Genomic DNA, 56,846 nt, shown 5'->3' with positions numbered 1-56,846 from the left:
TCTCAAGGCGTCGACAATTGTTAAAGTCGTACAGGCTGTCCGCACAGATTAGTAGTGGCAGCGCATTTTGCATCGATGCTGAATCGATACAAAAACCGGAACACGTTCTCAAAAATGAGGAAATCTGCTTTTTATCACCTAAGCAGAAGCGACAAAAAAACGGCAAAAAAACGGTAAAGAAACGACAAGTGAACGAAAAAAACATATTGCATTTTTTTACATCGAAACTAGCGCAGCTTCGATCTTTATTGACGCCCACCGCGTTTAATTCCGGAGGCTACGAATGAGCGTAGCTTCGACTGGCGCTAAAGAAAATGCAGCAGATACAAATAAATTTTCATTATTAGAACAACTGCGTGCTAATCCCAAGTTACCAATAATTATTGGCGGCGCGGCGGTGATTGCCGCGATTGTCGCCCTTTGGCTGTGGACGCGTGCGCCCGATTATCGCGTACTGTTTAGCAATCTGTCAGACCGTGACGGCGGCGCCATCATCGCTTCATTGCAGCAAATGAATATCCCTTACAAATTTGCAGACGGCGGTGGCGCTGTCTTGGTCGCATCCGATCAAGTCTACGACGCGCGTCTCAAACTGGCCTCGCAAGGGCTGCCAAAAGGCGGTTCGGTTGGGTTCGAATTGATGGATAATCAAAAATTCGGCGTCAGTCAGTTTGCTGAGCAGGTTAACTATCAACGCGCATTAGAAGGTGAAATTGCCCATTCGATAGAGTCCATCTCTTCCGTCGCTACCGCGCGAATTCATCTCGCCATTCCTAAACCATCGTTATTTGTCCGTGATCAGCAAAAGCCAAGCGCCGCAGTGATCCTGACACTACATCGCGGGCGCGCAATTGATGAGGGCCAGGTGAGCGCCATTGCTCACTTGATTTCCAGCAGTGTGCCGGACTTGAACGCGAATAACGTCACGGTAGTCGATCAAGCAGGAAATCTACTTTCGGTGCCAAGCGCAGGCAATCGCGGGCTGGACGCGAGCCAACTCAAGTTTTCTCAGGAAATAGAGCAAAGCTATATTCGTCGCATAGAAGCAATTTTGCAACCAATTGTCGGCTCTGGAAATGTGAAGGCCCAAGTTGTGGCCGACATTGACTTTGCAACAGTCGAAAATACCGACGAAAAATATCGCCCAAATCAAGATCCGGAAAAAGCAGCAATCCGCAGTCAGCAATCGAGTGACTCTAATCAACAGGGCGCCACTCCGGCAGGCGGCGTTCCCGGCGCTTTATCGAATCAACCGCCACTCAACCCAACAGCACCGATTGTCACCGCAGCCGCCAACCGACCATTGCCGGGCGCAACGGCCGCCGCCGGTGGTCAATCAACCACGCAGGCAAGCGCAAATCCAATCGGCGCAGCCAATCGGCCTGCAAGTACTGGCGGTTCCAGCAACGTACGCCGCGATGTCACTACCAACTATGAGGTTGACCGCTCAATTCGTCATGTTCAGCAGAGCGCTGGCGGGATCAAACGATTGTCGGTTGCTGTTGTCGTCAATTACCGTGGCATTCGCAATGCTCAGGGAAAAATAGCTGCACAAGCGATTCCGCCAGCTGAACTAGAACAAGTGCGCAATCTCGTCAGGGAAGCAATGGGTTTCAACACTGAGCGTGGCGATTCGCTCAATGTTGTCAATAGCCAGTTTGTTTCCTCCGAGATTGTAGAACCGGTATTGCCATGGTGGCAGCAACCTGAAAATATCGCTCTGGGGAAGACATTGGGCCAATACCTGCTCATTGCTGTACTTGGCCTCTGGTTGTGGTTTGGCGTGCTACGGCCATTATTGCGCAAATATCTGGCACCACCATTAGAAGTACCGCAGGCATTGCCAATCAATGCTGAACCGGCCGAAGACATCCCGGCAGAAACTGTCTCCTTGAGTGCGGAAGCCCAAGTGCGTGCCAACATGCGTCATCAGGAAAATCTGACGCATGCCAAAGCTCTTTCAGAAAAAGATCCAAAGTTGGTGGCGATGGTGATTAAAAATTGGATGGACTCAGGGAAGAACGCCAATGGATAACGAGGGAATCAAAAAAAGCGCAATCCTCCTGTTATCACTCGGCGAGGATGGCGCCGCCAATGTATTTAAACATATGACACCGCAGGCTGTGCAGGCGCTGTGTGTAGTTATGTCCCAATTGCGTAACGTAAAGCGCGATCACATTTCAACGGTACTCGACGAATTTCGGGTAGAGACCGAGCAATTCTCGGCCATCAGTCTGGATTCAAGTAGCTATATCCGTGCCGTTCTGAATAAAGCGGTCGGCGGCGATCGTGCCTCCGACCTGATGGAAGACATTCTCAATTCGGCCGACCATACGCGTGGTATCGAAAGCCTGAACTGGCTCGAAGCGACTGAAGTCGCCGAACTGATTCGCGACGAACACCCGCAAATTATCGCCACCATGATGGTGCATCTGGAGCGCAGCAAGGCATCCAAAGTATTGGAATTACTCGACGAACGTCTGCGTCATGATGTGGTTCTCCGGATTGCTACTTTTGGTGGTGTACAACCTGCTGCATTGAATGAACTAACCGAAGTATTGTCTGGTCTGCTTTCCGGACATGGCACAAAACGCAGTCGACTTGGCGGTGTCCGCGCAGCCGCAGAAATGCTTAATTTAATGAGTAGTGCGCAGGAAGAGTCGGTCATTCAACACGTACGGAATTACGATGACGATTTGGCACAACGCATTGTTGACGAGATGTTCCTGTTCGAAAACCTGCTGGAAATCGACGACCGCGGCATTCAAATGCTGTTGAAAGAAATCGAATCGGAAACACTCATCATCGCTCTCAAAGGTGCACCGCAGGAATTACGCGACAAATTCCTCAACAATATGTCACAACGCGCTGCAGAAATGTTACGTGACGATTTAGAACTACGTGGGCCGGTACGTGTGTCTCAAGTAGAAACCCATCAGAAAGTGATTCTACAAATTGTCCGGCGCTTAGCTGATTCTGGTGAAATTATCATGGGCGGGCAAGGCGATGACGCGTTTGTCTGATCTCGATCATAAGTCAGCACCACCGAAGTCGCTTGCCAAGCGACCCACCGCCTTAAAGTCCAAAGAGTCTTTAAGCGCGTGGGAACGTTGGGAAATGGGATCATTCCAGACAACCGGACCTGCCGCACCTCCACCCGGCAGCGCCAGTCAAGACCTTTCGGCTAATGAAGAACCTACTCTAAAACAACTCCAACCCGTGCTTCTGATTGATGAGGCCGAACTGACACGACTGCGGACCGAAGCAGTTCAGGCGGGCCAGGAAGAAGGCCTTAAGTTAGGTTACCTCGAAGGTCAAAAGCAAGGCTATGCCGACGCTATTGCCCTGGGCGAAAGTGAAGCAAGCCAATTGCGTGTGCTCACGGCTTCGCTATCAAGCGCCTTACGCAATGTAGATAAAGAAATCGCCGATGATCTGATAACCCTGGCGCTGGACATTGCGCGACAATTGGTTTTAAGGGAACTCGCGACTGATCCAGAATTGATTCTGATAGCAGTCCGGTCGCTATTGCAAACTGAGCCTGCCCTGAGTGGCAACCCCCGACTTTTACTGCATCCGGAAGATTTGACGCTGGTCAAACAATATCTGTCTGATGACCTGCAAACCGCGGGCTGGTTGCTGCGCGCTGATCCCAGTCTGAACCGCGGCGGATGTAGAGTGCATGCGACCAGCGGTGAAATCGACGCCACACTAGAAACACGCTGGCACCGGATAACGACTGCACTTGGTCGCAGCGAAAAAAATCTTAATCATTCGCCATGATTAAAATGAACCTCCACGAAACCGATAACTACGCCGATACCGATCTTGCCGCCTCGGCGGCGACCAACGCCCATCTTCAAACCTGGCGGCGGAGTCTTGGTAGTGCCAGTATCGATATTGCTCGCAGCACACCAATCCGCACTTACGGTCGGCTGACGCGCGCCGTCGGTTTGGTGTTGGAAGCGGTCGGATTACGTTTGCCGGTCGGCAGTGATTGCCTGATCGAATTGCCTCAAGGTTATTCCCAACGTACCACCGAAGCCGAAGTCGTCGGCTTTGCCGGTGACCGTACCTTTTTGATGCCACGGAGTGAAGTCGCTGGCTTGATACCCGGTGCACGCGTCTATCCAATGACGGCAGCACCCTCCTCGTTGATAGCAAACGATGCTGAATCAGGCCATATTGATGAGCCAATAATACAGAACGGTGCCAAGCGTTTGCCAGTCGGTTCGGGCATGCTGGGACGTGTGGTCGATGCTATGGGACGTCCACTGGATGACTTAGGGCCGCTCAATTTTTCCCGTGAAGTGCCACTTTCTGCTGCGCCAATCAATCCATTGACCCGCGCGCCGATTGACTCAGTGCTGGATGTCGGTGTACGCGCCATCAATGCTTTACTGACAGTCGGGCGCGGTCAGCGCATGGGCTTATTTGCCGGCTCCGGCGTCGGTAAAAGCGTATTGCTCGGCATGATGGCGCGCTATACGAGCGCTGACGTAATAGTGGTTGGCTTGATCGGCGAACGCGGCCGCGAAGTAAAAGATTTTATAGAAAACACGCTCGGCGCAGAAGGAATGGCGCGTGCAGTAGTCGTTGCCGCACCAGCAGACACATCGCCATTACTCCGTCTGCAAGGGGCCGCTTATGCAACTTGTCTGGCTGAATTTTTCCGCGATCAAGGCAAAGATGTATTACTGATCATGGACTCACTGACACGCTATGCTATGGCACAGCGTGAAATTGCGTTAGCGGTCGGCGAACCACCCGCGACTAAGGGTTATCCACCATCGGTATTTGCCAAGTTGCCAGCATTGGTTGAAAGAGCCGGTAACGGTGCACGCGACGCCAGTGGACAAGGTGGATCGATTACCGCTTTTTATACAGTGCTGACAGAAGGCGATGACCAGCAAGATCCCATCGCTGACGCCGCCCGTGCCATTCTGGATGGTCACATCGTCCTATCGCGCAGCCTGGCTGAAGCGGGCCACTATCCTGCAATTGATATCGAGGCATCCATTAGCCGCGCCATGACCGCATTGATCACGCCACTACAATTTGCATCGGTTCGGCACTTCAAGCAAATGCTATCGCGCTACCAACGTAATCGTGATTTGATCAGTGTCGGTGCATATGCCGCCGGTAATGACCTGCAATTGGATAAGGCCATCGCACACTATCCTGAAATCGAAGCATTTTTACAGCAGGAGATGGATGAACGTACCGGTGTCGAAGAGTCACTGGCCCGATTAAATGCCATCTTTTCCCGGTCCTGACCCGATCTGAAAGAAGCCCATGTCCAATACTTTACCGCTCGCCATGTTAATTGAACTGGCTCAAAATAAAACCGACGAATCTACTCGTCGACTCGGCCAACTACAAAATGCCCACACCAGCGCAGCGCAAAAATTGGCGTTGCTACTGGAATATCGACAAGAGTATTACGATAAGCTGCAAGCCCAAATGCGCGATGGCGTGCCGTCGGCGCGGTGGCGTAACTTTCAGCATTTCATCGGAACATTAGACGGTGCTATCGACCAGCAAAGTGCGATTGCCGCGCAAGCGGATACGCGCTTGTCGAATGGCCGTATCGACTGGCAACAGAACAAACGTCGTCTGTCATCATTCGGCACCTTAGCCGAACGCAATCGACAACGACAACTTGGCATACTCAACAAGCGTGAACAACGCGATAGCGACGAACATGCCGCCCGACAATTCCAGTTGCGTACCGCGACGGACTAATTTTTAAGGAACTCTCATGTCTCTCGCTCTTGCGGCCATCGCCGTTACTCAAAGTAATTTCGTTAGTGACAGTTCTTCGATTAAAAATATCGACCAAAATGCAGCGCATAGTTTTGGGAAAGAATTCGATCAGTCTCTTGAAAAGAGTCGGTCCGCCAGCAAGGACACAGACCCGAGCGCAGAAAAGACATCGGATCAACCGCTGAAAAAACACCTTGAACTTACGAGCCTCGATCAAACAACATCACCAGATCAAACGCCATCATTAGGGCTCGCCCTGATGGAGATCAGTGAAAAGCCCGCTGTAACGGCAAAAGGTGTTACAACCGATGTCCCGTCCAACCCTCTTAACACTCTTCCATCGGCGGCAGATACACAATTGCGAGATGCGATGGCGACGACCAACAATAGCAACCGCCATCATTCTCACGCTACTACCAAAGAGTTCAGTACAGATAACGATCAGGTTAGTGATCAAACTCACTACGGCACTGCTGCTGAGTCAGCCCTCAGCAAGAACAATGTGAGTATTGATCAAAGGTTGTTTGGCCAATCGACGGAACACAGGCAAGCCGCGTTAAATGATAGCAAGACAGCAAACACGGAAGACAAGATAGCCTCGCCCGCTGAAAAAACGCATGCACAGAATATCCTTGCAAATGGGACTGGATTCCAACAGCAATTTGATAAAGGTAACGACCAAAGCCGTAAAGATGAGCAATCCAGTGCAAAGCATGCGCTGGCAACGGCAACATCCAAGACAATCGCAGGAGATCTTGCAGCCAACACAAGCCCTATTTTGGATCAGTTTAATATTGCAGGATCAGCTGCAATGATACCGGTTGTGCATTCTTCGCCGTTATCGCCAAATATGAATAACCTCGACACGAACCTGACCAATCCTGTGCAACTGCACCTCGGTCCTTCGGTCGCCAGCGGTGATTGGGGTACGGCGTTAGGAAAACAAGTGGTATGGATGGGCAACAATAACCAACCCGTCGCCGAACTACATTTGAACCCGCCAGACTTAGGTCCATTAAAAGTGACGCTGACTTTCAATGACAATCAGGCACAAGCGCAGTTCATATCAGCCCATCAATCAGTACGGGCAGCCATCGAAGCAGCGTTGCCGCAGTTGCGTAGTTCACTTGCGGAAAATGGTATTAATCTAAGCAATACGTCAGTCAGCGCCGATGCACAACAACAGCAACAACAGCAACAAAGCGCCTTTACACAACATGACGGAAAGCAATCCGGCCAGCGCAACCACGGAAGCACAGAATCAGGATTGTTGGCGCAGTCGAAGACAAACCAGAACGTGACCGTTCAACCATTGCGCCCTCAAAGCAGCCGTGGCGTTGATACATTTGTATGAGGCGGTAGCACCAAGCAGTGATATCAAGTGTTTTTTTAACAATGAAGACTCCAGAAACTGTACGTCGATATTTTCCTGCTTGCGGTAACAATTTCTTCAGCATGTTTATCACAATCAATTGGGCCGAAGTGGGACAAGGTTTATTTCGAGCAAACAGCTAATAGTCGAAGCGCTGAGTTGAAGTAATTTATCCCTTTTGATTAGCAGATAGTTTCTGGCGCTTATCGCCAACAATGAACGTCAGAATTTTATGCAGGCATATGATGGCGACCATTATTACCAAACCAACGGCAATATCGAAAAAAGCCAAGGTTGTTTTCTCCGTAACGCTATTGCTCGTCGCGGCCATTACTGGCGCTATTGCCTATTATATAGGCAGCATTAATAACGTCGCTCGCACCAATCTGAGTACGCCGCAAGAAGTCAAAATTGAAGCACCCATTTTTGTTGCGTTAGAGCCATTCACAGTCAATTTGCGCTCGGATGAGCGTGAGCGCTTTCTTCATATCGGCATCACGCTAAAAGTCGCAGATGCGGGATCACAGAGCACAATTGCACAGTATTTACCTGAGGCCCGCAGTCGGGTTTTGTTGATGCTAGCGGATCGAACACCAGATTCTCTGATCACGGCAGACGACAAAAAACAACTATCCGTCGAAATTCTTAAGACGCTCAGCAAGCCTCTTTCAGCTGACAAGCTGACACAGCGGATAACCGACGTTCTGTTTACTTCGTTCGTGGTGCAATGACATTCTGATATAGAGATATTAAATCAAGGCGATTAAAAAATATGAAGCCAAAGCGCCCCAATGGACGATCAAATAGATGTGGCCATTGAAGATGAATAATTAGCGAAAACAGCAGACTTTTAATAAAGTGCAATAGTAATGATGAGATTATTCAATGGCTTATGAACAGCTACTGTCTCAAGATGAGGTAGACGCTTTACTACAAGGCGTCGCTGGTGATTCTGAGAACACACCGCTGCCACCCATTGCACCGGGCAGCGTCCAGTCTTACAACCTGGGGACCCAGGAGCGTATCGTACGCGGCCGCCTCCATACACTTGAAATTATCAATGAACGCTTCGCACGCCAATTGCGCAGAGGATTGTTCAACTTCATGCGTCGCACTGCTGATATTTCTGTGGGAGCGGTAAATATTCAGAAGTACAGTGAGTTTGTCCGGCATTTACCCGTTCCAGCGAATATCAATCTGGTGCACATGAAGCCGTTACGCGGCACGGCACTTTTCGTCTTCGACCCTAATCTGGTATTTTTGGTAGTCGATAATCTGTTCGGTGGCGAAGGTCGCTTTCATATGCGGGTTGAAGGGCGCGATTTCACACAAACCGAGCACCGGATCATCCGACGTTTGCTGGATCTGGCGCTGGAAAGCTACCGCGCTGCTTTTAAACCCGTCTATCCCATCGAATTTGAATATATTCGTGCAGAGATGCATACCAAGTTTGCCAATATTGCGACTCCGAATGAAGTCGTAGTCAATACAACGTTCCACATCGAATTCGGCCCGATTGGCGGTGCGCTTCACGTCTGTATTCCGTATTCGATGATTGAGCCAATTCGTGATCTGCTCTCCAATCCGTTACAGGACGAAGTGGAAATAGACAAGCGATGGGTGAAGCAACTATCGCAACAAGTGCAAAGTGCAGACGTCAAGCTAAAAGCCGATTTCATCACCCTGCCCTCAACTATCGGCCAGCTATTGCAACTAAAAGTAGGCGACGTTTTACCGATCGATATGCCAGAAACGATTCTGGCAAAGGTTGACAATGTTCCTGTGATGGAATGTGGCTACGGTACATCAAATGGCCGCTACGCATTGCGTGTAAAGAAAATGATTAATCACCGCGAAAGCGATGCAAGTAAGGGGAACGACAATGAGTGATGACAAGCAATCGGACAAAACCAACAATGCGGCCGATGACTGGGCCAGTGCGCTGGCGGAACAAACCATGGGATCATCACCAACGGCACCCGTTCCGATGACCACAGCAGAAAAGACTGAAAGCACAGCCAACGTATTCCAGCCTTTACGCGGCGAAGGCGTGGGCGTCGATGTTCCCAAAGCAGATATCGATATGATTCTCGATATTCCGGTACAACTGACTGCCGAGCTGGGTCGCACCCGCATTACCATCAAGAATTTGCTACAACTAGCGCAAGGCTCAATAGTCGAGTTGGATGGGCTCGCCGGTGAACCTATGGATGTGTTAATTAACGGCTATTTAATTGCGCAAGGTGAAGTCGTTGTTGTGAACGAAAAATTTGGTATTCGTCTGACCGATATCATTACACCGTCTGAACGCATTCATAAACTGAATCGATAATGTTGTCGTCTACCTCTGCGAAGCGATTGATCGCGATTTTATGCATGCTGCTGACCGTACCGGCGCTAGCCAACGCATCGTCAGCATCTAATACAATCGGAACGCCTTTAGCATCAACAGTTAGTGCAGCATCTGCGCCGGCATTCGCTGCGGCCTCGGGAGCTGGCGTGGCCGGCTCTCCGTCTTGGGGCGCTGCGGGATTACTGCAAGCTGCTTTCGGTTTGATTGTAGTCCTCGCCCTGATTTTTTTATGCGCATGGGTGGCGCGTCGTCTGGGTATGCAACGTCAAGGCAACGGCAGCCTGCTCAAAGTAGTCAGTAGCACAATGGTCGGCCAGCGCGAACGGGTTGTGATTGTCGAAGTCGCTGGCACGTGGGTCATACTTGGCGTCACGCCGGGACGAATCAATGCGCTACATACCATGTCCGCTGAAGCGACGACTGAATCAGTTGTATCGGCTGGGTCGGCTTTATCAAATAAGCCATTTGGTAGCGGGCTTGCCGCCAGCTTTGCGCAAAAACTACAAAAATCGATGCTAGGCCAACAAACAATGAGCCAGTTCAACACCAAGCCAGCAGAAAATTCAAAGTCCGACTAATGTCAGCACCAAACCTATTTCGTCAAGACACCGGTGTCCGCCTTACGGTTGCCGCCCTGATTCTATTTTTTGCCTTAATGCCTGCGCTTGCCAGTGCACAAGGAATTCCGGGCATCACCACCACACCAGGTCCTGGAGGCGGCCAAACCTGGTCGCTGAGTGTCCAGACGATGCTGCTGCTGACATCGCTGTCGTTCCTGCCCGCAATTTTACTGACCATGACGGGCTTCACTCGCATCATCATCGTGCTCGGATTATTACGGACGGCCATCGGTGCACAGTCCTCGCCACCAAATCAAATATTGGTTGGATTAGCACTCTTTCTGACCTTCTTTGTCATGTCTCCGGTATTCGATAAAGCTTATACCGACGGTTACAAACCTTTCTCTGAAAATAAAATCACCGCAGAGCAAGCACTCGAAAGAGGTGTTCAACCCTTTAAACAATTCATGCTAAAACAAACCCGCGAAGCCGATCTGGCCTTGTTTGCCAGATTAGCCAATACCGGTCCAATGCAAGGTCCAGAGGAAGTGTCGCTCAGGATTTTGGTACCGGCATTTGTCATCAGTGAGTTAAAAACGGCATTCCAGATCGGCTTCACCATCTTCATCCCTTTTTTGATCGTCGATCTGGTCGTCGCCAGTGTCCTGATGTCAATGGGGATGATGATGGTGCCGCCCGCCACCATCGCGTTACCATTCAAACTCATGCTATTCGTATTGGTTGATGGCTGGCATTTGTTGATCGGCGCTCTGGCCCAAAGTTTTTATACCTAGAGCACATCTTTTTTATTCCCGTTTATTGCCTATCCAAAATGACTCCTGAAACAGTAATGGCCCTTGGCTATCAAGCCATGAAAATCACCTTGTTACTAGGTGCTCCGCTACTATTGGTCGCGCTCATCACCGGCCTTATTATCAGCCTGTTCCAGGCGGCGACCCAGATCAACGAGATGACGCTCTCGTTCATTCCAAAGCTACTTGCGGTATTCGCCACTCTGGTTATTGCTGGTCCATGGATGCTCAATATCATTCTCGACTACATGCGTCAGTTGTTCTCCGGCATTCCACAACTGGTTGGCTAATGCAGCCAGCTCTATCCGTCACATCTGCACAGCTAACCTTTTGGATAGCGGCATTTTTATGGCCGTTTGTAAGGATGTTAGCGCTAATTAGCACGGCCCCAATATTTGGTGAAGCGATCGTCCAACGCCCACTGAAGGTCGGACTGGCAGCGCTGCTGGCAATGGCGATAGGCCCTACTCTCGGTCCGATGCCGAACGTTCCATTAGTATCTGCTGGCGGTGTCTGGATTTTGATGCAGCAGGTAATAATCGGTGGCGCGATGGGATTTTGCATGAAAATGGTATTTGCAGCGGTGCAGTCAGCGGGCGATTACGCAGGCCTGCAAATGGGCTTATCGTTCGCTTCCTTTTTCGATCCGACCAGCGGCGGCAATACCATGGTCTTGTCGCGGCTTCTGAACATGTTAGCTATGTTGATTTTTTTGGCACTGGACGGTCATCTGATGGTGATCGCTACATTGGCGGAAAGTTTTCATATCTTGCCAATTTCTGATGCGCCACTCAGTGCAAATGGTTGGTATGTTTTAGTTCTCGCAGGGGCGAATGTGTTCTCTGCCGGACTGATGTTGGCGTTACCGTTAATTGCTGCATTGCTGACGTTAAATCTGGCAATGGGGATTCTCAATCGGGCATCGCCTCAGTTGAGTATTTTTGCGGTAGGGTTTCCTTTGACGTTGCTTGGTGGGATAGTGGTTTTGCAGATGTTGATTCCGCACTTGGGGGTGTTTCTTGAGCGGGAATTTGCTTGGGGGATGGGGACTATGTTGGGGGTTGTGCGTGGGTTGAGGGGATAGGTTGGTCGGTTGTGATTGTTTGTTTTGCTGACTTGGTTTTTATTTCGTGATGAATTGGATCTTGGTTAAAAGCGACTTCAAAGGCAGCACAAGGTGCCAAATTTCGGTATTATTTAATTAAAATGGTTAGTGCTCCGTGGAAGCTTGTCGGGCTACCCCGGACCAGCTTCCACGGAGCACCAAACCACGTTAATTAACGAAAACCAAAAAAACGTAAAAACGCACCAAGAAAGCATTCAATGGAAAACTTCATCTCAAGATCCTATCTATTTGTCCCGGCAAACCGCCCAGAACGCTTCGACAAAGCCTGCGCAACAAACGCCGACGTAGTAATCATAGATTTAGAAGACGCAGTCCCAGCAAGCGAAAAAGAATCCGCCCGCAAAGCACTAAAAGCCTGGCTATCTCCAGAAAAATCAGTATTAGTAAGAATCAACAGCGCCGACAGCGAATGGTTCAGCGAAGACCTGAGTTTATGCAAAATGCCAGGCATAGCAGGCATAGTGCTCCCCAAAGCCGAACGCATAGACGACCTAGCCGTAATCGCCCACGCCGGCGCAGAAATCATCCTACCACTCATAGAAAGTGCCCACGGTATATCCAATGTCAACGCACTAGCCCGATCACCCCGCGTGCAGCGCCTACTATTCGGCTCAATCGACTTCAGCCTCGACCTCGGCATCACCGAAGGTCATCAGGAATTACTCTACTTCCGCTCCACACTCGTACTCGCCTCCCGCGTGGCAGGCATCCAGGCCCCGGTAGACGGCGTCACAACCAGCATCGACGACATCGACGCAATCCGCAACGACACCCAACAAGCGCGGCGATTAGGATTCGGCGGCAAACTCTGCATTCATCCAAAACAGGTAAATTATGTCAACGAAGGATTCGACCCTAGCGCAACCGAACTAAGCTGGGCCAAACGCGTGCTTGAAGCAGCGTCCACAGCCAATGGCGCAGCCGTAGCCATCGACGGGAAAATGGTAGACCGACCGGTCATGTTACTCGCGCAACGGATACTGAGCGACGCCGAACGTCGAAGCCGTCAACAAAAAAATACCTGATAAAAAAGGGTTCCATCGTCAAAACATTGGAACCCTTCAATCCCTTGAACCAACAACCCAAATAATTGGCTTATTCGACAGCATTCGGCCACTGAAACAACGGCAATTGCTTCTGAATAAAACGACTAACCGCATCACGATGGTATCCAGTCGAACGCGCCAACCCCTGACCATTCGCCTCCATCTCCAACATCGTCGCAAGATTGCTATCCAGCGAAGTATTAAGAGCGCGCTTGGTCAAGCTAAGCGCCGTCTGCGATGCCTGGGTAAAACTCAACGCCAGTTGCCGCGCCCGTGCATCAATACGCTCGGCTGAATGTATTTCAAACACGATGCCCAAGTGCCGGGCTTCTTCAGCATCAACTTCCCGCGTCGAAAACGCCAGTTCCTTAGCGCGTTGCAGACCGACCACGCGTGGCAACGTATACAACATCCCGCAATCAGGTATCAACCCCAACCGTAAAAAGGGCATGCAAAAACGCGCACGCGGTGTGGCAATAATAAAATCGGCCGCCAGCGCCAGACCGAAACCAGCACCATAAGCCACGCCATCAACTGCGGCAATCACCGGTCGGTCAAGGTTAAGCAAATCAGCCAGCCACCTATGCAAATCAGCCATACGGTTGCGTGCCTCTTCTGCATTGGCTCCGGCATCCATCGTACGCACATCACCGCCCGCACAAAAAGCACCACCCGAACCAGCGAGGATGAGTGCACGAATTCCGCGGTCGCTCTTAATCGAGGACACCACTTCACTCACTTCCCGCCGCATCACCATATCAAGCGCGTTCTTTTGCTTTGGCCGGTTCAGAGTCAGCGTTGCAACCCCTTCCGATACGGTATAAATAATTGTTTCCATTTCTGTCTGATCCATTTGAGTCTCCGTCAGGACTTAATTTAATTGCAGCGCAAGCGTCAGGATCAGATCGGGTCCCAACTGAATACATCGGCAGACCGATCAAGCGCAAAAAATGAGGCCTTCAACGCTGGCATCGCGTGTTCTGCGATGCTCTCGGGCGTCCACCCCTCCGAGCGGTGCACTGACCGTACCGGGCGCGGCTGGCTCATCAGAATAATTTCATTGTTACGCACGGCGAACACTTGTGCGTTGACATCTTTTGCGGCATCGCTAGCCAGATAAACCGCGAGCGGAGCAATCTTGTCTGGTGTCATCAGTTTGAGTTTATCGACTCTCGCTTGCTCTGCTGGCGTGTCGGTTGGGATCGAACTGGTCATGCGACTCCATGCAAACGGACAGATACAATTGGACCGCACGTTGAAGCGTTGCATGTCCAACGCAATCGATTTCGACAACGCGGTCACACCCAATTTGGCGGCCGAATAATTAGCCTGCCCCAAATTGCCCACCAAGCCAGAAGCCGAGGTCATGTGAACCAGACTGCCCGAACCCTGCTCTTTGAAATGCAATGCGGCGGCTTTGCTGGTGTAAAAAGCGCCATAGAGATGGACCTTTAATACGGTATCCCAGTCTTCCGCGCTAAGCTTGTGAAAAATCCGGTCACGTAATATGCCAGCATTGTTAACCACGCAATCGATACGACCGAAATGATCAAGCGCAGATTCGATGATGCGCGCTGCGCTACTTGCCTCGGATACGCTATCGCTGTTGGCAATTGCCTGCCCGCCAAATGCTTTGATCTCGTCAACGACCTGCTGGCCCGGGTTGACCGCCAGCGGATCGCCGCTGAGTGAAGCGCCAATATCATTGACGATCACTTTAGCGCCAGAACGTGCCATCGCCAGCGCAATATCGCGGCCAATGCCACCACCCGCGCCGGTCACAACGACTACTTTGCCTTCAATCATGTGGGAATTTGTCATATCGTAGATCCTTGAATATTATTTAAAGTGCCGCTTCTGTGCCAAGAATGGCCGTCGCCTGCGCTGACAGCGTGCCACCGTTGGCATGCACGATGGCGGTTTGCGCACCTTCAATCTGCCGATCGCCGCCCTCACCGCGCAACTGGCGCACCGCCTCGACCGTGATGAACATGCCGTACATGCCGGGATGCACGCAAGACAGGCCGCCACCGTTGGTATTGACCGCTAACCGGCCGCCGGGCGCAATGCCGCCGTTGGCGACAAACGCACCACCCTCGCCTTTTTTGCAAAAGCCCAGATCTTCCAAAAACAGAATGGTATTAATGGTGAAGGCGTCATACAGTTCCACCACGTCGATATCGGACGGCGTCATGCCTGCCATCGCAAACGCTCGCTCGCCAGATTCTTTGGCAGCCGTGACTGTCACGTCCGGCATGCTGGATATCTGGCGATGCCAGGTCGCGCTGGCATTGCCTAACATGTAGACAGGTTTTTTCGCTAAATGTTTGGCGCGATCGGCACGCACCATGACATACGCAGCAGCACCATCGGTGACCAGACAGCAATCGCGTACAGACAGCGGATCAGCGACCATCCGGGATTTCAATACATCCTCAATCGACAATGGATCGCGCATAAATGCTTCTGGATTAAGTTGCGCCCATTTACGTGCAGATACCGCCACTTCGGCCAACTGTTCTCGCGTGGTGCCGTATTGATGCATATGACGTGCCGCGGCAAGCGCATAGGCCGATATCGGCATCGCTGGCTGGTACACGCTTTCGTAAGGCATTGGATCAAGGATACGGCGCGCCTGACCGCTTTCCGCACGACCAATAGTGCCGGTGCGCTGGGTGCTGCCGTAACACACCAACACTGCGTCACAGATGCCCGCATTGAGCGCCATCGCGGCTGGCATCATGTGCGATACAAAGCTGGAGCCGCCTACCATCGTGCTATCGATTAGCTTAGGCTGAATGCCCAGATATTCAGCAACCGGCAAACCCCACATGACAGCATTGACGCTGGCGGTGCAAATACCATCAATATCGCGCATATGCAGGCCAGCATCGCGTACGGCGTTATGCGCCGCTTCGGCCAGAATTTCCAATTCCGTGCGCCCGTGCGCCTCACCCAGGCCAGCTTGACCGATGCCAACAATGGCGACTGAACCTCTCAAATCTCGCACATCACGCGGGCTCATTGTGCGTCTCCAGCTGGCGTAAAAATAATCATGGTTTGCGCGTTTTCTGTAACGATGCTGGCTTTCACTGCCATTCCAATGCTGATCTGATCGAACGGAATACCATCCACCCGACTCATCATGCGCACGCCCTCCTCCAAATCAATCAGCGCAATGTTCAGGTCGCCACCGGCATCCGCTTTGCGCCGCACTATCGTCGTTGAATATACCGTTCCGTTGCCGTTGGGCGTGACCCAGGCTAGATTTGGAGAACCGCAATGGCTACAGATGACGCGTGGATAAAACACGTGTTTTGTGCAAGCGCCGCAGCGTTGAATCTGGAAAGTGCCAGCCTTCAGGGCGTCGTAATACACCTTTTCTGGTCCCGCGCCTGTGAACATGGTGGACTCTGACATATTCTTATTCCTTTTTAGAGGTATTGCTGATGTTATAAAAGTTGCAAAGCCAGCCTCCAAAGCCTAAGAACTCAGGCAGGCATAGTTGCGTAATTTTTTTATAGCGCGTCCAGAATCTGCTGTCTGGCCGTCCGGTATTCAGCGCTTAGTCGGGCGATGAGTTGTGCTGTCGGCGGTCTGTCATTGATGTTGCCGATACCCTGTCCCGCACTCCAGACGTCCTTCCAGGCCTTCGGTTTGTTGAAATCCATCTTGGACGGATCAGAGACCGGCAAGTTGTCCGGATCCAGACCGTTACGCGTGATGCTCACCTTCAGATAGTTCGCCGGTACGCCAGAAAAGTACGGCGTATAAACGATATCGGCTGCGCTTGCATCCATGATCATCTGCTTGTGTTCGTCGTCTGCGCTCGCTTCCTGCGTGGCGATAAAGCGCGTCCCGATATAAGCCAGATCGCAACCCATCGCTTGTGCCGCAAGAATCGCGCTACCGTTTGTAATCGCGCCGGATAAAACGACCAAACCATCGTAAAAACTGCGGACCTCATTCACCAGCGCAAACGGGCTGAGTGTTCCTGCATGACCGCCAGCTCCAGCGCATACCAGAATCAATCCGTCGACACCGGTAGCCAGTGCTTTTTTTGCATGACGCACATTGACGACATCACTCAGCACAATGCCGCCATAGCCGTGGACCTGTTCGACCAGCCCTTCAGGCGATCGCAATGAAGTAATAATAATCGGCACCTGTTGGCGTATGCACACTTCCAAATCTTCTTGCAAACGTTTGTTCGATGGATGGACGATTTGATTCACAGCAAACGGGGCAACCTTCGCATCCGGGTGTACGGCTTGATATTCAGCCAACGCTCGTTTGATGCGCACGATCCATTTTTCCAGCTCTTCCTGTGGCCGTGCATTCAGCGCCGGAAACGAACCGACGATACCGGCGCAGCACTGCGCTATGACCAGTTCCGGGCCAGAAACAATGAACATTGGCGATGCAATAACTGGCAGCGCCAACTTGCCTTTTAATTGTGCGGGTAAAGGCATTACTGCTTCTCCTGAGAGTTTTGATGAGATTCAAACGCATGGCGCACGATGACTGAAGAATAATAGTTGTCGAATAACATCTCGTCTCGTCAACTTTCCGCATTTGACTTTTAGTAAGACTGCAATTCCGGTTTCATCGTAGAATGTCAGACTCGTTAATTCCGTACAATTCACATTTTTCAAAGAGGGAATTAGGCTTAGCTTAACTACACCGCCGCGACTTCAACGTGACGGCTGGCTTGCCTTGTTAAAACACATGGCTATTCATTTCGACTTGGTTGATCTCAGGTTATTTGTCTATATCGCAGAAGAAAACAGCCTGACGCGCGCCGCGGTTCGAGCTCACCTGTCACTGCCAGCTGCAAGTATCAGGATCAAGAATCTCGAACAATCGATTGGCACCAAGCTGCTCAATCGCGAAAATCACGGCGTCACACTCAGACCGCCGGGTCAGGCTTTGTTGCATCATGCAAGACAAGTTCTCAATCAGCTGGAAAACTTGCGCGGCGATCTGCAGGAATACGCTCACGGCATTAAAGGCCACGTTCGGATACTGGCCAACACAACGGCAATGACAGAGTTTCTCCCCAATGTATTGAGTCATTTCCTCTCAACCCGTCCAGATATCAATATCGACCTGCGCGAACGTCTCAGCAGCGATATCGTGCGTGCCGTCAGCGAAGGCACCACCGATATCGGCATCGTCGCAGGCACCGTGCGCACCGAAGGTCTGCACGTCACACCGTACCGCAGTGACCGTCTGGTGCTGGTTACCGGCCCTGACCATATATTGGCGCAAAACGGGCCAGTCAGTTTTGCCGATACACTGGAATACGACTTCATCGGGTTGCACGAAGGAAGCGCCATCCATTCATTCCTCGCCAACGTCGCCAGCGAACTACGCGTCACACTGAGACTTCGGATTCAGGTCAGCGGCTTCGAAACAGTGTGTCGTATGGCTGAAGCAAATATTGGCATCGCGATCTTGCCCGAATCGGCTGCGCGACGTTACTCCAGACACATGGCAATCAAGATCACACGATTAAGTGATTTATGGGCCATCCGCAATCTGGTCACCTGTGTTCAGGACCCGGAAATGCTGCCTACTTTCGCACGCGAGCTGATGACATGCCTGGAACTGGACCGCGATGAACATCTCGCGTTTGACCGAGCCTGAAAATTACAGGTAGCGTGCCGACACGCTACCTTATTCAATTAAATCGGGCCTTCATCGTACGGTTCGGTACGGCTGTGTAGACCCCAACCTACTGCATCAAAATCCCTGAACATCAGGCCTTCTCGCGCCCGAAATACAGATCATGCAACGCGCTCAGATCGACCTCCGCCGCCGGTTTGGATAAAAGCACCTTTCCGCCCTGCATCAAATACACATAGTCAGCCACACCCACCGCCCGATGCGTATTTTGCTCAACCAGAACAATCGTGCGACCCAGACTTTTCAGACGTTTCAGGATTTCAAACAGTTCTTGCACCACCACCGGCGCTAATCCCAGCGAAGGTTCGTCGATCAGGATCACGCCGGGTTCCGACATCAGACCGCGTCCCATCGCCAGCATCTGCGCCTCGCCACCGGAAAGCGAACCGGCCAGTTGCGAGCGACGTTCCTTCAGACGCGGAAACATATCGTAGGCCATTTCCAGATTAATCTTGACCTTGGCACGACTGCCTTTGTGAAAAGCGCCCATGATCAGGTTCTCTTCAACCGACATCTCACGAAAAACCATCCGTCCTTCCGGGATCATGGTCATCCCGTGATTGGCCATATCCCAGGTATTGGTGCCCTTAAGCGACTGTCCGTCTAGCCGAATATCGCCCTGACTCACCGGTAAAAGGCCCATAATCGTGCGCAGCAGCGTTGTTTTTCCTGCACCGTTGGGACCGATGATGGTTGTCAACTTTCCCCGTTCTATCTCAAGCGAAACGTCCCACAAAATATTGATGGCGGCATAACCGGCGCGTACCTTTACGATTTCAAGCATTGCTGTCCCCCGTATAACTCTTGATAACCGCTGGATCACGAAACACCTGTTCAGGCGGTCCATTGGCGATCAACTGACCAAAGTTAAGCACACAGACGCGGCTGCACATCGCGCTGATGGTTTCAATATCGTGCTCAACGATCAGAATACCCAGCTTATATTTTTGGTGCAGATCCTTGAGCATGCTCATGAAGCGACGCTTGCCGGTCACTTCCAGTCCGGCCAGCACCTCGTCTAATAGCAACAATCTGGGTTCTGTCGCCAGCGCCTTGGCAACTTCTAGCGCTTTCAGCTCAGTCAATGCAAGTTCCGTGGCGGCGTTGCGGTCTGCCTTGTCCGAAAGATTCAGAAATTCCATAATTTCATCGATCTTGTACGGGTCCACTTTCCCCGTCCCAAAGCGCTGCGCTACCAGTAAATTTTCACGTACTGTCAACTGGTGCATCGGCTGTGGGATTTGAAACGAACGGCCGATACCGCGCCGTGCTCGCTGGTGCAACGGCAGTTTCAAAATGTCTTCATTCCCGAATATAATCCGTCCACTGGAAGGACGTACCAAACCGGAAATGGCATTGAATAGCGTGGTCTTTCCCGCGCCATTCGGGCCAACCAATCCGACTACCTCATGCGAGCCGATTTCCATATTCACGGCGTTGACCGCTATCAGACCGCCGAACCGAATGGTGATATCTTCAAGCTTCAGCATGACTAACCTCCTGAGTTTTGCCCGAGGTAGCAGGCTGTTTGCGCCTTTTGAACTTATCTGCCACAAGAGGAACCAATCCGGTTGGGCTCCATAAGATCATCGCCACCAGCAGGATGCCGAGCACTATTTGATGACCACTGGGCAGCAAACTTTTGAAGATCAACTGATCAATCAGGTACACCGCCGCTGCGCCGACCAAGGGTCCAAAAATAGTACGGTAGCCGCCGAAAATAGCAGCAATGATCGGCACGACGGTCCAACCGGCATCGAAAGCATAATCAGGTGCCAGAAAGTTAATGTAATGGGCATTAAAAGCACCAATCATCCCAGTCATAAAGGCTGACAGCAACAATATCATCGCTTTCAGCAGCGTACTGTTGACGCCCACTACGCGGGTAGCATCTTCCGACTCCTGCATGGCACGCAAGGCCAGACCGTAATAGCTGGCACGCGTGCGGTCATAAATCCAGACGAATACAACCACCAATGTCAGGATCACCAGATAACCGCCGACCTTGCTACCAAAATCAAAACCCAACACATGTGGCAATGGCGGGATGCTGGACAACCCGCCGCTGCCCCCGGTAAGGCTGTCAAACTCAGTGACCAAAATACGAAATATCTGAGCGTAAGCCAGGATGACCAGCGCAAAGTAAGGCCCCTTCAATCGCAACGCTGGCAACATCATCAACGAGGAGAGCGAAGCGCCAACGCCGCCTAGCAGCATGGCCGGGAACACAGGCAGACCGAGCTTGAGGGTCAGCAACGCCGACACATAAGCGCCCACACCGAAAAAAGCCGCCTGACCAAAGCTGACCATGCCACCCAAATTGCCCAGCAAGGCCCACGCCAGCGCGATACCGCCGATGGTGACCGAGGCCACAATCAGGCTCATCAAATAACGATTGGAACCGAACAATAAAGGCACCGCGATATACATGGCCGCTGCCACGACGATTAACATGACTGTGCGCAATTTCATCCGCGTCTTCCTTTCGCGCCGAACAGGCCGTTCGGCATCACAAACAACACCAGCAGAAACAACAACATACTCGTCATTTCCTGCAAAGCTGAGCTGTATAACGTCACCGTCAAAGCCTCGGCAATGCCAATCAGCATACCGCCCAATAACACGCCTGGAATTGAACCAGCGCCTGCCAATACAGTGATGATGAAGGCCTTCATCGTCAGGTGGCTTCCCATTGACGGTTGAATAACCGAAGAACTATAGATCGCGATACCGGCGAAAGACGCCAGCAGCCCCGATACGAGGAAAGAGATCAGTTCTGTCCAGCGCGGATTGACGCCCATCAGTTTGGCGGCATCGCGATTACTCGACACGGCACGCACCGCGCGACCATACCAACTACGCGCCAGCCACCACCAGACCCCGATGATGAGTACCAGACTGATCACGAAGAAGGTGATTTCACTCGTCATGCTGTAAAACGGCCCGAGCGTGACTGGCTGTTGAAACCATGCATCGTTGGTCGAGTGGATATCGGCCTTCCAGATCAGCAATACGGCGTTGGTCAGGATGATCCCGATGCCGTAGGTGAGGATCAGCGAATTTAGCTCACGATCTTTTTCAATCTTGCTGACCAGAAAATACACCATCACCGAGGTCGCGCACACCACCACTATCGCCAGCGGTATCGCGAGTATTGGATTAAGGTGCCAGTTATTCTCTGCCATATAGGCGATGTAAGCTGCCAAAAGGACCAGTTCGCCATGCGCCAGATTAATGATCTTCATGGTACCGAACACCAGCGCCAAACCCAGCGCAATCAGCGCATACGCGCCACCAGCCAGCACCCCGGAATAGAGAGACTGTACAATCAATTCAAACATTTTTACCTCCTTGGTATGGCCTCACACCTTGTGTGAGGTTGGCAAAAAATGCGTCGTGCATGAGGATCACGTCAAATTTCGGTTTGCTTACGCTCACCATGAAACCTTCGGAAAGACCATTTTCCCAGTGGCATACTGGCTCGGCCATACGATGGCGATATCACCATTTTGCTGAAATTGCCCCATATGGGCGCTGTAGCTTGGATTGTCGCCTTTGGCATCGAAGGCGACCGGACCAAGGAGGCTGTCGGCGGTCTTGGTTTTGCGCAGTTCATCAGCGAGGCCGCCCTTTGCCAGCATACCGGTATTGTGCGAACGCAAGATTGCCTCGAATAACAATTGTGCATACACAAATGAGGTTTGCGAATGATAGGTTGATGGCGTGTGGAACAACCGCTGGAACGTCTCAGCAAATTCTTTACTGCTAGGCGTGTCGAATTTGGGTGGCGAGGACAGCACTGTCGCGCCGTACACGTAAGGCATCAGATCAGGAAAGGACGCCGCCATTTTTGGCGTTGCCAGACTCCACGGACCGACGATCGCCTTGAGGTTCGGGCGGATGATGCGCGCTGCACGCAGGATGCCGACGTAATCGGTTTCATAGCCGACCATCGCAATCGCTTCTGATTTGTCCTGCAACTTGACTTTATTCAGGATTGGTTTGAAATCGGTGATTGCTGCGTCGAACGGATGCATGGTCAGCTTTACACCTTTTAACTCAAGCGCTTTTTTTAACTTGTTTGCGAGGTCGGTTGTCGCATCGCGGGTTGAATAAAGTACCGATACGGATTTAATTCCCATGTCGGTGTATAGCCCGACCATTCCAGATGCGTAGCCGCTGGTGTTACTCACGCGGAAAAACTTCTTCAGGCCGCGATTGACCATCTCGTCGCTGGTTCCGCCAGAGGTGATATATACCAGGTCAGCCTTATTGGCCGCATCGGAGGCTGGACCCGCATTGTTGGAATTGGCGCTGCCGGCGATGGCGACTACGCCTTGCGAGGCTAGTTTTTCTACCGCGGCTACTGCCTTGGCTGGAGTTGACTCGTCGTCTACTACTATCAGCTTGATCTTGTTCTTGGGGTTCTGGCGGTTGAATACGTCGGCTGCAACTTGTATGCCTTCTGACATTTCGTTGCCAGCTAAGGCTAGCGGACCGGTTAGGGGTAATTGGACGCCGACCTTAAATTCTTCGGCTTGGGCGTTTGCATGCATGGTGGCGATGCAAATAACTAGGGCCAATGTGGATTTGAATTGCTGCTTCATACTGCTATCTCCAATCTGGTTTTTTTATGTCGGGACTTATGCAGAACCGCTCCACCGGCGTTTGGCTCTCCTTGCTACCTGTGCGTTCAGGGATTGGGGCGGCTTATTCGCTTGATTCTTTGGTCTGGTGGAACACTTAGAGATTGCCTAATCTTGGGGGAAATCGCAATTCATGTTTGGAAAAGGTGGGGTTTAGAAAACACTAAGCGGTTCGGTTCGGTTCGGTTCGGTTCGGTTCGGTTTGTCGATAATTGGAACGGTTGGTGCTCCGTGGATGCTGGTCGGGGGTGGCCCGACAGCCAGTTACTTTTTCTTGCTCCGCCAAGAAAAAGTAACCAAAAAGAAGGCGGCCGCAACTGACGCTGCCCTGCGGGTTCCCAAGCATTTCAGCCGCCAGTCGGGTTGAGAAACCAACTCGCCTACGGCTCAAACATGTTTCCCAACAATTCCCGACTGCCGGCTGAAATACTTGGCAGCGTCCATGACGGAGTACGTCAACTTCAACTTCAAGAACAACCGCAACGTCAACTGTGGCTGCGCCTGCAAGTCAACCGCAACGTCAATTGTGGCTGCGCCTGCAAGGTCAAAGGCAACGTCAACTGTGGCTGCGCCTGCAAGGTCAAGAGCAACGTCAACTGTGGCTGCGCCTGCAAGTTCAAAGGCAACGTCAACTGTGGCTGCGCCTGCAAGGTCAAAAGCAACGTCAACTGTGGCTGCGCCTGCAAGTTCAAAGGCAACGTCGACTGTGGCTGCGCCTGCAACAGCCACAGCCACAGCCACAGCCTTTATAGTTAATGTGATTTAGCTTGCACTATACTCACCTAACAGCGTTGTATGTTAATACACGCTTAGCTGAATTTAATGAGGCTCAACGAGCAATCGTGCCGGACTCAACCAGCATGTCGAGTTGTTCTGGCGTTTTTCCCAGTACTGACCGTAGCACTTCGTCAGTATTCTGACCAAGCGTGGGCGGTGCTGAGCGATAGGTTACTGGTGTTTCTGACAGGCGCAAAGGGCTGGCGATGGCGGGTAGTGTTCCGCCTTCTGGCCGTGGCAGCGCGACTTGTAGTTGTCGGTGTTGAACCTGCGGGTCGGCAAATACTTGGGCGTAGTCGTTGATTGGGCCAACTGGAATGCCGCCTTCTTCCAGTGCCGCTAGCCAGTCTTCCGAACTTCTGGTCAGCATCGCGCGTTCCAACTCCACGATTAATGCTTCGCGATGGGTGATGCGTCCGCTTACTTGATTGAAGCGTGGATCGCTTGCCAAGTCAGCACGTGCCATTACCTTGCACAAGCGCTGCCATTGAGTGTCGTTGCCGGCGGCTACGATAATATGGCCATTCGTGGTCGCGAAGACCTGATACGGGACTAACGCGGGGTGTGCGTTGCCGGAGCGTTTTGGTACTTGGCCGGTCATTACATAATTGTTGGCCTGATTGCCACCGAAGGCGACGATGCAGTCCAGCAGCGCCATGTCGATATATTGTCCGACACCGCTCATGGAGCGTGCGTTGACTGCGGCGAGGATTGCGACGCAGGCGTACATGCCGGTCATGACATCGGTGATCGCCACGCCGACCTTTTGGGGGCCGCCACCGGGCAAGTCATCGCGTTCGCCCGTGATGCTCATTAATCCGCCCATGCCCTGAAAGACAAAATCGTAACCGGGGCGATGTGCCGAGGGTCCGCTTTGTCCATAACCAGTGATTGAGCAATAAATGAGACGCGGATTGATCTTGCGCAGATCATCGTAAGCCAGTCCGTAACGCGCCAGATCACCGACTTTATAATTTTCGACCAGCACGTCCGACTCGGCCACCAATTCACGTATCAGGGCCTGACCTGCCGCGCTGGCGATATCGACAGCAATTGACTTTTTGTTGCGATTTGCAGAGGCAAAATAGGTTGAGTCCGTGGTTTCGCTTCCCTCTCCATCCCGAATCCACGGAGGACCCCAATGCCGGGTATCATCGCCCGTGACAGGTCGTTCAACCTTGATTACTTCGGCGCCCAGATCGGCCAGATTTTGCGTACACCAGGGTCCGGCCAGAATCCGAGATAAGTCGAGAACCCTGATATTCGATAGTGCACCTTGCATGTTGACCTTTCAAACACTAGTTGAATACGCTTACCAGGGCACGCCAGGAAATACCATTGGTCCAGTCGCCATTTCCTTTGGCCACACCACGACAATCTTGCCGTTGTTGTGCTGTCCCATACTCGGTAAGAACGCAACATTGTCACCCTTATCATTGAACCGTACTCGCCCGATCAGCGTTTCGCGATCACTTTTGCGTAGTTCCTCGGCGATGCCGCCGGTCTTCATAGTACCCTTGTCGGCGGCGCGTGCGATAGCATCAAACAGTAATTGCGATTGCACGTAACCAAACTGACCCAGATAGTCAGGCTCCGCATTAAATAAGCGTTTATAAGCCGTTCCAAAGGCAACACCTTCCGGCGTTTTGAATGCGGTCGGATACGGCAACAATGCCATACCGAACACGTTAGGCATCAAATCAGGAAAATCTTGCGCCATCTTGACCGTGGCTAACGACCAGATACCCACCATCGCCTTGACGTCCGGCTTGAGGACCTTGGCTGCGCGAAGAATACCGACGTAATCGTTTTCATAGCCGATCATAGCGATCGCCTCGGATTTGTCCTGTAGTTTTACTTTGTTAATAATTGGCTTGAAGTCGGTGATCGCCGGATCGAACGGATGCATCACGACCTTGACACCTGCGGTGGTAAGGCGCGCCTGCATTTTTTTGGCCAGATCGGTCGGCGCCTCCTTGGTGGAACTAATCAGCGAAACCGACTTGACGTTAAGCACGCCGAATAATCCTGCCATTGCCTTTTCATACCCTGGCGTATTATTGATGCGGAAAAAATTCTTTAAGCCACGTCCCGTCAATCCCTCGTCCGTACCGCCCGACGTAATGTAGACCAAACCCGCCTTCTCGGCCGCCACCGAAGCAGGGCCGACCAAATTGGATCCGTAGCCGCTGGTCAGCGCGACCACCTGTTGACTAGCCAGCTTTTCGACCGCCGCCACCGCCTTGGCTGGTTGCGTCTCGTTATCGATGCTAATGATCTTGATCTTGAATTTGCCGTTCTTTGCATTGAACTGATCTGCAGCAGCCATAATGCCCTCCAGCTCCGATTTACCAGCCCTTGCATTTGGACCCGTAAGCGGCAGTTCTGTCCCGACCAGAATCTCCTCGGCAGCGGTGGCCGCGTTAGACAATGCCACGCAGGAAAGTAGCGCAAACGACCCTTTTACTAACGCACCCTTTAAAATGAATTTCATGTCTCTTCCTTTTTTAGTTTTTTTGGTAGTACGTAATGAATATCGGGACCTACGCTAGCATGGCAAGGAAAGCACAGCGCAGCTGGGACGAGTTTGTCTAAGTCCTAAGATGCCTCGACTGCCAGCAATTTTAAACTTTGCTTCAAAAGCTTGCCACTGATAGTAGTAGGAATGACCGCAATTTGAACAATCGCAACCGGCCTTTTATACGGGGATAAACTGGTTTTAAGAAAAGCCTGCAACGCTGCCTGATCAAATTGTCCACTGTCATCCGTCTCTACAAACGCCACCACTTCTTCGTTACAATTCTCAATTGGACGTCCCACCACCGCAGACAACCGCACGCCGGGGAAAGTGTTGATCACTGATTCCACTTCGATGGGATAAACATTGAAACCAGAACAAATGATCAGGTCTTTGGTGCGACCAACGATAAACAATGCACCGTCTGGATCGGTACGCCCTATGTCGCCGGTATTAAGCCAACCCCCGGGCAACAATGCTTGCGCTGTCTGTTCGGGAGCGAGGTAATAACCGCGCATGGTGCCGGGACCGCGCACCCATAACTCGCCAGGCACGCCGGGTAACTGATCGACGCCTTGTTCACTCACAATGCGCAACTCTGCGCCGGGTACGATTTCACCGGATGAACAATCGCTACGGGGACGATCAAAGTTGGTGATAAAAAGTGAGCCAGCATATTCCGTCATACCGTAACCGTGGTGCATTGGTAATCCAAAGCAGGCTTCGACATCGCGCTTCAAGGTCGGATCGAGCGGCGCACCGCCAGCGTAGACATATCGCAATTTAGGTGCAGATACTTTGCCACCGGTCGCGTTAATCAGTGTCAACAAACGGGTGAACATGGTCGGAACACCTTGCAGGATTGAGAGACCGCCTTCAGCCAATGCCTGCAACGTGCCTTCAGCAGTAAAACGCGGCTGCAAATACAGGCTGGCACCGGCATACATCGTCGCCAGCAACACCGTCGCAAGGCCAAAGATGTGCGAGATCGGCAGCACCGCATGCGCCACGTCACCCTGCACCATGTTGCGCGAAGCACTGGAAAGCTTTGCAAAATGGAGCAAACCTTCGTGACGCATCATTACGCCTTTTGGCGTGCCGGTGGTTCCCGAGGTGTAGATCATCGCCGCGACGTCAATCGCCATCTCTATCGGTTCTGCGACAGCCGCTGGGTTGGTTGCCGTAATGGCTATCATTCCTAGTTGACCAATATCGGTCAAGCTCGCCTGATACCGCTCGGCATGCGCACGCGCATCGCTGGAAATCGCGGAGGTAAACAACATCACGCGTGGCACACAATGCGCACGGATTACGTCGATTTCGCGCTCTGACAAACGGGCATTGACAATAACCGGCCATGCCTGTAATTCAGAGGCGGCAAACAGCAAGGCGATCTGCGCAGCACAATTTTCACTCACCAGCATGACGCGATCACCGGACTGAACGCCGCTGTTGCGCAATAATTCAACGGCGGCCTCGACTGCCGCCCACAACACCCCATAACTGACAGTCTGTTTCTGGTCCGGCTCATTGAGTGCGATAGCATCCGGCGACGCCTTTGCCCAATAGCGTGGAATATCACTGATGCGTTTGACATCTTGAAGCGTGGCGTTCATGCAAATCCTCTGAGCGTAAATAACAATGATGGATGCCGATCAATCCGGCAAACGCAACACATTTTTAGCGATGATGTCGCGCTGTATTTCGCTGCTGCCGCCGTAAATGGTGGCCGGTGTTGACGTAAATAGCATCGATACGACATCCAGCTTTAGCCCACCGAAATCGGCCGCGATGGCACTGCCACCATATTCGTCGGCCGCTTCTACCAACATCATGCAGATTTTTTGATAAGTCTCCGAACCCCAGATTTTCAGTAAGGAAACGCCGGGCGGCAACGCTTCGCCGCGCTTAACGATATCTGCGAAATGGGCGTACGCTGCACACAAATCAGCCACATCCAGCTGTAACTCGGTGTACCGTGCCATGAATGCCGAAGCAGCCGGACCCGCAAACAGGCCGCGCGCATCCGCCAGCGCCGTAAGCTGTGCCAGCGCATATTGCGACTGTTTCGGGCTGCCCAAAAAAATCCGCTCAAAACCGAGCAACGCCTTGGCAATTCCCCAACCCTGATTAAGCTCGCCCACCAGATTAGCAAACGGTACCCGCACCTGATCCAGGAATACCTCACAAAAATCTTCGTGCCCACCGATATCTTTGATTGGACGAATCGTCACGCCAGGCGTATTCAGGTCAATCAGCAAAAAGCTAATCCCAGCCTGCTTCTTCGCCGTTTTATCTGTGCGCACCAATGTAAACATATGGGTGGCGTCCTGCGCCAGCGTCGCCCATGTTTTATTTCCGGTCACGACGAACTCATCGCCGTCGATCAACGCTTCGGTCCGTAGCGATGCCAGATCAGAGCCCGCGCCCGGCTCAGAATAACCTTGGCACCAGACATTCTCTCCGGAAAGTATCTTCGGCAGAAACTGGGTCTGTTGCGCCGCATTGCCGCGCTGTATCAGCAAAGGCCCAATCATGACGATACCCATGTCCGGCGAGCGCGCTACGCCATACTGTTCCTGCTCGTCGACCCACGCCAGCATCCTGTCCGGCGCCAATCCCATACCGCCAAATTTTTTCGGCCATGAAGGTGCGACCCAGCCTTGACGCGACAGCGTCATGTACCAATCCTTCATCTCGTTCCAGTGCATGCGGCTCGGCATATTGCGCAAGTGCTCTGGATAATGTTGCGCAAAAAATCCACGCACCAACGCACGGAACTCAGCTTCGGGCATCGCATCCCAATCCGCATCATGCGGAAAGTCACGGATCAGCGAAGGCGTAGCAACCGACTCAACGGCATCGGTAAGTCTCGGTTGTAATGCAGAATAACGTTGACGGTTAGCTGACGCATTGCCAAGCCATGCTGACAGATGCAAGGCACGCTTTAAATACAGACCGATATCGCATTCATCGGTGTATCCCATAGCGCCATGCAACTGAATCGCCATGCGCGTTACCAGCAGCGCAGCGTGTGCGCAACGTGCCTTCACCCGACTTGCTAATATTCCAGGCGGCACGTGGCCTTGATCAAGCGCGGTCAATGCATCTGCCAGGCAACTAGCCGCCAATTCGGTCTGCACGTAGCCGTCTACGGCGCGATGTTTTAGCGCCTGAAAACTACCGATCAATTTACCAAACTGTTGACGTGTGTTTAAATAATCAATGGTGATCGCCAAGGCACGCCGCATGACGCCTAAAAGCTCGGCGCCCTGCGCGATGCGCGCAGCATCGTTTGCGTCGGACAAAGCTTTATAGGCCGAGACACCGGACGCCAAAACGTTTGCAGTTGAAAGGCTAACGCCATTCAGCGTCATTTCACACATGACATTACCGTCAACCCGGGCCAGATCTACGAGGCGCAAGCCGGGCGTCGCTGCAGGAATCCAGAACAACTTCAACGTGCCGTCGCAATCTGCCGACACAATCCAGCCGTCAGCATCACTGCCCGGCGTCACAAATAACTTGCGCCCGTTTAGCGAGAAGCCTTCGCCATTCTCGATGGCGCTGGTGAGTGTACTATCTGGATCAAGTTGCCCAAGCCGCTCTTGCCACGCCAGACCGATAATTAGCGCACCGTCTAATAGCTTCGGTAACAATGTGGCTTTCAGCTCGCTATCGGATATCTGACACAATACGGTGGTGACCTGCACAGCGGCGGCGATGAACGGTTCTGGCAATAATTGTTGACCGCATTCTTCGGCGATAACCGCCACTTCACGCAATCCCAGACCAAGTCCGCCTTCGGCTTCTGGCACCAAAATAGCCAGCCAACCCATGTCGGCCATTTCCCGCCAGACGGCACGATCAACACTCTGCGGGTTGTCGCCCAGAGCGCGCAGGCGCTTAAGTTGATCTTTACGGCTTAAGAAATCACGTGCGCTATCACGAAATGCGTCGAGGGAACCTGTTGTCATGCGTAAAACTCCATATTACGGTAGCTGAATGATCGGGCGATCGGCCGGCGCAGGCTCGACATGCTACGAGCGACTAAAAAACCGCCAGGACCGATGTGCAGATGCGACTCAGCTAGTGTGGGGCCAAGCTGCGCCGGGGTGCAATTTTTATTCGTCGAAGGGGGAGTTTGCCTAGCCTTAACTTGCACGCAACATCGTGCGTGCCAAAATATTGGCTATGGGCAGATAGCCGCAGCGGAGCGCGGTGGCAAAGCTGGTTGCCTGCGCTCCTGATGCAGCTTGTTCACTATTTACGATAGAGAAACGACGGCCTCACCAGTCAGCTTGACACCACCGTCCAGACTCACCGTCGACAGTTCCAGCCGCACGCGATTTTCTCCATCATGCGTAAATTTCTCAAGCACTTTGCCGCTGCACGTGACGCTTTCAGCGACTTGCGTTACGGCAACAAAGCGTACTTCGTAGCTACGGATCGCCGTTTGCGGCACCCAGTTAGTCAGCAGACGCGCCAGATAAGCCATTGACAGCATGCCATGGGCGAACACGTCGTCCATCCCTGCACGTTTCGCGAAATCCAGATCAACGTGAATCGGATTATGGTCACCCGATGCGCCCGCATACAACGCCAGCGTGTGGCGTGAGATCGGTTCGGTAGTAAATGGCAGGATCGCGTCACCAACCGCTAATGCCTCAAATGAAGGATATGTCATGATCGTTCTCCTATATGTTGCGAACGACGGTGGTTTTGCGTAGTTCGGCCACCAGTGCACCGTCCTGATTGGTCACACGGGTATCGATCACTACAAAATCGAGCGCCCCGCCCTTCTTGTCGTAGATATCGATAATCTGCCCCTGAAAGCTGAGGCGGTCACCGGCAAACGCCATATGGTGATACACGAAGCTCTGACCGCCATGTAACACCTTGCCCCAATCGATGCCCAGCAGATCACGCACTTCCGCGGGATTAGGAGCGGACATCTCAAGACAGAACAGAAAAGTCGGCGGCAGCGGCACGGTCGGATAACCCGCCTTCTGCGCCACTAAGATATCGGTATAAATCGGATCTTGCTGACCGATGGCCTTGGCAAAAAAGCGCAGCCGCTCTACATTCGCTTCTGCACTGAATCCGGTCAATTTGTAACCTATGTAGTTCTTATCGAGCATGATGCTGACCTTTAAAAAAAGAGAGAACGATGCCCTGAAATAGTCGCATTAAAGTGGTGTCACTATGAGTGATGCCTGAGGATTCTTGCGAATGCTGGCGGATGACGCTCACAGGCCCCAATCGATAAGGATAAGCGCTGACATGCGTTATCCTTTGTTCTCAACGGCATCTCTGGCGCTGTGCGTGAGCACCAAAATATCGCTTTCGCCTTCTTGTACGATCACGTTTTTTTGATTGATCAGGCGAAACTGCCGTCCTACGCGGCCGCTATTCCCCCTTTTCCCCACTTCCAGTTCGATTATTTTCAGTTCCAGATGCACCGTATCGCCGACCAGTAACGGTGCCATAAAATTCCAGTGTCGCAAGTTGAGCATGGCGAGCGCCGATTTTCCGAAAATACCCAATTCGTGCAGCATGCCGGTGCAGATGGCAATGCCCAGTACCCCATGTACGACGCGCTCACCATAACGGGTTTCCTTGGCAAATTCTGCATCGGCATGGATAGGGTTCCAGTCGCCTGACATCATGGAAAAGAAAGTCAAATCCGTTTCAGTGATGGTTCTGCCGCTGCTTTTGAACGTCTGATCAATCTTAAAATCTTCAAAAAAAAGTGATCGCATGAAAAAAATCTCCAGTTATTTTGGGGTCGTCCTGCTTGAAGCAGGTGAATAGGCGCAAGTAATCAAGCTTGGGGATGCGTCAAGCCTGTGCAATCCTTTGAAGAGCCATTTCGCGTAATTTTGCGCGTTGTATCTTGATGCCGTTAGGGCTTTGCGTGGTGGGAAATTCGTCGACCATCCAGATACGTGCCGGCACCTTAAAGCCCGCCATGCTAGCCGCCGCCGTGGCAATCATTTCGCTTTCTTGCAGCACCTGATTGGGCAGTGCGATCACAAACGCCACACTACGAATCTGACGCGCGATATCGACTGCGACCACCTGCACATCGGCGACACCGGGCATGGCTTTCAATACATCTTCAATTTCAACCGGGCTCACCAGATAGCCACCCAAACGAATCGCATCACCCAGTCGGGTCTGATACACAAACGAGCCGTCTTCCCGCAATAGGCCAACATCACCAGTGCGGAAAAAACCATCCTTGTCGATTGCTTTTTCGGTCGCTTCCGGATTGTCGAGATAACCTGCAAAATTGGTCTGTGCACGAATCTCAATCACTCCACTGACACCCGCCGGTAACAACTCACCAGTATCCACGTCGCGAATGCGGATTTCAGCGTCATGGCTAGCTGGTACGCCGCCGCCTTCAATCCTTTGCGTAATCGGCAACGTCGCGGACTGCAAAGAAAATAGTGCCTGCACTTCGCTCGATCCGTACAGTCCGGTCATCGGAATCCGACGCCGCCAGGAATCTTGGGCGAACTCGCTCAGGCCCGGCTGAAAGCTGGCAAAACCGAACACGCGTGCCGTTGGAAAAGGATCGTACCCGCCCCGCTGATCAACCAGCCGACGATACATTTCGTCACTACCGAATACATGGGTGACCTTGTGCTGATTAATCAACTGTGCTGCCGACTCTGCATCAAAGGTATCCATGATCACCACCGGTATACCAGCTGAAAATGCTGCAAATGCTGCATTAAATCCATATACGCCACAAAATGGCAGCGCACCCAAAAGGCGTGCACCGGCATCCTCAAAGCCATACGCTTTTGCCGCACGCTGGCTATGCAGGGCAATAGAGCGCTGCAAATGCATGACCAACTTGGGCTGGCTGGTGGTCCCGGAGGTTGTGAACAGAATACTTAGTGCGTCCTCAGAGCCACGATCCGGCACCGTAGCATCCGGCAATCTGTCAAGATGGAAACCGACTGTCGGTTTGCCGAGAACACTGGTTGGCATGCCCTCATCCGCATCGACTACCGCCACGCAGGTGAGCATGCTGGCGGCTGCATGATTAACGTCACGTAAGATGGCTGAAAAGTCGATTTTACGAAAATTTAGCTGAAGCACCAGCATCTTTGCTTGCGAGCGCTCAAGAATGTACTCCAACTCGTGCGAACGATAGCGGGTATTGACTGTGACCAGCGACGCTCCGAGTCGGGCTAATCCAAAGTATAAAGTCAGCCATTCAATCCGATTAACAAGCCACACCGCCACCCGGTCGCCCGGCCCGATACCCTGATCGGATAACCACGCCGCAGTATTGTTGCAAAGGCGATCGAATTCACCATAAGACGTTTCGTGATCACCATCGATAAAGGCAATCTGATCGGGGTGCTGCCTCGCTTGACGCGATAATAATTCTGAAATAGTCAGCAAAGAGGACATATCAATAAAGCTCCATCAATTTGGCGTTGTCAGACAATTCTTCCGGCAGCGCCTCTCTAATAATGGCACCCGACTTCATGACGATCACGCGGTCAGAAATTTTCAGTGCCTCTTTGACGTTCTGTTCCACCAGCAGAATCGACATACCAGTCTGCTCATGCAATTCGCGAATCGGTCGTAACAGATCCTGAAACAGTTTTGGCGCAAGGCCAATCGATGGTTCATCCATCAAAAGACAACGCGGTTTGCTGAGCAGCGCCCGTCCAATCGATACCATCTGCTGTTGCCCGCCGGACAGTGTCCCCGCCCGACGATCATAGAAAGTCCGCAACAGCGGCAATACCGACATCACCCATTCAAGTCGATCACTGCGCTCGTTCTGCGGAACGCCTGCCGCCCACAAACCCATCTTTAAAGTTTCGGCGACCGTTAAACCGGGAAAGATGCCACGGCCTTCCGGCATCAGAGAAATACCGGACGCGGTCAGCGCGCGCGGTTCGGAGACTGGCAACGGCTTGCCATCCAGAAACATCTGTCCGCCTTGATGGGGAATCAACCCAAACAATGTTTTGAGTAAGGTCGATTTTCCGGCCCCGTTATGACCGATCAGACAAAGCACTTCATTGGAACGCAGTTCGATATTCACGCCATCGAGAACCGGCCGACCGCCATAACCAACTATCAGTCCTTCGGTCTTAAATATAGGGTTGGTCATGCTGCTTTTTCTCCGAAGTAAATCGCTGCCAGATGCGGATCATTCAAAACGCTCTTCGGCTCCCCATCGGCTAGCAACTTGCCTTGATCTAAAAACGCAATACGATCCGAAATGCCGATCACGATGTCCAGATTATGCTCAATGATGCATACCGTGACACCTTTGCGGACTTCATTACGCAGCAATTCAAGGAACAGTTCATATGAGCCACGATCAAGCCCCGATGCAGGCTCATCCAGTAGCCAGATTTTGGCATCGGTCGCCATGATGCGGGCCATGCTAAGAAATTTACGCTCGGCATACGCTAAATCAATCGCCCGTACATGGGCTTTTTTCGTCAGACGCGTTGCCGCCAGAATTTCGATCACCCGGTCGCGTCGCGCCTTACGTGCAGCCGCGCCGCCCGGTTGCCAGAACCATGAAATTGGCTCCATCACGGTGAGAATATTTTCTTCAACAGTCATGTGATCGAAGAGTCGCAGGTCCTGAAAGGTGCGGGCAATCCCAAGACGTCCGATCTGCCAATGCGACTTGCCGACAATCGACTGCCCGTTCCAGAGAATATCGCCAGATTCAGGCGTCAAATGACCGGTAATCAGATTGAATAACGTAGTCTTGCCAGCGCCATTTGGCCCAACCAACGTCGTCACAATGCCAGCACGCAGAGCCAGTGAGACATCATTGGTGACTTTTAGCCCGCCAAAACTTTTGTTCAGATGCCGAATTTCCAGCAAAACCTGCCCTGTGGATGCCGTCATTTTGCACTCCTTGCGCGCGCGCCCACAATGCCGCCGGGACGAAATATCATCAGCAACACCATTGCGACGCCATAGGCGATTTGCTGAATGGAGCCGATTTCGGTCTGTGGCAGAAACGACATATAACTGAACAGGCTTGGCAACAGCATCAACAACGCAGCGCCGACGATTGGCCCCAATAGTGTGCCGGTACCGCCGATAATCACCATCGCCATCAGCAATACCGAAGTATCCAGCGTGAAGCTTTCGACGTTGATGAACCCTAAATAAAATGCATACAACGCGCCCGCCACCGCCGCTAGCGATGAGGACAACATCACGGACAGGGTTTTGATGGCAGCACCATTTTTGCCGAATGCATATGAAGCTGACTCGCTGTCACGAATCGCCTTGAGGTTGCGACCAAAACTGGACCGCAACAAAATACTGGTGATGCCAATGACTATGAGCAGACAAACGACGGTCAGGAGCAAAAATTGCATCGGATCAACGACCGCATGACCGAACAACTCAACCGGTGGAATCCCGATCACGCCGCCGATACCGCCGGTCACAGATTTCCATTCCGAAAACACCGTCACGCCCAATACCTGCAACCCGAGCGACGCAGCGACAAAATACTCACCACGTACCCGCAATGCGGGCAATGCCAAAATCAGTGACATCAGCGCTGCCGCTATCATCGCCGCCGGGACCGCCAAAAATAACGCTGCGCTGACATGAATCGCAAAATAGGCGGCGGTGTAAGCACCGATACCAAAAAAAATCGCATGGGCAATCGAAAAAATTCCCGCATATCCCATGATGAAATTGAGTGTAATCGCGAGCACTGCATTGATACAAATCAGCGTCGCAAGATTAAGACTGTAAGCTAACATTTATCAGCACCTTACGATGTAATTGCGCGACCGAAAAAGCCCGAGGGACGGAACAGAATGAACAGAAACAGCACGATGAACGTGACCGCCTCGCTCCATTGCGGTTCGAAATAAACCAGTGCCAGATTTTCTGCCAAGCCGAGTAACAGTCCAGCGCACGCCGCGCCGCGCAGGCTACCGACCCCGCCCACAATGGTGGCAGCAAGGCTGATGAGCATCACGTGATGGCCGATGGCAGGATTAAGACCCGAACTGGCACCGCTGATAATCGCCGCCGGAACCACCATCAAAGAGCCGAGCGCAAATACGATGGTCGACAAGCGACGTGGGCTTAATCCATAAGTCCGTACCAGCTCAGGATTTTCAGATAAGGCACGCAAAGCCATACCGACATGGGTACGCATGAGGAAATATTGCAATCCACCAAAAATCACGATCGCACAAATGATGGTGATGCCCGATAGCGGCGATACAAACAGGCCAGACGCGATCTCGATACTGCGGCTAAGCGGCGTGCTGATCGATACAAAACTACGTCCAAAAATGATACCGATCACATTTTGAACCACGATACCGACGCCGAACGAAGCCACGAACAAGGTGAAAAACGAGCCTTCATGACGCTGAATGGGTGCATATACAAACCGATCCAGCAAAATCCCAAACAGCACCGCCGCAAAGATGGCGCCGCCTAGCGCCACAATCCAATGACTCTGCACCACCGAATACAAATCATAAAATACGTAGGCTGCAATGGTGAACGCCGAGCCGTGCGCAAAATGAAATATCTTGGTTGAGCCAAAAATCAGCGAGAAGCCAACAGCAATGAGTGCATACAATGCACCCACCTGTAGACCGTTAATCAAAAGCTGTAATATCAGCATGACTGCGATCCTTTTCTGTTACTTGACCGCAACTACGCCGACAGTTTTGCCGCCTTTGCCATCGACTTCATTAATCTGCATTGGGGTGATCACCGTACCGTTTTCGTTAATGGTGACCTTGCCGCCGACCAGATCGAAGGTTTTGGTTTCGATACGTTGGGCTAACAAATTCTCGCCGGTGATCGGCTTGCCTTTTAGATGTAATTGCTGTCCCAGCAATGCAAACAGGCGCACTGCGTTGTAATAGTTGGCAATATAGGCAGTTGGCATCTTGCCGTATTTTTTCTTGTAGTCCTCAACAAAGCGCTTGGTGACAGGATCGTTTGAAGCCCAATCAATCTTTTGCGTGGTGTACAAAGAACCGAGTGCTTCTGGCTGTGCATTGATTTCAGGCACCGAAAATGCGCTGTAACTGGCCAGTTGCTGTTTGATTCCGTTGTCGCGGAACTGTTTGATTATCTGTAACTGCTGCGAACCGTACGACGCGATATACACCACGTCAGGATTGGCGGCGCGCACACGGGCAGCGATGCCGCTGAACTGCTGCGCAGAGGCAGGAACCGAAAGTGATTCCATGAGTTGTCCACCGGCGGCCGTCAAGGCCGCCTCCATCTCCTTACGAATCGATTGCCCTAATGGGTCGTCGACATATACGAGGACGAAACGTTTTAGATGACGTTCGTTGATAAGGAACGGCGTCATCGCCTGAACTTCAAAGTTTGCCAACGGGATCGTGTTCCAGAAATAAGGACCCAATTCCGCCAGATCAGGACCGACGCCACCGCCATTAACAGCGACCGTCTTAGTGCGCGAGGCAATGGTCGAAATCGCTTTGGATACGCCAGTAAATGCAGAAAGAACGTAAGGGACCTTCTGTACGTTGACCAATTTGTTCATACCGATGACTCCTTGCTGCGGAAGTCCCTGACTGTCCTCATATTGAATCGCTAGTTTGCCGCCAAGCATATTGTCCGCATTGATATGGGATACGGCTAAATTGGCACCTGAACTAAAAATATCGCCGTAGGATGCATTCAAGCCACTCATTGGAAACAAAGCGCCAATCGTCACGTCTTGTGCCTGCACTGTCGCGGATGCCGAAGATAATGCTAAGGCTAAAACCGCCACCTTCAAGCCGACCGTAAAAATTCGTCCAAAAATGCGCATGTCTATCTCCTGGTTTAGTTTGAATCGCACCACCTTTAGCACGATTAAGCTTCATTATTATGATTTTATGTTGTCAGTTTTTGCGCAAGCCTGCCGTTTTTCACCGCACTTCAGCGTCAATCTTTTGAGAAGTCATGATGAATTTTTGCGAAGCCCGCGTTGCATAATCCTGTATTTCAAAAATATCATAGAGCAATACAAGCGCCTCCGGATTCGCTTTTTCCAAAGTGGGCATTCGCATTTCCTTAATCCGATAACGTTTTTATTTTTAGATGTAGCCGACATCGCAGCGATAAAAATTGCGGGAGAACTGCTTGCCGTGTAACGCGGTTAGCTGTGACAATCGGGGAAATCAGCCAATAACTCAGGAATAATGTGGTAACAATGCCGCAATAAGTCGACAACCAGCTGGGAAGTAACGAGCCAAAGGTCGGCCAAACATTCGCCCCAATATTGGTATCGTTGCATTTTGGAAAACAAGAAAGATTGATATGAAAAATCCCGTCGTGCTGGATTTTGCAAGCTTGACCGACATGACAAAAATGTCCGGAAAGTCCCAAATGTCTGTTAACGCCACCATACCCTGCCAATGTCGACCAGAAAATGTTGTCGATTGGAAAACTGTGCCGCCATCGCTCGACGAGGCACTGTTTGAAGTGGTCGGGACGCTATTTGAAGATCCTTATGTCGAACCCACGTTTGTCGAATTTCATCCGGCCGGCACGCGTTATGAATCGCCGGACGCGCCAATCGCACCACGGTTTTTCCCTTACAACCGCTGCAATGTGACGCGCTGCCTTACATGCGGCCGCTTCTATTTACGTTATACCGAGGCGGGAGGCTATTTTGTCGATCATCGGATTCGGCTCATGTCGGCGGATCTGCTGATTGATGCGGCGTTACCGGACTAAACCACGGCGTTATGTTTCTTTTTACGCCGAATGGCACCATCCTCGGATGGCGCTCCGTGGTGTTAGCCTAGTGGTGTGATGCGCACCTGGAGTGCAGTCACTTCCTCTTGCGCTTTTTTAAGAATATCTTGGGCCACTTCCAAGACTTCTTGCACGGTTGTTTTCGGCAGTCCGTCTTGCTGGCTGTCAAACGCCATTGAAAGGGTCGCGAGGATCGCAGAGGTACGGCAATGTAGTAACGTGAGATTGTCGACTATATGGATATTTTTTACGGTGCTTGCTTGAGCGTGTGTTGGCATTTTGGTTTTCTTGGATATTGTTTAATCCGCTCCCGCGACTAAACGGGTGGGCGGCAAATAGCCGGGTTAGTCGACCGATATCCAAAGCAATCGGCAGGCCGAAGCCTCCCAACCATTGCCGCCCCAAGAAGGCGCAACAAGGCATACGCACGAAAAAAAACGGCATTGCGCCGTCTGTGCGCTTTGGATAATTCAGGCGACTAAACCCGATTCCCTTCTTTTTCAGGGATTTTTTGAGTATCTAATAGTTTTGATGAACATGCAAGCGTGTGTTAGGCCAAAGTAGTAATGACCTATCGAGCAGAATAGTAATGAGCCAATTAATGGCAGACAAGCTGCCGCAAAGCACGAATTTACGCACGCGCCAAACCGCTTCGCCAGCATCTATAGAAACATCTAGTCGGCTAATCCGGCGCAACTTGGGCTAATTTGCTTTCCTAGACGATTTTAAGAGGTCGTCTGCTCGATACCCTTAAAGTTAGCGATCCTCACTGTACCGTCGGGGAAGCGGGCAACGATCTCCAATTCTCCGCCCATCGCTTCAATATGACTGCGCAACGTGGAGATATACATGTCAGTGCGGCGCTCCATTTTAGAAATGCTGGCCTGATCAACGTGCAGCACGCCAGCAAGCGTTTTCTGCGACAAACCACGCGCACGGCGCAATTCTGCAAGAGGAAGTTCCGCCACAAGTTGACGGTAGATCGCATCGGAACGCGCACGCGACTCCGGCGACATCTTACTTTCAAGCTCCGAAAATTTCCTAGTCATCAATCAGCCCTTCCTTTCTAAGTAATTCCAAATGCTCGCCATACAATCGATCGGCAATCGGCACATTATCGTGATACCAGCGGTTGCCGGTCTTGTCGCCACCCAACAATAGGATTACGGATCGGCGAGGGTCAAAAGCAAATAGCAATCGATATGGCCGACCAGCATGTTGGACACGAAGCTCGCGCATGTGGCTATGCCGTGATCCATTGACTCCACTCGAATGCGGAAATCGGAGACTGGGTCCATAGTCTCCGAGCAGCCTCACACTTGCCCGAACGGAAGCTTGCTCATCATCGCGAAGTCCATCCCACCACGCTCCAAACTCATTGTAAATTCGATTTCCCATGTAATGCCAAAAGTATGCCCTTCAGTGAATATGCCGTCAAGTGCATATTCCGCAACTAACGGCATCGGCAGCTCCATAAAATTATTCAACAGAGAGATATTTACGTTATTCACGCTTCAATCGCCCCACTTGCAAATCTTCCTGATTTATCATACATTTCAGTAATTACTGAAAATTCAAAAATCTAAACTCTCCTTTACTTAACTTTATGCCATTGAACTCTACAGATTTGGGCGCAAGCGAACTCACGCCGCTGACACCTCTCACGTCACGTTTCATTTCCCATTTTGGTGAGATGGGCAGTCGTTGGGGTATTAACCGGACAGTTGGCCAGATATATGCGCTACTTTATGTTCTTGGCCAGCCATTGAATGCCGATCAAATTGGCGACTATCTTTCATTTTCTCGCTCAAATGTCAGCATGGGATTGAAAGAATTGCAATCCTGGCGGCTGGTGAAGTTGTTGCATCGACCAGGTGACCGGCGTGAGTATTTTGAGCCGCCGAAAGATATTTGGGATATTTTTAAGGCCTTGCTAGAAGAGCGTCGTCGCCGCGAGATTGAGCCGACTCTCTCGATGCTGCGCGATGCGTTGCTAGAAAATCCATCATCGGCATCCGATAAAGAAGCCCAAAAAAGAATGCGCGAGATGTATGATTTGATTGAGTTATCAAGCTCGTGGTTTGATGATGTGCAACGGCTATCGCCGGAAACGCTGGCATCCCTGATGAAAATGGGATCAAAAGTGGGCAAGTTGCTCGATGTGCGGGATAAGTTTCGCCTTTCGCCCACCGCAAAAAAAACCAAGCTAGACAAGGTGACAGAACAGGAAAAAGGAAAGATCACTCCTCCTGACGTTCACAGGAAAGAATAGAGATGGCCTCTTTTATTTTTCAAAAACGTTGGTCTCGATTACCGCTCGCGGTTGAAATCACAATAATTGTGATCATCAAATTAGCGCTTCTGTTTGTTCTGTGGAAGCTTTTTTTCTCAGAGCCGCAAACCAAAAAAATGCGCATGCCAACCGCTCTGGTGGAACAACATTTTTTGACCAATCGCCCTGCTTCGACACTCCCACCAGCTACCAAGCTGACAGCGCCGACAGACGTGACGCAAGCTATGCCGCCAGCGCAGTCATCATCCAACTCTGTTTCAAACTCACCCTCTCCCACATCCGAGGCGCCTCATGATTCCCATTGATGAAGTAGTCAATCTATCGCGGCTGCAGTTTGCTGCCACTGCGATGTTCCATTTCTTGTTCGTCCCTCTTACTCTCGGCCTCGCCTGGATTCTGGTGATTATGGAGTCGGTCTATGTGATGACTGGTAGTCCGATCTATAAAGACATGACCCGCTTTTGGGGCAAATTATTCGGCATTAACTTTGCGATGGGAATCGCCACCGGTATCACGCTCGAATTCCAGTTTGGGACCAACTGGTCCTACTATTCACACTACGTAGGTGACATTTTCGGCACGCCTTTGGCGCTTGAAGGCATGATGGCGTTCTTCCTTGAATCGACTTTCGTCGGCTTGTTTTTCTTCGGCTGGGATCGTCTATCAAGGGTCCAGCATCTGTTCATCACTTTTTTGGTGGCGCTGGGTTCAAGCCTTTCAGCCCTATGGATTTTGATCGCCAATGGATGGATGAATAATCCGGTTGGCGCGGAATTCAATTACGCCACTATGCGGATGGAACTGACCAGTATCATTGATGTGATATTCAATCCGGTGGCGCAGGTCAAGTTTGTGCACACGCTCTCAGCCGGTTATGTTGCCGCATCGATGTTTGTGTTGGGCATCTCTTCTTTCTATCTACTAAGAGGTCGTGACACCGCGTTTGCACTGCGCTCATTTGCGATTGCTGCGGGTTTCGGTCTGGCCGCAACTTTATCGGTTATCGTCCTCGGTGACGAATCAGGTTATACCGCAGGTGAAGTCAACAAAGTCAAAATGGCGGCGATGGAAGCCGAGTGGCATACCGAACCAGCACCGGCCGGGATCACGGTCTTTGGTTGGCCCAATGAGAAGGAGCAGCGTACTGATTACGCAGTCAAAATTCCCTACGTGTTGGGTCTGATTGGCACCCGTTCGGTCGACAAACAAATTACCGGCATTATTGATTTAAAAAAGGAACATGAAGTCCGCATCCGTAACGGCATGCTGGCTTACGCTGCGCTGACGCGGCTTAAATCCGGCGACAAATCACCAGAAGCCATTGCAGCATTTGATAAGCTCAAAAATGATCTGGGTTTTGGTCTGCTGCTGAAAAAATATACGCCAGCCGTGGTGGATGCAACGCCCGAACAAATTGCGATGGCGGTCAACGACACCTTTCCTAAAATCGCGCCGATGTTCTGGTCATTCCGTTTGATGGTCGCGCTCGGCATCCTGTTCCTGTTTATTTTTTCTACATCGTTCTATTTTCTGATACGGAAAAAACTTGCCCAACAACGCTGGCTGTTGCGACTGGCAATGTACAGTATTCCACTGCCTTGGGTCGCGATTGAACTGGGCTGGCTGTTGGCTGAATACGGCCGTCAACCGTGGACCATTTCGGGTATTTTACCCACACATTTATCGGCCTCGACCCTGCAACCTTCGAGCTTGTATTTCAGTCTGGCTGGCTTCCTGCTGTTCTACAGTTTCTTGTTCGTGATCGAAATGATCCTGATGGTGAAATACGCACGACGCGGCCCAAGTAGTCTGCACACGGGCAAATATCATTGGGAGATTCTGGAAAAAATCCAATCGAACACCGCCGTAAAAAATACTGACCGTGACCCTAAACTGGTCATTGAAGGGAAAACGCCATGATTTTCGACTATGAAACATTAAAAATTATTTGGTGGGGTTTTGTCGGTGTGCTATTGGTCGGGTTCGCCTTGACCGGCGGTTTTGACTTTGGCGTCGGTATCATGCTGCCGTTTATCGGCAAGACCGATACCGAACGGCGGGTTGTCATCAACTCTATCGGCAGCACTTGGGAAGGCAATCAAACCTGGTTCATCACCGCTGGCGGCGCGTTGTTCGCAGTATGGCCACTGGTCTACGGAGCGGCTTTTTCCGGATTTTATGTCGCCCTCATGTTATTACTATTTTCCTTATTTTTCCGGCCCGTTGGATTCGACTATCGGAGCAAAATCGCCGATCCGCGCTGGCGCAACTTTTGGGATTGGGGTCTGTTTGCTGGCGGATTAGTGCCCGCACTGATTTTTGGGGTTGCTTTCGGCAATCTATTATTGGGCGTCCCCTTTCATTACGACGACACCATGCGGGTCGAATATATTGGCGGCTTCTTTGGATTACTCAATCCATTTGGCCTATTGTCAGGCGTTCTCAGCATCGCCATGCTGGTCATGCACGGCGCTGGTTTTTTGCAGACTAAAACGGAAGACGTGATCGCACTGCGCGCAAGCAAAATTGCTATCGGCGCAGCTTTGGTCACTATCGTACTGTTCGTCATCGGCGGCTTTTGGATCGCCACCGGCATCCATGGCTATCGCATCACCGCCATGCCAGATGCCAACAGCGCGTTCATGCCAACCGCCAAAACCGTTGTTACAGCTGCGGGTGCCTGGATGGACAACTATACAAAATGGCCGGTAACCTGGGCGTTTCCTGTCATTGCTGTCGTCGCGGCACTCTTGTGCATAATATGTAGTCTAGCTCGAAAGGCATTGCCAGCATTTCTATCGAGCGGTGTCGCGGTGACGTGTATTATTTTAACGGCCGGCACAGCGATGTTTCCATTTGTTATGCCCTCCTCACTCGATCCCGGCAGCAGCTTGACGGTCTGGGATGCAGTTTCAAGTTATAAGACGCTGGGCATTATGTTTTGGGTCGTCGTCATCATGCTGCCGATCATCATTCTATACACCAGTTGGGTATATCGCATCATGCGCGGCAAGGTGACCATTCAGGATATTCACGATAACGAACATACTGCTTATTAATATTGATTGCTAACGTTGGTTACTAACATTCCTTACTCCTATGATTAAAATAGGAGTAAGGAAAAAAAGGAGAAGTTATGTGGTATTTCGCATGGATTTTAGGAGTTGGATTGGCACTCGCCTTCGGCATCATCAACGTGATGTGGCTAGAGTCCAACTATGCATTTGGCAGCCGCGATGAAGACACGACACGTGGACGTTTTGAAGATGCGGCGAAAGAGGAAGAGAGCAAATTGCAAAAAAAATAGTCGATGTCGGCAGAAAAAGCCATCCAAAATGGCGTGCCGACTCCTTGACTCTCTCCACATATCACAATCCTCATCGGATAAGTCGGGATCAATCCTCTTAACTTGCGTGTCCAATAAAAATTGGACACCACATTGGTGGTATACCGCAATAAAAAAACGCTCATATTTCTCCTTCTTTTGATCCCTAAGTAATTCCCCTATTTCCCCTTCACACACCGTCCGTCACGCAACAATCACGCCTATTATTTGATGCGATAGGGACTTGTTCAAACGCGTCCCGCATGACGTGCCAACGCAGACAACAGGCACGTGCACAAGGAAAGCACACCGCCGCTAGTGCGGATTTGCGTAGGTCCTGACGACATGTAAAGAGCACCATTGGGGAGGGTATGAACCATGCGGTAATTTATTCAGAACTACGCCGATTTTCTATTCCTGCTCCGCGTGAAAGTAGCAAGGCTTAGAAAAATTTTGCTCAATTCATGATCAACAAATTATGCAAAGGATTAGAAAATGGATTCAAAAGAAGGCAAAAAAAAAGTGAGGTCAGAGCGTCGAGATTTTTTATTGAGTACCGCCAAAATTGCAACTGTAGGTGCATTGACAGGTTGGCTGCCGCTAGCCCGAATACGTGCCGCGCAGGCAGCGACAAGCAGCGTGCCTGCACATTTTCCACCCGGCATTTCCTTATATAAACAGACCTTTCGAAACTGGGCAGGAGATATCAAGGTCGATGACATCTGGACCTGTTCCCCGCTCAGTCCAGACGATGTGGTCCAGATCGCTAACTGGGCCAAAGATAACGCGTATAAAATTCGTCCCCGTGGCATGATGCACAATTGGTCGCCGTTGAGCATTGCCGCCGACGTGGAGTTTCCAGCCGTGGTAATGCTTGATATGACCGCTCATTTGACCGCAGTCAGCATCGATCAATCGGGTCCTACGCCGCAAGTGACAGCGCAAACTGGCATCACGATGGAGGCGCTGTTGATGGCGTTAGAAAATGCCGGGCTGGGGATGACCGCCACACCCGCACCGGGCGATATAACCCTGGGTGGCGTATTGGCTATTGATGGCCATGGAACAGGTGTACCTGCCAAGGGTGAAAAGCCACTGGCTGGCGGCACTTACGGTTCGGTGGCAAATTTGATCCTGGCGTTGACCGCAGTGGTATATGACGACGACAGCCGCAGTTATGTTTTGAGAGAATTTGTCCGGAGCGATCCAGAGATTGCTGCTTTGCTGGTGCATATCGGCCGTGCATTTATTGTCGAAGTAACTCTGCAAGTATCACAAAATCAGCGCCTTCGCTGCCAGAGCTGGTTCAATATTCCTGCCACTGAATTGTTCGGGCCGGTGGCCTCAAGCGGTCGCTCCTTCTCCAATTTTTTGGATAGTGCCGGGCGCGTCGAAGCAATCTGGTTTCCGTTCACCAGCAAACCTTGGGTAAAGGTCTGGACAGTGTCGCCGAATAAACCTTTTTTATCGCGATTGACGACGCAACCGTTCAATTACACCTTCTCGGACAATATTCCTGATTCGGTGAGTGAGCTGATATATAAAATCGTCACTTTGGGACAGGGAGGAATGACGCCGTCTTATGGCAATGTTCAATACGCCGCCGCGTCGGCAGGGTTGGTGACGACGGTTTCGTGGGATTTATGGGGATGGTCGAAGAATCTTTTGTTATACGTTCGGCCCACTACATTGCATGTCACTGCCAACGGGTATGCAGTGCTGACCAAGCGTGAAAATGTTCAGCGTGTGATCAACGAGTTCACGACGTTTTATCAGAATCGTCTTGCTGCATACCAACAAATGCATCGCTTTCCGATGAATGGTCCGGTCGAGATACGCGTTACCGGTCTGGATAATCCGAATGACGTTCCTTCTTCGAACGGCGTATCGCCTATTCTTTCCGCATTGCGTCCACGCCCGGATCGCCCTGAGTGGGATACAGCTGTCTGGCTCGATATTCTGACCTTCCCAGGTACGCCATATGCGAATCGGTTTTATCGGGAGATCGAACAATGGATAAACGCCAACTACAGCGGCAGTTACGCCAGCGTGCGTCCAGAATGGTCAAAAGGATGGGGATACTCGGACCAATCGGCCTGGTCGGACCCTCTCGCGCTGCAGACCACGGTTCCAAATACCTTCAGAGTGGGGCAGTCGTCCGCAAGCAATTGGGACACGGCCAAAGCAGGTTTGAGTAAGCACGATCCGTATCGCATTTTCTCATCAGCATTGCACGATAGTTTAAGTATTTAGCCTGAATGTTTTACAAACAAGGGTAACGTCCACATAGCTGAAATTTCCGTCACATCGACGAAAATAGCCAAAAGCGGTACTTTTTTTCGTTGCGCAATGCGTCGTTTGCGCAACGTTTTTTTATTCTTCATCACTGCTGTCATTTTCAACAGACGGAATGCACATCATGCAGAAGTAGACTGCTCTAACCGTACCGCGTACCGACCCTGAGCGTCCATTCAGACGATGGATATGCGGACGCAAGCCCAGTGGGATGCAGTTATCGTATTTAAGGGTGAAGTGCAGTTTGGATCCAAGACGTTATTGTGGAATTTACCGCCACCAAACAAAGCGCCTCAACAATAAATACGACCTATATTTTTAAATCAACCACGCTCACGTGCAACCAACGCCAGCAACGTATCGAGGCGATTATTTTCACAGGCAATCGCCAAACCCTCTGTGAACAAAGGCGTCGTCAGATTGGTTAATACCGTCCCGCTCGGCATCTCTATTGCTAGGCGCGCACCGCGTTCCCATCCCAGTCTTGCTGTCTCCGACCAGTGCACTTGCGTTGCCATATTGTTGGCCAGATCGCTGGCGATCATTGTCGGATCGAAGAGCGCCCTTGTGGCGCTGGCACTCAGATACGTCAGTGTTGGTCGACTGACTTTTAAACTAGAAAAAGCATCTTGCATATCAAGCGCAGCCGGATTGAATAGTTCACAGTGGGAGGGAACGTTCACCGCTAGCCTTACTGCGCTGGTCGCACCTGATACCAACGCCAGAGTCATCACTGATTGCATCGCTTCCTCCGAACCGGAGATGACGTTCTGTCTTGGTCCATTCAAATTAGCGAGATAAACGGGGGTTTTTGTCGAATGAATATTCGCAATAATGGGAGCGAGTTGATAACGATCGATTCCACTGATCGCCGCCATGCCATAGCCCACTGGATAGGCGCTCTCCATCAAGTGACCGCGCCGCTGTACCAGCCGCACCGCGTCATCGAAATTGAGAATACCGGCAACAACGGCTGCTGGATATGCGCCTATCGATAAGCCGGCCACCATATCCGGTCCCGCATGATGCGCTACAAAAACACGTGCCATGGCGACGCCCGCGATGAGCAAGCAAAGCTGTACTGCGTAGGTTGATGTCAGCGCTGCGGCGTTATCGAGCAGCAAAGGATCACTACCAAGGACGATGCAGGCTTCTTCCAGCGTGCGCAATACTTCTGGCTCGCGAGGAAGCGCGTGTAGCATGCCGGATCTTTGTGCGCCCTGCCCGGGAAACGTGAACAGCACGCTCATGGCAGGCGGTGAGTATCGAGTTGATGACTTTCTGACCACGGATCAGCGGTCAGAACAGGACCGTTACCGGTTTTCAGCAAAATGGTCTTGCGACCAGCCGCCCATTCAGCAAAAGCGAAGCCGCCCGAACCGGTATCGATTTGCAAATCAATACGGCACATTTGAGAATCAAGTATATCTTGCAATAAGGACATTTTTTCGGGAGATATCGGTGACGGTGCATGCAAAACAATATCCAGATCGCTTTCATCCCGCAAGACAGACAATCCCGTTGCCAGCGCAAAGCCTACGCTGCCGGTCGGTCCCCAATGCAAACCCATATTGGTCAGAGAAGATGCCATACTGGCCAATGTCTTCACTGCGGGAAACGCGCCAAATTGCGAGTGAATATTCCACGCTTCGGTCTGCACCAAAAACTCGGGCTGCACGCAATGTTTTATCGCATCTACCGATAGCAGCGCCTTAAAGCGTTCGCTCCGTGTTGTGCCACGCAAACCCACCGGCAGCCATGCGCAATCAGTAACAGTTTCGCGGCGTATCACCACCGGCGCAACAGCCAACCACTCGGCGGTTGCCCAGGTTGGTAACAACTGATCCGTCGCGAGTCCTTCCACCCCGGTGATCCATAACAGATCATGCGGTCGCGGTGTGGTCTTGCTTCCATTGTGAGTAATTTGGTTTGGCATCACAACAATTAGGCGATCAGTGGAATGAATGAAAAGATGAATCAGTCGTTTTTACCCCAACCGTATAAAAATACGATTGGGGTAATCTAAGACAATATATATTTCATACTTGGTTGTATTGACATTCTAATGTTGATTTAAAAATTACTTAATAGAATTTATTGCTACGGTTTCGGTTCGTCGATAATTGAAACGGTTGGTACTCCGTGGATGCTGATCGGGGGTGGCCCGATAGCCAGTCACTTTTTCTTGCTTCGCCAAGATAAAGTAACCAAAAAGAAGGCGACCGCAGAGGCGCTGCCCTCCCGTTGGTCGGGGCCCCAAGTGTTTTAGTCATCATGCGGGTTGAGAAACCAACTCGCCTTTGGCTCAAACATGTTTCCCAACAATTCCCGCCTGATGACTAAAACATTTGGCAGCGCCAATGACGGGTAGGTCAACAACAGCCTTCATATTGGATATGATTTAGTTGTACTAACCTCATCTATAAGCTTTATATGTCAATACGCTCTCGCTTGATGGCTACTTTAATTCTTAATTCCTGACTCTACCCCATCAAAGCTTTGACCGCAAAATATAACACTGATGGACCAAGCAGACAGCCGATACCGGTATGGAATGTCGCCACCAGCGCACCATACGGAACCAGACGTCGGTCGGTCGCCGCTAATCCTGCGGAGACCCCACTTACCGTGCCAGCCAGACCGCCAAATACCATTGCCGATCGTGGTGTTTTGAGACCTAAAAAACGTGCAGCAATTGGAGTCCCAACCATGACCATGATGGCTTTGAGCAGGCCGGTAGCAATGCTCAATGCCATCACGTCAGAACTAGCACCTATCGCTGCGCCAGTAACGGGGCCGACAATGTAAGTGATCGCGCCCGCCCCAATAGTGGTCATGCTAACCGCATCGGAATAGCCAAAAGCATAGGCGACGCTGGCACCGACTATAAACGGCACGATCGTCCCAAGAAGCAATGACACCACGCCGATCAAACCGGCTTTGCGCGCCTCGGTCGCCTGTACTTCAAATGCGGTTGCGACGATGGCAAAATCACGCAACATGGCACCGCCCATCAGGCCGATTCCACTAAAAAGAGAAATATCTGCTAATCCCTTTTCGCCGCCGGTATGCAGGCCGCCCCAATACGCCAGCACGAGGCCAATGAGAATCGCAAAGGCTGATCCATGCACGCGACCGAAAGTCAGCTTGCGCGAAATATAACCGGATATCAGCACGATGATACCAACTACAGCAAAGGCGGTAATCAATCCATTCTGTTGCAACGCTTTTTCAAAAATTGCTAGCATGATGTCTCCCCTTTAAGCCGCTGGCACTGGTTCAACTGCAAAGGGATCTGTATCGGTCTGAGGTTCCATCCGATTGATCAGCGAAATACAGCAAGCGCAAAGAGCAACGGCACCAAATGCCGAAATCAGCGCTACCGGACCGCCGCGCAACGCAGCAACTACATTTTGTTGTGCCGCCATCGCCACCACTACAGGGATATACATAGCCGACCAAAAGCCGACACCGGCCTCCGTTGGCTTTGGTAAAAGTCCACGTGGTTGCATATATAGTCGAGCGAAAATGAGCAGCAGCATAGCGATACCGACACCACCGACGTTGGTTTTGACGCCGATCAAATGTCCCAACAAATCGCCCAGAAAGATACCGAGCAAATGGCAAATGGCTAATAAAGCCGTTCCATAAATAATCATGTTTGTCTCCTTAAATAATTTCAGTATTGGTCTGAATTAGCTACACGCTGATGGCAGCCCTTGACCTGCATTTTGCACAAAGTATTTTTATATTTATCTATTTGGACAGATTGAAAATAGGCTGGTGTGTTTTTCCAGTTACGGTCGGTCTCCCTTCCACTGCGCACGTAACATCTCGCGCACCTTTGCTGAGGCTTGCCTATTTTTTGCGTTCAAACGGCTGCTGAGATCCCTGACAGGATCGGATGTAATACTTTCGAGTGCCGCTTGCAAGCTTTGCTGCACTATCTTCAATTCTTCAACAGAGGGATTATCGGGATGTTGCAACGTCAAACTTTGCGACAATAATCCCAACAATGCGAAGCTTTTGATGTCATAAGCCATGGGCGGAATTTTGGCTGCAAAGGCTTCCATTGCTTCAACTGAACGCAATGTAATCCGCGCCGCCGATGCTTTACCCATGGCGTGCACCATCACTTCAGGATCATCGATCGCTATCAATCGATTGGCTTGATAGCCGTGGGCTAGAAATGCGCCGGACATGGCCTTGCCGACTATCAGACCGATAACAGGATGACCCGCCAGTCGCGCACTGGCATATGCGCCCGCTGCGCCCGCCAAGGCCTGATGGATACCGTATGCCTCCTCTCGCCGACCATAAGCTTGACTAGCAACGTCAATGACGGCGACGATAGGCGTTTTTGTATGGTTGGCATGATCGGCATCAATCACTTCTTGCACAGCACGGCCCAATTGCCAGCCTTCGACCAGTCCAACCTCGCCGTTGCGAACGCGGGGAAAGCGGTTTTCAGGATCGGGTACGACAGCGATGTAACGTGCGCGCTGTCCAGCAAGATCTGCATCGGCGACTAGTACGGAAGCAGCATAGCCAGGATTAATCGGCGCATTATTGGTCAGTTTTTGAAACCAGATCAAGCCGCGACTATGCGTTCTATCCGTTCTATGCGTTGCTGGCGACTCTTCTAACTGGACGACTGCTTTCATGATGACAATCCCTTCTGATAAATATTGCGCACCATTTCCGGCGTCGCTTGCAGACTGGCATCGACACTGTCCAGGCAGGCCAGAAAATCCTGATAGCGTTCGCTACGATTTTTTGCAGGTCGGCCGCGTGCAATCAAATCTCTCACGGTGGTCCGCATCAAAGCGCTGTCATCGTCAATGCAAGCGTCAACCAGACCCGAGTGATAACGTTGCTCACCGCCGGTAAAACTCCAGATGAATGGCCTGTCGCGAGAGTCGTACTCTGCGATTCCAGCTTCCTGTTCGATCACGGCGGGGCCATTCAATCCGACTCTTGCATCTTGTGTCACGACCAGATAACTGCACAACGCGGCGGCAATAGACATACCGCCGAAGCAACCAACCGTGCCAGCTGAAATACCGATCACTGGTTGGTAGCGGCGCAGATCAACAATCCCAGAATGAATATCGGCAATTGCGGCAAGACCCAGATTGGCCTCTTGCAATCGCACACCGCCGGTTTCAAAAAGAATCACGGCACCGGTCGGAATCCCGTTGCGATTGTCTTCCGCCGCTAATTCCAACGCTCCGGCTATCTTGGCACCGCCAACTTCGCCCATGCTACCGCCCTGAAATGCACCTTCAATCGCGAGCACCAAATACGGTTGACCGTCGAAGGTTCCTTTGGCGACCACTACGCCATCGTCCGATTGCGTCACCACGCCTTGCATTGCCAGCCAGGGAGAAGTCATCCGATCAAACGGGCCGATCAGTTCCCGCATCGAACCGGCATCCAGCAGCGCGCGCGCACGGTCACGTGCTGTCAGTTCAATAAAGCTGTCGCGCTTTAATAGTTGTTCTATGTTCATCTGGTCCTTACCTTTATATACCTTCGCGTAGCGGTCATCGAGGGTTGGGCATTCATCATTACGGCGCCAAAAGCGCACCTTGCAATGACTCAAACTTGTCTGAGTTCTTCAAACGCCTGTTCAATGCGTAACCGCACTACTCCCGGCGTTGCGCCAAAATCATTAATGTCGATCTTCATGGCGGGCAATAACGCTGCCGTGAAAATACGTCGCAATAATGCTTCCCATACGTTGTTCATGCCATCCACCGAAGTATTGACCTGGATCGTGGTGATGCCGGTTCGATGTGAAACGTGCGGGGGTTCGATCAATACTTCCAGGTCACCTGAACCAACCACTCCGGTCAACACCCTTGCCGTGGCTGGATCACCAGCGGCAAATTCATACGAAATCTTTTCCATTTGTTGTCTCTTTTTTTCAGGTTCGTGCTGGAAATTCTTTTTTCAATTGATCCAGGAATAAGGCTGCCGCTAACAGATCGGCTGCACCACCCGGAGAAATATGGCGTTCAAGCAACTCAGCTTCAAACGCTTGCAGGCACGCTTTTCCTTCCAGACTGCCAGCGCCGCCTAATCGCAATACTGTGTGCGCGCCGGTTTGTATCGCGACTAACGCCTCTAACCCGCCGCGTGACAGCACGCAAGTGTCGTCAAGTTTGGCAATAATCGCAAGTAATGCATTGAGCCGTGCGGCGTCTTCGCCCTCACCACGAATGCGCCAGTAGTTGAGTGCGGGTAACGCAACATCGATTACGTGAGGAAACCCCGCTTGCGCCTGTGCCCGTGCACCGCCGACACCGTAAGTGCGACAAGCCTGCTCACCCTTGTTGCCGGTAACAATCGGTGAAAACTGATCATGATAGCGGGCCATCATCGCTGCACGCGACGCCACTGCACTAGCCGTTAACGCCTGCCGATCCTGTGCCGCCGCCGTCACTAGCAAGCCAAGCGCCCAGATCGCGCCACGGTGCGTATTCACGCCACCCGTCGCCGCCATCATCTGCATCTCGCCGTCACGCCCGATACGACCGATCTCTTCACGTAATCGGCTGGGATCGGTGATCGTCTCACCGGCAACTGCCATCGCATAAAAAGTGGGATGCAACACCCAAGCGGAATGACACATCAAGCCCCAGTTCAGATCACGATGCGCACCACGACTGCGCATGTCGACCAAACCGGGTTTTGGTGTCAGCGTTACCTCATCGACCAATGCCGACACCACCAGATCTGCGAGACGTTCGGCGAATGTTTTCTCCACTACAACTGATCCCGCCTTGGGGCGGTTGTCGGAGATTGTCGACAAATGTGTGAGGTCAGCGATGGCAATCATTACCAGCTCCTGAATTTTGCTGGCGGTTCATACAGCCCATCCGACCATGTCACCAGGTCGGCAACACTCTTTGCCGCCAAAAGTGAGCGCGTGGCTTCATTACGATTGACGCCCATATCTTCCGGCAGCGCAATCAGACCATCTCTACGTAATTTTGCCGTCGTCGCCGGATCGTGATGCATGCCGATCGGCGTCACGCCTGCCACCGCCGCTACCATCGCCTTGCGCTCTTCCAGCGAGCGCGCTTTATACAGATAGGCGATGCCTTCTTCGGTCAACACGTGCGTCACGTCATCGCCATAAATCATGATCGGCGCAATCGGCATCCCCGACTCTTTACCAACTGCGACCGCATCTAGCGTTTCCACAATGGTCGGCTGACCGCCACCCTGGAACGTCTCGACCATTTGCACAACCAGTTTTTTGCCGCGTGCCAATGGATCATCGGTTTCGATCAGATCGAGCCAAGCCGGAGTGGGATGACGCCGACCGCCAGGATCGTGGCCCATATTCGGTGCGCCGCCGAAGCCGGTCAAACGACCACGCGTCACAGTGGACGAATTACCCAGACCATCCATTTGCAGCGTCGACCCAATAAACAGATCGACCGCGTATTGACCCGCCAACTGGCACAAAGCCCGGTTGGAACGCATCGAACCATCCTTGCCCGTAAAAAATACGTCGGGTCTTGCCGCAACATAATTTTCCATCCCAAGCTCGCCACCAAAACAATGGACGCTTTCAACCCAACCAGACTCAATCGCCGGGATCAACGTTGGATGTGGATTTAATGTCCAGTTTTTGCAAATTTTCCCTTTAAGCCCTAATTTTTCACCATAAGTCGGCAAAATCAATTCAATCGCGGCAGTATTGAAACCGATGCCGTGATTCAGCGATTGCACCTGATGGCGCTCGTACACGCCTCGAATCGCCATCATCGCCATCAACACATGCACCGGTTTGATCAGGCGCGGGTCTCTTGTAAACAAAGGTTCAAGAAAAAATGGCTTGTCGGCCTGGACCACAAAATCAATCCATGACCCGGGAATATCAACACGCGGCAGATCAGCAGGATCGTCGACTATTTCATTAACTTGCGCGATGACTATACCGTCGCGGAAGGCTGCCGCCTCGACCAAGGCCGGCGTATCTTCCGTACTTGATCCGGTGTATAGATTGCCCTGACGATCGGCTTTAAAACCAGCGACCATCACCACATTTGGCGATAGATCAACATACAGCCGCGCGTACAGCTCAACGTAAGTATGGATCGCGCCAACTTCTAAAACGCCATCCTGCAACAACTGCGATATCCGCAAACTTTGTGCACCGGCAAACGCAAAATCGAGCTTGCGAGCGATGCCGCGCTCAAACAAATCAAGATGTTCAGGCAGACTGACACTCGGCATAATCAGATGCAGATTGCTTACTTTGGTCGGATCTATTTTGACCAGCGAACGGGCAAGAAAATCGGCCTGCTTCTGGTTGTTTCCCTCAAGCACAACACGATCTCCGGAAGAGATCAGGGCGTGTAGCGCGGGTACGATATCGGCGGTTCGCAGAACGGGGCCATCAGCCAGATGTGCTACTAAGGCGAGGCGACGGTGTTTTTCAATACGGCGTTTGCTCCACTGCGGGTCAAGCTTTCGTTGGGCTTGCATCTTTGCTCCAGCATTCAGTCATCGTGTTAGAGACATTAGTCCACTGCACGCTGCACTTCAATCAACTTTAAAGTGATTTTATTACTCTGACAGTAATGAATTCACGTTAATATGGCTCTAGCAGCATGGCACATTAATCAATAAAAAAACGATGAATATAAATCATCTTTAACGCCGAAATGACTTCGCATCCACCCAGTCACGGTGGTGCCGAACTTAAGCAAATATGGTGCGCATAACTAGCGCTCAAAAGGATCAAATATGGCGATCGATGAATCTATAACAATCAAGAAACTGGAAGTTTTTCTGGCCTTTATGAAGCTTAATAATATGGCTCGGGTTTCTGAATTGTTAGGTCAAAGCACTGTCAGCGTGCATCGCTCTTTACACTCGCTGGAGGAGGCGATGCGTTGCCCGCTTTTTAAACGTGAAGGCCGCAGCCTGATTCCATTGCAAAGCGCTTACACGTTTGCCGAATACGCACAGCGTGTAATCAATGAAGTCGAAGAAGGTATCCGAAAAGTCCAAGAGGCGGCCGGTTTTAACGCCACCCGCCTGAAGATAGGATCACTCTATTCGCTCACATTGCGCTGTATTCCCCAACTGATGATTGGATTGAAACTGCGTAAGCCTGCACTGGATATCGATTTGACGCTGGGTTCCAACCGCGATCTGATACAACAGCTTGCGGATGGGCGGCTTGATGCAATCGTTATCGGTTTGCACGAACAAAGTGACCTTAACAACCCCGACGATAGTCAGGCGTTGGTGGCGGTTCCACTGTTCGATGATGATGTCTTTTTGGCCGCGCCCCTACACTCACCCTATGCCGGTCAGAAGCGGGTGAATTTACAGGATCTACGGGACGAAAAATTTGTAACATTGACAGAAGGCTTTGTTACGTCGCAAGACTTTGCGGCGTGCTTTGAACGAGCAGGTTTTACGCCGAATATTAGTATGCGGGTGCAGGATATTTTTTCGCTGATCAATCTGGTC

Annotated in this window: 61 protein-coding genes (1 of these 61 cut by a window edge); 24 read left to right on the top strand and 37 right to left on the bottom strand. The window is 51.5% G+C overall.

Annotated elements, in window-relative coordinates:
• Window positions 1-283 precede the first annotated feature (283 nt).
• The 14 genes from fliF (at window position 284) to ACXX82_RS21170 (ending at window position 13,014) form a co-directional block, all read left to right on the top strand.
• The gene (fliF, locus tag ACXX82_RS21235) at window positions 284-2,035 is read left to right on the top strand and encodes a flagellar basal-body MS-ring/collar protein FliF (protein WP_323507149.1); all 1,752 of its coding nucleotides are present in this window, start codon (window positions 284-286) and stop codon (window positions 2,033-2,035) included.
• Window positions 2,028-3,023: a flagellar motor switch protein FliG gene (fliG, locus tag ACXX82_RS21230; RefSeq protein WP_322238167.1), complete on the top strand. Its 996-nt coding sequence runs from the start codon at window positions 2,028-2,030 to the stop codon at window positions 3,021-3,023. The genes fliF and fliG overlap by 8 nt, the downstream gene beginning before the upstream one ends.
• A complete protein-coding gene (gene fliH / locus ACXX82_RS21225; RefSeq protein ID WP_322238165.1) occupies window positions 2,980-3,783 on the top strand; it encodes a flagellar assembly protein FliH in 804 nt (267 codons plus the stop codon). The genes fliG and fliH overlap by 44 nt, the downstream gene beginning before the upstream one ends.
• A 5-nt stretch (window positions 3,784-3,788) precedes the next feature.
• Window positions 3,789-5,276, top strand: a complete 1,488-nt coding sequence (gene fliI / locus ACXX82_RS21220; RefSeq protein WP_323507147.1) for a flagellar protein export ATPase FliI — start codon at window positions 3,789-3,791, stop codon at window positions 5,274-5,276.
• Between the two features lie 19 nt (window positions 5,277-5,295).
• The gene (fliJ, locus tag ACXX82_RS21215; protein ID WP_458563652.1) at window positions 5,296-5,745 is read left to right on the top strand and encodes a flagellar export protein FliJ; all 450 of its coding nucleotides are present in this window, start codon (window positions 5,296-5,298) and stop codon (window positions 5,743-5,745) included.
• Between the two features lie 16 nt (window positions 5,746-5,761).
• Window positions 5,762-7,120: a flagellar hook-length control protein FliK gene (locus ACXX82_RS21210; RefSeq protein ID WP_458563651.1), complete on the top strand. Its 1,359-nt coding sequence runs from the start codon at window positions 5,762-5,764 to the stop codon at window positions 7,118-7,120.
• A 260-nt stretch (window positions 7,121-7,380) separates the two neighbouring features.
• On the top strand, window positions 7,381-7,869 hold the full coding sequence (fliL, locus tag ACXX82_RS21205) for a flagellar basal body-associated protein FliL (RefSeq protein ID WP_323507145.1): 489 nt from the start codon (window positions 7,381-7,383) through the stop codon (window positions 7,867-7,869).
• 154 nt (window positions 7,870-8,023) lie between these two features.
• Window positions 8,024-9,028, top strand: coding sequence for a flagellar motor switch protein FliM (gene fliM / locus ACXX82_RS21200; protein ID WP_322238154.1), 1,005 nt, complete (start codon window positions 8,024-8,026; stop codon window positions 9,026-9,028).
• A complete protein-coding gene (fliN, locus tag ACXX82_RS21195; protein WP_322238152.1) occupies window positions 9,021-9,470 on the top strand; it encodes a flagellar motor switch protein FliN in 450 nt (149 codons plus the stop codon). The genes fliM and fliN overlap by 8 nt, the downstream gene beginning before the upstream one ends.
• Complete coding sequence (gene fliO, locus ACXX82_RS21190) at window positions 9,470-10,069, top strand: flagellar biosynthetic protein FliO (protein ID WP_323507144.1); 600 nt, start codon at window positions 9,470-9,472, stop codon at window positions 10,067-10,069. Before fliN ends, fliO begins: the two co-directional genes overlap by 1 nt.
• A 77-nt stretch (window positions 10,070-10,146) precedes the next feature.
• A complete protein-coding gene (gene fliP, locus ACXX82_RS21185) occupies window positions 10,147-10,845 on the top strand; it encodes a flagellar type III secretion system pore protein FliP (protein WP_503421166.1) in 699 nt (232 codons plus the stop codon).
• Window positions 10,846-10,883: 38 nt separating this feature from the next.
• Window positions 10,884-11,153 (top strand): flagellar biosynthesis protein FliQ, encoded by a 270-nt coding sequence (fliQ, locus tag ACXX82_RS21180; RefSeq protein WP_322238146.1) that lies wholly within the window; start codon window positions 10,884-10,886, stop codon window positions 11,151-11,153.
• Window positions 11,153-11,947, top strand: coding sequence for a flagellar biosynthetic protein FliR (gene fliR / locus ACXX82_RS21175; RefSeq protein ID WP_322238144.1), 795 nt, complete (start codon window positions 11,153-11,155; stop codon window positions 11,945-11,947). Before fliQ ends, fliR begins: the two co-directional genes overlap by 1 nt.
• Window positions 11,948-12,186: 239 nt before the next feature.
• Window positions 12,187-13,014, top strand: coding sequence for an HpcH/HpaI aldolase/citrate lyase family protein (locus tag ACXX82_RS21170; RefSeq protein WP_458563649.1), 828 nt, complete (start codon window positions 12,187-12,189; stop codon window positions 13,012-13,014).
• A 70-nt stretch (window positions 13,015-13,084) separates the two neighbouring features.
• Here ACXX82_RS21170 and ACXX82_RS21165 read toward each other — a convergent pair whose 3' ends face one another.
• The 5 genes from ACXX82_RS21165 to ACXX82_RS21145 all read right to left on the bottom strand — a co-directional run bounded on the left by ACXX82_RS21165 (window position 13,085) and on the right by ACXX82_RS21145 (window position 17,507).
• Window positions 13,085-13,873 (bottom strand): enoyl-CoA hydratase/isomerase family protein, encoded by a 789-nt coding sequence (locus tag ACXX82_RS21165; RefSeq protein WP_458564037.1) that lies wholly within the window; start codon window positions 13,871-13,873, stop codon window positions 13,085-13,087.
• 62 nt (window positions 13,874-13,935) lie between these two features.
• Complete coding sequence (locus ACXX82_RS21160) at window positions 13,936-14,841, bottom strand: SDR family NAD(P)-dependent oxidoreductase (RefSeq protein ID WP_323507436.1); 906 nt, start codon at window positions 14,839-14,841, stop codon at window positions 13,936-13,938.
• 37 nt (window positions 14,842-14,878) lie between these two features.
• A complete protein-coding gene (locus ACXX82_RS21155; protein ID WP_458563648.1) occupies window positions 14,879-16,060 on the bottom strand; it encodes a thiolase family protein in 1,182 nt (393 codons plus the stop codon).
• Window positions 16,057-16,455 (bottom strand): Zn-ribbon domain-containing OB-fold protein, encoded by a 399-nt coding sequence (locus ACXX82_RS21150; RefSeq protein WP_458563647.1) that lies wholly within the window; start codon window positions 16,453-16,455, stop codon window positions 16,057-16,059. The genes ACXX82_RS21155 and ACXX82_RS21150 overlap by 4 nt, the downstream gene beginning before the upstream one ends.
• A 98-nt stretch (window positions 16,456-16,553) precedes the next feature.
• Window positions 16,554-17,507 (bottom strand): NAD(P)H-dependent flavin oxidoreductase, encoded by a 954-nt coding sequence (locus tag ACXX82_RS21145; protein WP_458563646.1) that lies wholly within the window; start codon window positions 17,505-17,507, stop codon window positions 16,554-16,556.
• 256 nt (window positions 17,508-17,763) lie between these two features.
• Between ACXX82_RS21145 and ACXX82_RS21140 the strand changes: the two genes are divergently transcribed.
• Window positions 17,764-18,684, top strand: coding sequence for a LysR substrate-binding domain-containing protein (locus ACXX82_RS21140; RefSeq protein WP_322238134.1), 921 nt, complete (start codon window positions 17,764-17,766; stop codon window positions 18,682-18,684).
• A gap of 112 nt (window positions 18,685-18,796) precedes the next feature.
• Here ACXX82_RS21140 and ACXX82_RS21135 read toward each other — a convergent pair whose 3' ends face one another.
• The 19 genes from ACXX82_RS21135 to ACXX82_RS21045 form a co-directional block, all read right to left on the bottom strand.
• Complete coding sequence (locus ACXX82_RS21135; protein ID WP_322238132.1) at window positions 18,797-19,507, bottom strand: ABC transporter ATP-binding protein; 711 nt, start codon at window positions 19,505-19,507, stop codon at window positions 18,797-18,799.
• Complete coding sequence (locus tag ACXX82_RS21130) at window positions 19,500-20,213, bottom strand: ABC transporter ATP-binding protein (RefSeq protein ID WP_458563645.1); 714 nt, start codon at window positions 20,211-20,213, stop codon at window positions 19,500-19,502. The genes ACXX82_RS21135 and ACXX82_RS21130 overlap by 8 nt, the downstream gene beginning before the upstream one ends.
• Complete coding sequence (locus ACXX82_RS21125) at window positions 20,200-21,195, bottom strand: branched-chain amino acid ABC transporter permease (RefSeq protein WP_322238128.1); 996 nt, start codon at window positions 21,193-21,195, stop codon at window positions 20,200-20,202. The genes ACXX82_RS21130 and ACXX82_RS21125 overlap by 14 nt, the downstream gene beginning before the upstream one ends.
• Window positions 21,192-22,064 (bottom strand): branched-chain amino acid ABC transporter permease, encoded by an 873-nt coding sequence (locus tag ACXX82_RS21120; protein ID WP_322238126.1) that lies wholly within the window; start codon window positions 22,062-22,064, stop codon window positions 21,192-21,194. The genes ACXX82_RS21125 and ACXX82_RS21120 overlap by 4 nt, the downstream gene beginning before the upstream one ends.
• A gap of 93 nt (window positions 22,065-22,157) precedes the next feature.
• Entirely contained in the window at window positions 22,158-23,330 is a 1,173-nt protein-coding gene (locus ACXX82_RS21115; protein WP_322238124.1) for an ABC transporter substrate-binding protein, read from the bottom strand.
• A gap of 426 nt (window positions 23,331-23,756) precedes the next feature.
• Window positions 23,757-24,104, bottom strand: coding sequence for a hypothetical protein (locus ACXX82_RS21110; protein ID WP_458563644.1), 348 nt, complete (start codon window positions 24,102-24,104; stop codon window positions 23,757-23,759).
• A 94-nt stretch (window positions 24,105-24,198) separates the two neighbouring features.
• Complete coding sequence (locus ACXX82_RS21105; protein WP_323507420.1) at window positions 24,199-25,428, bottom strand: CaiB/BaiF CoA transferase family protein; 1,230 nt, start codon at window positions 25,426-25,428, stop codon at window positions 24,199-24,201.
• 30 nt (window positions 25,429-25,458) lie between these two features.
• Entirely contained in the window at window positions 25,459-26,640 is a 1,182-nt protein-coding gene (locus ACXX82_RS21100; RefSeq protein WP_458563643.1) for an ABC transporter substrate-binding protein, read from the bottom strand.
• 104 nt (window positions 26,641-26,744) lie between these two features.
• The gene (locus tag ACXX82_RS21095) at window positions 26,745-28,280 is read right to left on the bottom strand and encodes a class I adenylate-forming enzyme family protein (RefSeq protein ID WP_458563642.1); all 1,536 of its coding nucleotides are present in this window, start codon (window positions 28,278-28,280) and stop codon (window positions 26,745-26,747) included.
• A 39-nt stretch (window positions 28,281-28,319) separates the two neighbouring features.
• A complete protein-coding gene (locus ACXX82_RS21090; RefSeq protein WP_458563641.1) occupies window positions 28,320-30,641 on the bottom strand; it encodes an acyl-CoA dehydrogenase family protein in 2,322 nt (773 codons plus the stop codon).
• A gap of 290 nt (window positions 30,642-30,931) precedes the next feature.
• Window positions 30,932-31,351, bottom strand: coding sequence for a MaoC family dehydratase (locus tag ACXX82_RS21085; protein ID WP_458563640.1), 420 nt, complete (start codon window positions 31,349-31,351; stop codon window positions 30,932-30,934).
• A 10-nt stretch (window positions 31,352-31,361) separates the two neighbouring features.
• Window positions 31,362-31,805, bottom strand: coding sequence for a MaoC family dehydratase N-terminal domain-containing protein (locus ACXX82_RS21080; RefSeq protein WP_458563639.1), 444 nt, complete (start codon window positions 31,803-31,805; stop codon window positions 31,362-31,364).
• A 147-nt stretch (window positions 31,806-31,952) separates the two neighbouring features.
• Entirely contained in the window at window positions 31,953-32,426 is a 474-nt protein-coding gene (locus ACXX82_RS21075; RefSeq protein WP_322238108.1) for a MaoC/PaaZ C-terminal domain-containing protein, read from the bottom strand.
• A 79-nt stretch (window positions 32,427-32,505) separates the two neighbouring features.
• On the bottom strand, window positions 32,506-34,098 hold the full coding sequence (locus ACXX82_RS21070) for an AMP-binding protein (protein ID WP_458563638.1): 1,593 nt from the start codon (window positions 34,096-34,098) through the stop codon (window positions 32,506-32,508).
• A gap of 1 nt (window position 34,099) precedes the next feature.
• Window positions 34,100-34,813, bottom strand: a complete 714-nt coding sequence (locus ACXX82_RS21065) for an ABC transporter ATP-binding protein (protein ID WP_458563637.1) — start codon at window positions 34,811-34,813, stop codon at window positions 34,100-34,102.
• Window positions 34,810-35,571, bottom strand: a complete 762-nt coding sequence (locus ACXX82_RS21060) for an ABC transporter ATP-binding protein (RefSeq protein WP_458563636.1) — start codon at window positions 35,569-35,571, stop codon at window positions 34,810-34,812. The genes ACXX82_RS21065 and ACXX82_RS21060 overlap by 4 nt, the downstream gene beginning before the upstream one ends.
• The gene (locus ACXX82_RS21055) at window positions 35,568-36,449 is read right to left on the bottom strand and encodes a branched-chain amino acid ABC transporter permease (RefSeq protein ID WP_458563635.1); all 882 of its coding nucleotides are present in this window, start codon (window positions 36,447-36,449) and stop codon (window positions 35,568-35,570) included. The genes ACXX82_RS21060 and ACXX82_RS21055 overlap by 4 nt, the downstream gene beginning before the upstream one ends.
• 11 nt (window positions 36,450-36,460) lie before the next feature.
• On the bottom strand, window positions 36,461-37,333 hold the full coding sequence (locus ACXX82_RS21050) for a branched-chain amino acid ABC transporter permease (RefSeq protein WP_322238099.1): 873 nt from the start codon (window positions 37,331-37,333) through the stop codon (window positions 36,461-36,463).
• A gap of 18 nt (window positions 37,334-37,351) precedes the next feature.
• Window positions 37,352-38,500: an ABC transporter substrate-binding protein gene (locus tag ACXX82_RS21045; protein ID WP_458563634.1), complete on the bottom strand. Its 1,149-nt coding sequence runs from the start codon at window positions 38,498-38,500 to the stop codon at window positions 37,352-37,354.
• On the opposite strand from ACXX82_RS21045, the gene ACXX82_RS21040 reads away from it, so the two are divergent.
• The gene (locus ACXX82_RS21040) at window positions 38,499-38,825 is read left to right on the top strand and encodes a hypothetical protein (protein ID WP_322238095.1); all 327 of its coding nucleotides are present in this window, start codon (window positions 38,499-38,501) and stop codon (window positions 38,823-38,825) included. The genes ACXX82_RS21045 and ACXX82_RS21040 overlap by 2 nt on opposite strands.
• A 166-nt stretch (window positions 38,826-38,991) precedes the next feature.
• Complete coding sequence (locus tag ACXX82_RS21035; RefSeq protein ID WP_322238093.1) at window positions 38,992-39,411, top strand: hypothetical protein; 420 nt, start codon at window positions 38,992-38,994, stop codon at window positions 39,409-39,411.
• Between the two features lie 62 nt (window positions 39,412-39,473).
• On the opposite strand, the gene ACXX82_RS21030 is transcribed toward ACXX82_RS21035, so the two are convergent.
• The 4 genes from ACXX82_RS21030 to ACXX82_RS21015 all read right to left on the bottom strand — a co-directional run bounded on the left by ACXX82_RS21030 (window position 39,474) and on the right by ACXX82_RS21015 (window position 40,943).
• On the bottom strand, window positions 39,474-39,710 hold the full coding sequence (locus tag ACXX82_RS21030; RefSeq protein ID WP_322238091.1) for a hypothetical protein: 237 nt from the start codon (window positions 39,708-39,710) through the stop codon (window positions 39,474-39,476).
• Between the two features lie 447 nt (window positions 39,711-40,157).
• The gene (locus tag ACXX82_RS21025; RefSeq protein ID WP_322238089.1) at window positions 40,158-40,481 is read right to left on the bottom strand and encodes an XRE family transcriptional regulator; all 324 of its coding nucleotides are present in this window, start codon (window positions 40,479-40,481) and stop codon (window positions 40,158-40,160) included.
• Complete coding sequence (locus ACXX82_RS21020; protein WP_322238087.1) at window positions 40,474-40,830, bottom strand: type II toxin-antitoxin system RelE/ParE family toxin; 357 nt, start codon at window positions 40,828-40,830, stop codon at window positions 40,474-40,476. The genes ACXX82_RS21025 and ACXX82_RS21020 overlap by 8 nt, the downstream gene beginning before the upstream one ends.
• Window positions 40,746-40,943: a hypothetical protein gene (locus ACXX82_RS21015; protein ID WP_458564060.1), complete on the bottom strand. Its 198-nt coding sequence runs from the start codon at window positions 40,941-40,943 to the stop codon at window positions 40,746-40,748. The genes ACXX82_RS21020 and ACXX82_RS21015 overlap by 85 nt, the downstream gene beginning before the upstream one ends.
• Before the next feature lie 95 nt (window positions 40,944-41,038).
• On the opposite strand from ACXX82_RS21015, the gene ACXX82_RS21010 reads away from it, so the two are divergent.
• From ACXX82_RS21010 to ACXX82_RS20985, 6 genes are all read left to right on the top strand, one after another.
• Window positions 41,039-41,704, top strand: a complete 666-nt coding sequence (locus ACXX82_RS21010) for a GbsR/MarR family transcriptional regulator (RefSeq protein ID WP_323518641.1) — start codon at window positions 41,039-41,041, stop codon at window positions 41,702-41,704.
• 2 nt (window positions 41,705-41,706) lie between these two features.
• Complete coding sequence (gene cydP / locus ACXX82_RS21005) at window positions 41,707-42,030, top strand: cytochrome oxidase putative small subunit CydP (RefSeq protein ID WP_322238083.1); 324 nt, start codon at window positions 41,707-41,709, stop codon at window positions 42,028-42,030.
• The gene (locus tag ACXX82_RS21000; protein ID WP_322238081.1) at window positions 42,017-43,645 is read left to right on the top strand and encodes a cytochrome ubiquinol oxidase subunit I; all 1,629 of its coding nucleotides are present in this window, start codon (window positions 42,017-42,019) and stop codon (window positions 43,643-43,645) included. Before cydP ends, ACXX82_RS21000 begins: the two co-directional genes overlap by 14 nt.
• Window positions 43,642-44,784 (top strand): cytochrome d ubiquinol oxidase subunit II, encoded by a 1,143-nt coding sequence (gene cydB, locus ACXX82_RS20995; RefSeq protein WP_323507333.1) that lies wholly within the window; start codon window positions 43,642-43,644, stop codon window positions 44,782-44,784. Before ACXX82_RS21000 ends, cydB begins: the two co-directional genes overlap by 4 nt.
• Before the next feature lie 77 nt (window positions 44,785-44,861).
• The gene (cydX, locus tag ACXX82_RS20990) at window positions 44,862-45,032 is read left to right on the top strand and encodes a cytochrome bd-I oxidase subunit CydX (protein WP_322238078.1); all 171 of its coding nucleotides are present in this window, start codon (window positions 44,862-44,864) and stop codon (window positions 45,030-45,032) included.
• Window positions 45,033-45,545: 513 nt separating this feature from the next.
• Window positions 45,546-47,303 carry a cholesterol oxidase substrate-binding domain-containing protein gene (locus ACXX82_RS20985; protein ID WP_458563633.1) on the top strand — a complete coding sequence of 586 codons (1,758 nt, stop codon included), beginning with the start codon at window positions 45,546-45,548 and terminating at the stop codon, window positions 47,301-47,303.
• A gap of 365 nt (window positions 47,304-47,668) precedes the next feature.
• Here ACXX82_RS20985 and mdcH read toward each other — a convergent pair whose 3' ends face one another.
• From mdcH to mdcA, 9 genes are all read right to left on the bottom strand, one after another.
• Window positions 47,669-48,595, bottom strand: coding sequence for a malonate decarboxylase subunit epsilon (mdcH, locus tag ACXX82_RS20980; protein WP_458563632.1), 927 nt, complete (start codon window positions 48,593-48,595; stop codon window positions 47,669-47,671).
• Window positions 48,592-49,281 (bottom strand): malonate decarboxylase holo-ACP synthase, encoded by a 690-nt coding sequence (locus ACXX82_RS20975; protein WP_323507337.1) that lies wholly within the window; start codon window positions 49,279-49,281, stop codon window positions 48,592-48,594. The genes mdcH and ACXX82_RS20975 overlap by 4 nt, the downstream gene beginning before the upstream one ends.
• A 547-nt stretch (window positions 49,282-49,828) precedes the next feature.
• Window positions 49,829-50,593, bottom strand: a complete 765-nt coding sequence (gene madM, locus ACXX82_RS20970; protein ID WP_322238070.1) for a malonate transporter subunit MadM — start codon at window positions 50,591-50,593, stop codon at window positions 49,829-49,831.
• A gap of 12 nt (window positions 50,594-50,605) precedes the next feature.
• The gene (gene madL, locus ACXX82_RS20965) at window positions 50,606-51,004 is read right to left on the bottom strand and encodes a malonate transporter subunit MadL (protein WP_322238069.1); all 399 of its coding nucleotides are present in this window, start codon (window positions 51,002-51,004) and stop codon (window positions 50,606-50,608) included.
• Between the two features lie 138 nt (window positions 51,005-51,142).
• Window positions 51,143-52,009 (bottom strand): biotin-independent malonate decarboxylase subunit gamma, encoded by an 867-nt coding sequence (mdcE, locus tag ACXX82_RS20960; RefSeq protein ID WP_458563631.1) that lies wholly within the window; start codon window positions 52,007-52,009, stop codon window positions 51,143-51,145.
• Window positions 52,006-52,857: a biotin-independent malonate decarboxylase subunit beta gene (locus tag ACXX82_RS20955; RefSeq protein ID WP_322238067.1), complete on the bottom strand. Its 852-nt coding sequence runs from the start codon at window positions 52,855-52,857 to the stop codon at window positions 52,006-52,008. The genes mdcE and ACXX82_RS20955 overlap by 4 nt, the downstream gene beginning before the upstream one ends.
• Window positions 52,858-52,946: 89 nt before the next feature.
• Window positions 52,947-53,258: a malonate decarboxylase subunit delta gene (locus ACXX82_RS20950; protein WP_322238066.1), complete on the bottom strand. Its 312-nt coding sequence runs from the start codon at window positions 53,256-53,258 to the stop codon at window positions 52,947-52,949.
• A gap of 16 nt (window positions 53,259-53,274) precedes the next feature.
• Window positions 53,275-54,189: a triphosphoribosyl-dephospho-CoA synthase gene (locus ACXX82_RS20945; protein ID WP_322238065.1), complete on the bottom strand. Its 915-nt coding sequence runs from the start codon at window positions 54,187-54,189 to the stop codon at window positions 53,275-53,277.
• A complete protein-coding gene (mdcA, locus tag ACXX82_RS20940; RefSeq protein WP_458563630.1) occupies window positions 54,189-55,850 on the bottom strand; it encodes a malonate decarboxylase subunit alpha in 1,662 nt (553 codons plus the stop codon). Before mdcA ends, ACXX82_RS20945 begins: the two co-directional genes overlap by 1 nt.
• 261 nt (window positions 55,851-56,111) lie before the next feature.
• On the opposite strand from mdcA, the gene ACXX82_RS20935 reads away from it, so the two are divergent.
• Window positions 56,112-56,846 carry the 5' portion of a LysR family transcriptional regulator gene (locus ACXX82_RS20935; RefSeq protein WP_322238063.1) on the top strand. The gene runs 213 nt beyond the window's last position, so only the first 735 of its 948 coding nucleotides appear in the window; it begins with the start codon at window positions 56,112-56,114; its stop codon lies beyond the right edge, outside the window.

This window comes from Glaciimonas sp. GNP009, assembly GCF_054343755.1.
This window is presented reverse-complemented; position numbering and strand designations above follow the sequence as displayed.

Bases quoted from the DNA above. Each gene is read 5' to 3' on its own strand.
- cydP (WP_322238083.1), top strand. From the start codon at position 41,707: ATGGCCTCTTTTATTTTTCAAAAACGTTGGTCTCGATTACCGCTCGCG.
- ACXX82_RS21010 (WP_323518641.1), top strand. From the start codon at position 41,039: ATGCCATTGAACTCTACAGATTTGGGCGCAAGCGAACTCACGCCGCTG.
- ACXX82_RS21165 (WP_458564037.1), bottom strand. From the start codon at position 13,873: ATGGAAACAATTATTTATACCGTATCGGAAGGGGTTGCAACGCTGACT.
- fliR (WP_322238144.1), top strand. From the start codon at position 11,153: ATGCAGCCAGCTCTATCCGTCACATCTGCACAGCTAACCTTTTGGATA.
- fliM (WP_322238154.1), top strand. From the start codon at position 8,024: ATGGCTTATGAACAGCTACTGTCTCAAGATGAGGTAGACGCTTTACTA.
- ACXX82_RS21210 (WP_458563651.1), top strand. From the start codon at position 5,762: ATGTCTCTCGCTCTTGCGGCCATCGCCGTTACTCAAAGTAATTTCGTT.
- ACXX82_RS21035 (WP_322238093.1), top strand. From the start codon at position 38,992: ATGAAAAATCCCGTCGTGCTGGATTTTGCAAGCTTGACCGACATGACA.
- ACXX82_RS20955 (WP_322238067.1), bottom strand. From the start codon at position 52,857: ATGAACATAGAACAACTATTAAAGCGCGACAGCTTTATTGAACTGACA.
- fliO (WP_323507144.1), top strand. From the start codon at position 9,470: ATGTTGTCGTCTACCTCTGCGAAGCGATTGATCGCGATTTTATGCATG.
- fliG (WP_322238167.1), top strand. From the start codon at position 2,028: ATGGATAACGAGGGAATCAAAAAAAGCGCAATCCTCCTGTTATCACTC.
- ACXX82_RS21150 (WP_458563647.1), bottom strand. From the start codon at position 16,455: ATGTCAGAGTCCACCATGTTCACAGGCGCGGGACCAGAAAAGGTGTAT.
- ACXX82_RS21085 (WP_458563640.1), bottom strand. From the start codon at position 31,351: ATGACATATCCTTCATTTGAGGCATTAGCGGTTGGTGACGCGATCCTG.
- mdcA (WP_458563630.1), bottom strand. From the start codon at position 55,850: ATGCAAGCCCAACGAAAGCTTGACCCGCAGTGGAGCAAACGCCGTATT.
- ACXX82_RS21000 (WP_322238081.1), top strand. From the start codon at position 42,017: ATGATTCCCATTGATGAAGTAGTCAATCTATCGCGGCTGCAGTTTGCT.
- ACXX82_RS21155 (WP_458563648.1), bottom strand. From the start codon at position 16,060: ATGAGCCCGCGTGATGTGCGAGATTTGAGAGGTTCAGTCGCCATTGTT.
- ACXX82_RS21160 (WP_323507436.1), bottom strand. From the start codon at position 14,841: ATGATTGAAGGCAAAGTAGTCGTTGTGACCGGCGCGGGTGGTGGCATT.
- fliL (WP_323507145.1), top strand. From the start codon at position 7,381: ATGATGGCGACCATTATTACCAAACCAACGGCAATATCGAAAAAAGCC.
- ACXX82_RS21050 (WP_322238099.1), bottom strand. From the start codon at position 37,333: ATGCTGATATTACAGCTTTTGATTAACGGTCTACAGGTGGGTGCATTG.
- ACXX82_RS21140 (WP_322238134.1), top strand. From the start codon at position 17,764: ATGGCTATTCATTTCGACTTGGTTGATCTCAGGTTATTTGTCTATATC.
- ACXX82_RS21030 (WP_322238091.1), bottom strand. From the start codon at position 39,710: ATGCCAACACACGCTCAAGCAAGCACCGTAAAAAATATCCATATAGTC.
- ACXX82_RS20975 (WP_323507337.1), bottom strand. From the start codon at position 49,281: ATGCCAAACCAAATTACTCACAATGGAAGCAAGACCACACCGCGACCG.
- ACXX82_RS20985 (WP_458563633.1), top strand. From the start codon at position 45,546: ATGGATTCAAAAGAAGGCAAAAAAAAAGTGAGGTCAGAGCGTCGAGAT.
- mdcH (WP_458563632.1), bottom strand. From the start codon at position 48,595: ATGAGCGTGCTGTTCACGTTTCCCGGGCAGGGCGCACAAAGATCCGGC.
- fliF (WP_323507149.1), top strand. From the start codon at position 284: ATGAGCGTAGCTTCGACTGGCGCTAAAGAAAATGCAGCAGATACAAAT.
- ACXX82_RS21080 (WP_458563639.1), bottom strand. From the start codon at position 31,805: ATGCTCGATAAGAACTACATAGGTTACAAATTGACCGGATTCAGTGCA.
- ACXX82_RS21100 (WP_458563643.1), bottom strand. From the start codon at position 26,640: ATGAAATTCATTTTAAAGGGTGCGTTAGTAAAAGGGTCGTTTGCGCTA.
- ACXX82_RS20945 (WP_322238065.1), bottom strand. From the start codon at position 54,189: ATGATTGCCATCGCTGACCTCACACATTTGTCGACAATCTCCGACAAC.
- fliP (WP_503421166.1), top strand. From the start codon at position 10,147: ATGCCTGCGCTTGCCAGTGCACAAGGAATTCCGGGCATCACCACCACA.
- cydB (WP_323507333.1), top strand. From the start codon at position 43,642: ATGATTTTCGACTATGAAACATTAAAAATTATTTGGTGGGGTTTTGTC.
- ACXX82_RS21115 (WP_322238124.1), bottom strand. From the start codon at position 23,330: ATGAAGCAGCAATTCAAATCCACATTGGCCCTAGTTATTTGCATCGCC.
- ACXX82_RS21125 (WP_322238128.1), bottom strand. From the start codon at position 21,195: ATGAAATTGCGCACAGTCATGTTAATCGTCGTGGCAGCGGCCATGTAT.
- ACXX82_RS21095 (WP_458563642.1), bottom strand. From the start codon at position 28,280: ATGAACGCCACGCTTCAAGATGTCAAACGCATCAGTGATATTCCACGC.
- mdcE (WP_458563631.1), bottom strand. From the start codon at position 52,009: ATGAAAGCAGTCGTCCAGTTAGAAGAGTCGCCAGCAACGCATAGAACG.
- fliJ (WP_458563652.1), top strand. From the start codon at position 5,296: ATGTCCAATACTTTACCGCTCGCCATGTTAATTGAACTGGCTCAAAAT.
- ACXX82_RS21170 (WP_458563649.1), top strand. From the start codon at position 12,187: ATGGAAAACTTCATCTCAAGATCCTATCTATTTGTCCCGGCAAACCGC.
- ACXX82_RS21065 (WP_458563637.1), bottom strand. From the start codon at position 34,813: ATGACCAACCCTATATTTAAGACCGAAGGACTGATAGTTGGTTATGGC.
- ACXX82_RS21135 (WP_322238132.1), bottom strand. From the start codon at position 19,507: ATGCTTGAAATCGTAAAGGTACGCGCCGGTTATGCCGCCATCAATATT.
- ACXX82_RS21070 (WP_458563638.1), bottom strand. From the start codon at position 34,098: ATGTCCTCTTTGCTGACTATTTCAGAATTATTATCGCGTCAAGCGAGG.
- madM (WP_322238070.1), bottom strand. From the start codon at position 50,593: ATGCTAGCAATTTTTGAAAAAGCGTTGCAACAGAATGGATTGATTACC.
- ACXX82_RS21040 (WP_322238095.1), top strand. From the start codon at position 38,499: ATGTCTATCTCCTGGTTTAGTTTGAATCGCACCACCTTTAGCACGATT.
- ACXX82_RS21075 (WP_322238108.1), bottom strand. From the start codon at position 32,426: ATGCGATCACTTTTTTTTGAAGATTTTAAGATTGATCAGACGTTCAAA.
- ACXX82_RS21145 (WP_458563646.1), bottom strand. From the start codon at position 17,507: ATGCCTTTACCCGCACAATTAAAAGGCAAGTTGGCGCTGCCAGTTATT.
- ACXX82_RS21055 (WP_458563635.1), bottom strand. From the start codon at position 36,449: ATGTTAGCTTACAGTCTTAATCTTGCGACGCTGATTTGTATCAATGCA.
- ACXX82_RS21060 (WP_458563636.1), bottom strand. From the start codon at position 35,571: ATGACGGCATCCACAGGGCAGGTTTTGCTGGAAATTCGGCATCTGAAC.
- fliI (WP_323507147.1), top strand. From the start codon at position 3,789: ATGAACCTCCACGAAACCGATAACTACGCCGATACCGATCTTGCCGCC.
- fliN (WP_322238152.1), top strand. From the start codon at position 9,021: ATGAGTGATGACAAGCAATCGGACAAAACCAACAATGCGGCCGATGAC.
- ACXX82_RS21025 (WP_322238089.1), bottom strand. From the start codon at position 40,481: ATGACTAGGAAATTTTCGGAGCTTGAAAGTAAGATGTCGCCGGAGTCG.
- ACXX82_RS21045 (WP_458563634.1), bottom strand. From the start codon at position 38,500: ATGCGCATTTTTGGACGAATTTTTACGGTCGGCTTGAAGGTGGCGGTT.
- cydX (WP_322238078.1), top strand. From the start codon at position 44,862: ATGTGGTATTTCGCATGGATTTTAGGAGTTGGATTGGCACTCGCCTTC.
- madL (WP_322238069.1), bottom strand. From the start codon at position 51,004: ATGATTATTTATGGAACGGCTTTATTAGCCATTTGCCATTTGCTCGGT.
- fliQ (WP_322238146.1), top strand. From the start codon at position 10,884: ATGACTCCTGAAACAGTAATGGCCCTTGGCTATCAAGCCATGAAAATC.
- ACXX82_RS21120 (WP_322238126.1), bottom strand. From the start codon at position 22,064: ATGTTTGAATTGATTGTACAGTCTCTCTATTCCGGGGTGCTGGCTGGT.
- ACXX82_RS21130 (WP_458563645.1), bottom strand. From the start codon at position 20,213: ATGCTGAAGCTTGAAGATATCACCATTCGGTTCGGCGGTCTGATAGCG.
- ACXX82_RS21090 (WP_458563641.1), bottom strand. From the start codon at position 30,641: ATGACAACAGGTTCCCTCGACGCATTTCGTGATAGCGCACGTGATTTC.
- ACXX82_RS21105 (WP_323507420.1), bottom strand. From the start codon at position 25,428: ATGCAAGGTGCACTATCGAATATCAGGGTTCTCGACTTATCTCGGATT.
- ACXX82_RS21020 (WP_322238087.1), bottom strand. From the start codon at position 40,830: ATGGGAAATCGAATTTACAATGAGTTTGGAGCGTGGTGGGATGGACTT.
- ACXX82_RS20950 (WP_322238066.1), bottom strand. From the start codon at position 53,258: ATGGAAAAGATTTCGTATGAATTTGCCGCTGGTGATCCAGCCACGGCA.